General features: G+C 54.5%; 61 protein-coding genes, 1 tRNA gene and 1 pseudogene (1 of these 63 cut by a window edge). 38 read left to right on the top strand and 25 right to left on the bottom strand.

Features of this window, described 5'->3' with window-relative positions; translation table 11 throughout:
* The 11 genes from yfmF to DW088_RS12540 form a co-directional block, all read left to right on the top strand.
* Nucleotides 1-176: the 3' end of an EF-P 5-aminopentanol modification-associated protein YfmF gene (yfmF, locus tag DW088_RS12590; protein ID WP_118361048.1), read on the top strand. It extends 1,108 nt beyond the left edge of the window; only the last 176 of its 1,284 coding nucleotides appear in the window; its start codon lies beyond the left edge, outside the window; the stop codon is at nt 174-176.
* Nucleotides 173-1,435, top strand: coding sequence for an EF-P 5-aminopentanol modification-associated protein YfmH (yfmH, locus tag DW088_RS12585; protein WP_118361046.1), 1,263 nt, complete (start codon nt 173-175; stop codon nt 1,433-1,435). The genes yfmF and yfmH overlap by 4 nt, the downstream gene beginning before the upstream one ends.
* 20 nt (nt 1,436-1,455) lie before the next feature.
* Nucleotides 1,456-2,289: a prolipoprotein diacylglyceryl transferase gene (lgt, locus tag DW088_RS12580; RefSeq protein ID WP_118361044.1), complete on the top strand. Its 834-nt coding sequence runs from the start codon at nt 1,456-1,458 to the stop codon at nt 2,287-2,289.
* A 27-nt stretch (nt 2,290-2,316) separates the two neighbouring features.
* Entirely contained in the window at nt 2,317-3,171 is an 855-nt protein-coding gene (gene folD, locus DW088_RS12575; protein ID WP_118361042.1) for a bifunctional methylenetetrahydrofolate dehydrogenase/methenyltetrahydrofolate cyclohydrolase FolD, read from the top strand.
* Nucleotides 3,172-3,615: 444 nt separating this feature from the next.
* On the top strand, nt 3,616-4,293 hold the full coding sequence (gene rpiA, locus DW088_RS12570) for a ribose-5-phosphate isomerase RpiA (RefSeq protein ID WP_110436003.1): 678 nt from the start codon (nt 3,616-3,618) through the stop codon (nt 4,291-4,293).
* Nucleotides 4,294-4,321: 28 nt separating this feature from the next.
* The gene (locus DW088_RS12565; RefSeq protein WP_118361040.1) at nt 4,322-5,218 is read left to right on the top strand and encodes a hypothetical protein; all 897 of its coding nucleotides are present in this window, start codon (nt 4,322-4,324) and stop codon (nt 5,216-5,218) included.
* A 161-nt stretch (nt 5,219-5,379) separates the two neighbouring features.
* On the top strand, nt 5,380-5,691 hold the full coding sequence (gene rplU, locus DW088_RS12560; RefSeq protein WP_117489775.1) for a 50S ribosomal protein L21: 312 nt from the start codon (nt 5,380-5,382) through the stop codon (nt 5,689-5,691).
* A 4-nt stretch (nt 5,692-5,695) separates the two neighbouring features.
* Nucleotides 5,696-6,031, top strand: coding sequence for a ribosomal-processing cysteine protease Prp (locus tag DW088_RS12555; protein WP_118361039.1), 336 nt, complete (start codon nt 5,696-5,698; stop codon nt 6,029-6,031).
* Nucleotides 6,018-6,296: a 50S ribosomal protein L27 gene (gene rpmA / locus DW088_RS12550; protein ID WP_110436006.1), complete on the top strand. Its 279-nt coding sequence runs from the start codon at nt 6,018-6,020 to the stop codon at nt 6,294-6,296. The genes DW088_RS12555 and rpmA overlap by 14 nt, the downstream gene beginning before the upstream one ends.
* Before the next feature lie 351 nt (nt 6,297-6,647).
* Nucleotides 6,648-7,922 (top strand): GTPase ObgE, encoded by a 1,275-nt coding sequence (obgE, locus tag DW088_RS12545; RefSeq protein ID WP_110436007.1) that lies wholly within the window; start codon nt 6,648-6,650, stop codon nt 7,920-7,922.
* Nucleotides 7,923-8,103: 181 nt separating this feature from the next.
* Complete coding sequence (locus DW088_RS12540) at nt 8,104-9,009, top strand: DMT family transporter (protein ID WP_118361037.1); 906 nt, start codon at nt 8,104-8,106, stop codon at nt 9,007-9,009.
* A gap of 175 nt (nt 9,010-9,184) precedes the next feature.
* On the opposite strand, the gene DW088_RS12535 is transcribed toward DW088_RS12540, so the two are convergent.
* The 4 genes from DW088_RS12535 to DW088_RS12520 form a co-directional block, all read right to left on the bottom strand.
* Nucleotides 9,185-9,844, bottom strand: coding sequence for a DUF1847 domain-containing protein (locus tag DW088_RS12535; protein WP_118285918.1), 660 nt, complete (start codon nt 9,842-9,844; stop codon nt 9,185-9,187).
* Between the two features lie 27 nt (nt 9,845-9,871).
* Nucleotides 9,872-11,053: an ABC transporter substrate-binding protein gene (locus DW088_RS12530; RefSeq protein WP_118361035.1), complete on the bottom strand. Its 1,182-nt coding sequence runs from the start codon at nt 11,051-11,053 to the stop codon at nt 9,872-9,874.
* Between the two features lie 71 nt (nt 11,054-11,124).
* Nucleotides 11,125-11,904 (bottom strand): ABC transporter ATP-binding protein, encoded by a 780-nt coding sequence (locus tag DW088_RS12525; protein ID WP_118361033.1) that lies wholly within the window; start codon nt 11,902-11,904, stop codon nt 11,125-11,127.
* Nucleotides 11,898-12,845: an ABC transporter permease gene (locus tag DW088_RS12520; protein ID WP_243029918.1), complete on the bottom strand. Its 948-nt coding sequence runs from the start codon at nt 12,843-12,845 to the stop codon at nt 11,898-11,900. The genes DW088_RS12525 and DW088_RS12520 overlap by 7 nt, the downstream gene beginning before the upstream one ends.
* Nucleotides 12,846-13,240: 395 nt before the next feature.
* Here DW088_RS12520 and DW088_RS12515 point away from each other — a divergent pair, with 395 nt between their 5' ends.
* From DW088_RS12515 to codB, 3 genes are all read left to right on the top strand, one after another.
* Nucleotides 13,241-14,248: an ATPase P gene (locus DW088_RS12515; protein ID WP_118361029.1), complete on the top strand. Its 1,008-nt coding sequence runs from the start codon at nt 13,241-13,243 to the stop codon at nt 14,246-14,248.
* 220 nt (nt 14,249-14,468) lie between these two features.
* Nucleotides 14,469-15,566 carry a hypothetical protein gene (locus tag DW088_RS12510; RefSeq protein WP_227109084.1) on the top strand — a complete coding sequence of 366 codons (1,098 nt, stop codon included), beginning with the start codon at nt 14,469-14,471 and terminating at the stop codon, nt 15,564-15,566.
* A 28-nt stretch (nt 15,567-15,594) separates the two neighbouring features.
* Complete coding sequence (codB, locus tag DW088_RS12505; RefSeq protein ID WP_118361027.1) at nt 15,595-16,830, top strand: cytosine permease; 1,236 nt, start codon at nt 15,595-15,597, stop codon at nt 16,828-16,830.
* Nucleotides 16,831-16,905: 75 nt separating this feature from the next.
* On the opposite strand, the gene DW088_RS16780 is transcribed toward codB, so the two are convergent.
* From DW088_RS16780 to DW088_RS12475, 5 genes are all read right to left on the bottom strand, one after another.
* Complete coding sequence (locus DW088_RS16780) at nt 16,906-17,163, bottom strand: DDE-type integrase/transposase/recombinase (protein WP_158574690.1); 258 nt, start codon at nt 17,161-17,163, stop codon at nt 16,906-16,908.
* Between the two features lie 94 nt (nt 17,164-17,257).
* Nucleotides 17,258-17,458, bottom strand: a complete 201-nt coding sequence (locus tag DW088_RS12495) for a hypothetical protein (RefSeq protein WP_118361023.1) — start codon at nt 17,456-17,458, stop codon at nt 17,258-17,260.
* Between the two features lie 15 nt (nt 17,459-17,473).
* Complete coding sequence (locus DW088_RS12490) at nt 17,474-17,992, bottom strand: nucleoside recognition domain-containing protein (RefSeq protein WP_118361021.1); 519 nt, start codon at nt 17,990-17,992, stop codon at nt 17,474-17,476.
* Between the two features lie 13 nt (nt 17,993-18,005).
* Entirely contained in the window at nt 18,006-19,163 is a 1,158-nt protein-coding gene (locus DW088_RS16775; RefSeq protein WP_243029916.1) for a nucleoside recognition domain-containing protein, read from the bottom strand.
* Between the two features lie 265 nt (nt 19,164-19,428).
* Nucleotides 19,429-20,343: a LysR family transcriptional regulator gene (locus DW088_RS12475; RefSeq protein WP_118361019.1), complete on the bottom strand. Its 915-nt coding sequence runs from the start codon at nt 20,341-20,343 to the stop codon at nt 19,429-19,431.
* Between the two features lie 302 nt (nt 20,344-20,645).
* On the opposite strand from DW088_RS12475, the pseudogene DW088_RS16390 reads away from it, so the two are divergent.
* Nucleotides 20,646-20,828: pseudogene (locus DW088_RS16390) on the top strand (helix-turn-helix domain-containing protein); the annotation flags it as partial.
* Nucleotides 20,829-20,872: 44 nt separating this feature from the next.
* On the opposite strand, the gene DW088_RS16385 reads toward DW088_RS16390, so the two are convergent.
* Nucleotides 20,873-22,090, bottom strand: a complete 1,218-nt coding sequence (locus tag DW088_RS16385) for a hypothetical protein (RefSeq protein WP_243029915.1) — start codon at nt 22,088-22,090, stop codon at nt 20,873-20,875.
* A gap of 1 nt (nt 22,091) precedes the next feature.
* Entirely contained in the window at nt 22,092-23,156 is a 1,065-nt protein-coding gene (locus DW088_RS12465; RefSeq protein WP_118361017.1) for a helicase-related protein, read from the bottom strand.
* Between the two features lie 906 nt (nt 23,157-24,062).
* Here DW088_RS12465 and DW088_RS12460 point away from each other — a divergent pair.
* From DW088_RS12460 to DW088_RS12430, 6 genes are all read left to right on the top strand, one after another.
* A complete protein-coding gene (locus DW088_RS12460; protein ID WP_442861187.1) occupies nt 24,063-24,308 on the top strand; it encodes a hypothetical protein in 246 nt (81 codons plus the stop codon).
* 256 nt (nt 24,309-24,564) lie between these two features.
* A complete protein-coding gene (locus tag DW088_RS12455; RefSeq protein WP_118361015.1) occupies nt 24,565-25,335 on the top strand; it encodes a TraX family protein in 771 nt (256 codons plus the stop codon).
* A gap of 220 nt (nt 25,336-25,555) precedes the next feature.
* Nucleotides 25,556-26,392, top strand: a complete 837-nt coding sequence (locus tag DW088_RS12450; protein WP_158574689.1) for a DegV family protein — start codon at nt 25,556-25,558, stop codon at nt 26,390-26,392.
* A 419-nt stretch (nt 26,393-26,811) separates the two neighbouring features.
* A complete protein-coding gene (locus DW088_RS12440; RefSeq protein WP_147356569.1) occupies nt 26,812-27,165 on the top strand; it encodes a hypothetical protein in 354 nt (117 codons plus the stop codon).
* A 149-nt stretch (nt 27,166-27,314) separates the two neighbouring features.
* Nucleotides 27,315-27,857: a stage V sporulation T C-terminal domain-containing protein gene (locus DW088_RS12435; protein ID WP_118361007.1), complete on the top strand. Its 543-nt coding sequence runs from the start codon at nt 27,315-27,317 to the stop codon at nt 27,855-27,857.
* Nucleotides 27,858-27,873: 16 nt separating this feature from the next.
* Entirely contained in the window at nt 27,874-28,053 is a 180-nt protein-coding gene (locus DW088_RS12430) for a hypothetical protein (RefSeq protein ID WP_117488339.1), read from the top strand.
* A 275-nt stretch (nt 28,054-28,328) separates the two neighbouring features.
* On the opposite strand, the gene DW088_RS12425 is transcribed toward DW088_RS12430, so the two are convergent.
* The gene (locus tag DW088_RS12425) at nt 28,329-28,952 is read right to left on the bottom strand and encodes a peptidase C39 (protein WP_118361005.1); all 624 of its coding nucleotides are present in this window, start codon (nt 28,950-28,952) and stop codon (nt 28,329-28,331) included.
* 158 nt (nt 28,953-29,110) lie between these two features.
* Between DW088_RS12425 and DW088_RS12420 the strand changes: the two genes are divergently transcribed.
* The 5 genes from DW088_RS12420 to DW088_RS16770 all read left to right on the top strand — a co-directional run bounded on the left by DW088_RS12420 (nt 29,111) and on the right by DW088_RS16770 (nt 32,271).
* Entirely contained in the window at nt 29,111-29,767 is a 657-nt protein-coding gene (locus DW088_RS12420; protein ID WP_199720439.1) for an ABC transporter ATP-binding protein, read from the top strand.
* 84 nt (nt 29,768-29,851) lie between these two features.
* On the top strand, nt 29,852-30,340 hold the full coding sequence (locus DW088_RS12415) for a deoxycytidylate deaminase (RefSeq protein WP_118361001.1): 489 nt from the start codon (nt 29,852-29,854) through the stop codon (nt 30,338-30,340).
* A 23-nt stretch (nt 30,341-30,363) separates the two neighbouring features.
* Nucleotides 30,364-31,002: an aminoacyl-tRNA hydrolase gene (gene pth, locus DW088_RS12410; protein ID WP_118360999.1), complete on the top strand. Its 639-nt coding sequence runs from the start codon at nt 30,364-30,366 to the stop codon at nt 31,000-31,002.
* Between the two features lie 13 nt (nt 31,003-31,015).
* Entirely contained in the window at nt 31,016-31,432 is a 417-nt protein-coding gene (locus DW088_RS12405; RefSeq protein WP_118360997.1) for a flavodoxin, read from the top strand.
* Nucleotides 31,429-32,271 carry a GIY-YIG nuclease family protein gene (locus DW088_RS16770; protein WP_118360995.1) on the top strand — a complete coding sequence of 281 codons (843 nt, stop codon included), beginning with the start codon at nt 31,429-31,431 and terminating at the stop codon, nt 32,269-32,271. The genes DW088_RS12405 and DW088_RS16770 overlap by 4 nt, the downstream gene beginning before the upstream one ends.
* Nucleotides 32,272-32,666: 395 nt before the next feature.
* On the opposite strand, the gene DW088_RS12395 is transcribed toward DW088_RS16770, so the two are convergent.
* From DW088_RS12395 to DW088_RS12380, 4 genes are all read right to left on the bottom strand, one after another.
* Nucleotides 32,667-32,888 carry a hypothetical protein gene (locus DW088_RS12395; protein WP_118286113.1) on the bottom strand — a complete coding sequence of 74 codons (222 nt, stop codon included), beginning with the start codon at nt 32,886-32,888 and terminating at the stop codon, nt 32,667-32,669.
* 1 nt (nt 32,889) lies between these two features.
* Nucleotides 32,890-33,126 carry a preprotein translocase subunit SecG gene (secG, locus tag DW088_RS12390; RefSeq protein WP_110436055.1) on the bottom strand — a complete coding sequence of 79 codons (237 nt, stop codon included), beginning with the start codon at nt 33,124-33,126 and terminating at the stop codon, nt 32,890-32,892.
* Nucleotides 33,127-33,263: 137 nt separating this feature from the next.
* Nucleotides 33,264-33,773 carry a hypothetical protein gene (locus DW088_RS12385; protein ID WP_118360993.1) on the bottom strand — a complete coding sequence of 170 codons (510 nt, stop codon included), beginning with the start codon at nt 33,771-33,773 and terminating at the stop codon, nt 33,264-33,266.
* Nucleotides 33,774-33,788: 15 nt separating this feature from the next.
* Nucleotides 33,789-34,709 (bottom strand): nucleotidyltransferase family protein, encoded by a 921-nt coding sequence (locus tag DW088_RS12380; RefSeq protein WP_118360991.1) that lies wholly within the window; start codon nt 34,707-34,709, stop codon nt 33,789-33,791.
* Between the two features lie 282 nt (nt 34,710-34,991).
* Between DW088_RS12380 and pyk the strand changes: the two genes are divergently transcribed.
* The 3 genes from pyk to DW088_RS12365 all read left to right on the top strand — a co-directional run bounded on the left by pyk (nt 34,992) and on the right by DW088_RS12365 (nt 38,997).
* Nucleotides 34,992-36,443 (top strand): pyruvate kinase, encoded by a 1,452-nt coding sequence (pyk, locus tag DW088_RS12375; RefSeq protein WP_118360989.1) that lies wholly within the window; start codon nt 34,992-34,994, stop codon nt 36,441-36,443.
* 4 nt (nt 36,444-36,447) lie between these two features.
* Nucleotides 36,448-37,626, top strand: a complete 1,179-nt coding sequence (locus tag DW088_RS12370) for an LCP family protein (RefSeq protein ID WP_118360987.1) — start codon at nt 36,448-36,450, stop codon at nt 37,624-37,626.
* 123 nt (nt 37,627-37,749) lie between these two features.
* On the top strand, nt 37,750-38,997 hold the full coding sequence (locus DW088_RS12365; RefSeq protein WP_118360985.1) for a M16 family metallopeptidase: 1,248 nt from the start codon (nt 37,750-37,752) through the stop codon (nt 38,995-38,997).
* Here the strand turns inward: DW088_RS12365 and DW088_RS12360 are convergent.
* Complete coding sequence (locus tag DW088_RS12360; RefSeq protein ID WP_118360983.1) at nt 38,994-39,389, bottom strand: CBS domain-containing protein; 396 nt, start codon at nt 39,387-39,389, stop codon at nt 38,994-38,996. The two genes, DW088_RS12365 and DW088_RS12360, sit on opposite strands and share 4 nt — an antisense overlap.
* Nucleotides 39,390-39,698: 309 nt before the next feature.
* On the opposite strand from DW088_RS12360, the gene DW088_RS12355 reads away from it, so the two are divergent.
* Together DW088_RS12355 and DW088_RS12350 are read left to right on the top strand one after the other, a co-directional pair.
* Nucleotides 39,699-40,706, top strand: coding sequence for an ABC transporter substrate-binding protein (locus DW088_RS12355; RefSeq protein WP_118360981.1), 1,008 nt, complete (start codon nt 39,699-39,701; stop codon nt 40,704-40,706).
* A gap of 470 nt (nt 40,707-41,176) precedes the next feature.
* Nucleotides 41,177-41,698 (top strand): CarD family transcriptional regulator, encoded by a 522-nt coding sequence (locus DW088_RS12350; RefSeq protein ID WP_118360979.1) that lies wholly within the window; start codon nt 41,177-41,179, stop codon nt 41,696-41,698.
* Between the two features lie 74 nt (nt 41,699-41,772).
* Here DW088_RS12350 and ppk1 read toward each other — a convergent pair whose 3' ends face one another.
* Nucleotides 41,773-43,902: a polyphosphate kinase 1 gene (gene ppk1 / locus DW088_RS12345; protein WP_118360977.1), complete on the bottom strand. Its 2,130-nt coding sequence runs from the start codon at nt 43,900-43,902 to the stop codon at nt 41,773-41,775.
* Between the two features lie 190 nt (nt 43,903-44,092).
* On the opposite strand from ppk1, the gene DW088_RS12340 reads away from it, so the two are divergent.
* Nucleotides 44,093-44,725 (top strand): inorganic diphosphatase, encoded by a 633-nt coding sequence (locus DW088_RS12340; RefSeq protein WP_118361143.1) that lies wholly within the window; start codon nt 44,093-44,095, stop codon nt 44,723-44,725.
* 154 nt (nt 44,726-44,879) lie between these two features.
* Here DW088_RS12340 and DW088_RS12335 read toward each other — a convergent pair.
* The 3 genes from DW088_RS12335 to DW088_RS12330 form a co-directional block, all read right to left on the bottom strand.
* Nucleotides 44,880-44,953: transfer RNA gene (locus tag DW088_RS12335), tRNA-Gly, on the bottom strand.
* A 132-nt stretch (nt 44,954-45,085) separates the two neighbouring features.
* The gene (locus tag DW088_RS16565) at nt 45,086-45,208 is read right to left on the bottom strand and encodes a hypothetical protein (RefSeq protein ID WP_256372144.1); all 123 of its coding nucleotides are present in this window, start codon (nt 45,206-45,208) and stop codon (nt 45,086-45,088) included.
* A 201-nt stretch (nt 45,209-45,409) separates the two neighbouring features.
* Nucleotides 45,410-47,053 carry a SulP family inorganic anion transporter gene (locus tag DW088_RS12330; protein WP_118360975.1) on the bottom strand — a complete coding sequence of 548 codons (1,644 nt, stop codon included), beginning with the start codon at nt 47,051-47,053 and terminating at the stop codon, nt 45,410-45,412.
* 307 nt (nt 47,054-47,360) lie between these two features.
* On the opposite strand from DW088_RS12330, the gene DW088_RS12325 reads away from it, so the two are divergent.
* A complete protein-coding gene (locus tag DW088_RS12325) occupies nt 47,361-47,858 on the top strand; it encodes a GreA/GreB family elongation factor (RefSeq protein ID WP_117488359.1) in 498 nt (165 codons plus the stop codon).
* A 168-nt stretch (nt 47,859-48,026) separates the two neighbouring features.
* Here the strand turns inward: DW088_RS12325 and DW088_RS12320 are convergent, their stop codons facing one another.
* The 3 genes from DW088_RS12320 to DW088_RS12310 are packed head-to-tail and all read right to left on the bottom strand — an operon-like array spanning nt 48,027 to nt 48,924.
* Nucleotides 48,027-48,266, bottom strand: a complete 240-nt coding sequence (locus DW088_RS12320) for a hypothetical protein (protein ID WP_118360973.1) — start codon at nt 48,264-48,266, stop codon at nt 48,027-48,029.
* Between the two features lie 13 nt (nt 48,267-48,279).
* Nucleotides 48,280-48,645 (bottom strand): hypothetical protein, encoded by a 366-nt coding sequence (locus tag DW088_RS12315; protein WP_118360971.1) that lies wholly within the window; start codon nt 48,643-48,645, stop codon nt 48,280-48,282.
* Nucleotides 48,646-48,657: 12 nt separating this feature from the next.
* Nucleotides 48,658-48,924 (bottom strand): hypothetical protein, encoded by a 267-nt coding sequence (locus tag DW088_RS12310; RefSeq protein ID WP_118360969.1) that lies wholly within the window; start codon nt 48,922-48,924, stop codon nt 48,658-48,660.
* A 172-nt stretch (nt 48,925-49,096) separates the two neighbouring features.
* Between DW088_RS12310 and DW088_RS12305 the strand changes: the two genes are divergently transcribed.
* The 5 genes from DW088_RS12305 to DW088_RS12285 all read left to right on the top strand — a co-directional run bounded on the left by DW088_RS12305 (nt 49,097) and on the right by DW088_RS12285 (nt 54,680).
* Nucleotides 49,097-49,603: a metallophosphoesterase family protein gene (locus tag DW088_RS12305; protein ID WP_158574688.1), complete on the top strand. Its 507-nt coding sequence runs from the start codon at nt 49,097-49,099 to the stop codon at nt 49,601-49,603.
* 26 nt (nt 49,604-49,629) lie between these two features.
* Nucleotides 49,630-50,475, top strand: coding sequence for a type III pantothenate kinase (locus tag DW088_RS12300; protein ID WP_118286099.1), 846 nt, complete (start codon nt 49,630-49,632; stop codon nt 50,473-50,475).
* A 322-nt stretch (nt 50,476-50,797) separates the two neighbouring features.
* Nucleotides 50,798-52,720, top strand: coding sequence for an aconitate hydratase (locus DW088_RS12295; RefSeq protein WP_118360965.1), 1,923 nt, complete (start codon nt 50,798-50,800; stop codon nt 52,718-52,720).
* A 106-nt stretch (nt 52,721-52,826) separates the two neighbouring features.
* Entirely contained in the window at nt 52,827-53,984 is a 1,158-nt protein-coding gene (locus DW088_RS12290; RefSeq protein WP_118360963.1) for an isocitrate/isopropylmalate family dehydrogenase, read from the top strand.
* A 39-nt stretch (nt 53,985-54,023) separates the two neighbouring features.
* Nucleotides 54,024-54,680, top strand: coding sequence for a redox-sensing transcriptional repressor Rex (locus DW088_RS12285; RefSeq protein ID WP_118360961.1), 657 nt, complete (start codon nt 54,024-54,026; stop codon nt 54,678-54,680).
* Nucleotides 54,681-54,757: 77 nt separating this feature from the next.
* Here DW088_RS12285 and metA read toward each other — a convergent pair whose 3' ends face one another.
* Nucleotides 54,758-55,672, bottom strand: coding sequence for a homoserine O-acetyltransferase MetA (gene metA, locus DW088_RS12280; protein ID WP_118360959.1), 915 nt, complete (start codon nt 55,670-55,672; stop codon nt 54,758-54,760).
* Between the last annotated feature and the right edge of the window lie 345 nt (nt 55,673-56,017).

The raw sequence follows: 56,017 nt of genomic DNA, 5'->3' as shown, positions 1-56,017 counted from the left end.
TCGACGACCCGCTTACACTCGAGCGCTACTGGATGGGACAGGCGGCCGCAGGCACGCTCGTATCGCCCGAGGAGCGCATCGAGCAGGTGACCGACATCACGCGCGAGCAGGTCATTGCCGCGGCACAGAGCACAGCGCTTGACACGGTATTCTTTATGAAGGGAGCGGCAAAATGACAAAGAATGATTCCGCTCTGCACGAGAGTATGCAGACCCGCACGCTGGCAAACGGTCTGCGCATCTGCTATCTGCCCAAGGAGGGCTTCAGCAAGACCTTCGCCATTCTGGCGACCGATTTCGGTTCGGTGGACGCATCGTTCACCTTTGAGGGCAAGCGGTATGATACACCGGCAGGCGTGGCGCACTTCCTTGAGCATAAGATGTTCGAGGATGAGGACGGCAATGCACTGCAGAAATTCGCCCGCACCGGTGCAAGTCCGAACGCGTTCACAAGCCACACCATGACGGCGTATCACTTTTCCTGCACTGACCGGTTTGAGGAGAATCTGGAGATTCTGCTTAAATTCGTGTTCACGCCGTACTTCACGGATGAAAACGTGGAGAAGGAACGCGGCATTATCAATCAGGAGATCCGCATGGTAGAGGACACACCCAATTGGGAGGTGTTCGTCGGCGCGTATGAGGGTCTGTATCGCAATCATCCGGTGCGTGTGTCCATTCCGGGCAGCGAGGAGAGCATTTCGCATATTACACCGGAGCTGCTGTACACCTGTCACCGCGCGTTTTACAGTCCGAAGAACATGGCACTCGTGGTGTGCGGCACAGCGGACTTTGAGCAGGTATGCCGCATGGCAGAGGAGATTTCACCGAAGGACGCACCCGAGATCGGTCAGCGTCATTACGGCGAGCGCCGCGCGGAAGTCCATCAGCCGGTTGTGACGCGCAAAATGCAGGTGTCGCTGCCGCAGTGTATGGTCGGCTTTAAGGACGAGCCGGTTCCGGCCGGAGAAAGCCGTCTGCGCCGCAGTCTGATCGGTGATCTGGCGGTGCGTATTCTGTGCGGCGATACCTCTCCGCTGTATGCAAAGCTGTACGAGAAGCGGCTGCTCGGACGCGATTTTGATGTGGATTATTCGCTCATTCCGGATGGCGCATGCGCGATCCTCGGCGGCGAGAGCCGAGATCCGGCGGCTGTGCGCGAAGCGCTTGAGCGGGAGACTGCACGGCTGGCGCAGGAGGGCATCGAGCCGAAGCTGTTCCGTCGCATGAAAAACGCGCTGTACGGCATGCGTTTGCGCATGCTGGATGTGCCCGATCTGTATGCACGGCAGGAGATCGCTTCTGTTTTTGCGGGCGAGCATTATCTGGATTTTGCCGGGCTGTTTGACACCATCCATGCGGAGGATGTGCAGGAAATGTTCCGCCGCTGGGCACAGCCGAACCGCTCGACCATGTCGGTGGTAGAGCCGAAGTAACGATAGAAAGAAGAAAGATCATGGAACACACAATTTCATTTCCGGCGCTCGGCCTGAACCTTGACATCAACCGTGTCGCTGTCAATCTGTTCGGCAAGGATATTTACTGGTATGGCATTATTATCTGTCTGGGCTTTGTGCTGGCGGCGCTGTATGTCAATCGGCGGACGCAGGAGTTCGGCGTTACGTCGGACAATCTGATGGACTGCCTGATCATCTGTGTGCCGGTCGGCATCATCAGCGCCCGCATTTACTATGTGGCGTTTGAATGGGGCTATTACAGCCAGCATCCGAATGAGATCATCGCCATCTGGAAGGGCGGCATCGCAATTTACGGTGCGGTCATCGGCGTTGTGATCGCACTGGCGGTGTACAGCAGAATGAAGAAACTGTCGTTTGCCAGCCTGTGCGATCTGGCGGCGTTCGGTCTGCTGATCGGTCAGTGCATCGGAAGATGGGGCAACTTTGTCAACGGTGAGGCACATGGCGGTGCAACGTCTCTGCCGTGGGGCATGAGCATTGACGGTGCTTCTCCGGTGCATCCGACCTTCCTGTATGAGTCGCTGTGGAATCTGGTGGGCTTTATTGCACTGCATTTCTATTCGAAGAAGCGCAAGTTTGGGGGCGAAATGGCGCTGCTGTATGTAGCGTGGTACGGTCTGGGACGTGCGTGGATTGAGGGCCTGCGGACGGACAGCCTGTATCTCGGCCCGGTGCGCGTATCGCAGCTGCTGGCCGGCATAAGCTGCATTGCGGCGATTGTTGTGCTGGTACGGCAGTATAACCGCATCAAGGTTGAGAAGGCATTCTACGCGCCGGAGCAGGACAAGGCGGACGAGAAAAAAGGCGAATAACATTTCACGATAAAGGAGAACGACAACATGAGTGCAGTAAGAATGGACGGCAAGGCACTGTCCGCGAAGGTGCGCGGCAGCATTCTGGCAGAGACCGAGGCGCTGAAAAAGCAGGGCGTAACGCCGGGTCTGGCGGTTATTATCGTCGGCAACGATCCGGCGAGCGAGATTTACGTCCGCAATAAGGAGCGCGCCTGCGAGCAGTGCGGCTTTTACAGCGAGAAGTACGCGCTTCCCGAGGAGACCACGCAGGAGGAACTGCTCGGTCTGATCGCACAGCTGAACGAGAGCCCGGCAATTTCGGGCATCCTGTGCCAGATGCCGGTGCCGAAGCATATTTCCGAGCAGGCGGTCATCGACGCCATCGACCCGAAGAAGGACGTGGACGCGTTCCATCCGGTTAATGTCGGCAAGATCATGGTCGGTAATTTTGATTTTGTGCCGTGCACGCCCGCGGGTGTCATGGAGCTGCTCGACGAGTACAAGATTGACCCGAAGGGCAAGGAGTGCGTCGTGGTCGGCCGCTCGAATATCGTCGGCAAGCCGATGAGCATGCTGCTGCTGCACCGTCACGGTACGGTTACCATCTGCCACAGCCGCACGCAGGATCTTGCAGAGGTGTGCCGCCGTGCGGATATTCTGGTAGCCGCTGTCGGCAAGGCAGGCTTTATTACGCCGGATATGGTCAAGGAGGGCGCAGTGGTGATTGACGTTGGCATCAACCGCAACGCCGAGGGCAAAGTCTGCGGCGATGTGGCACCGGAGGTTATGGAAAAGGCCTCTTACATGACGCCGGTTCCGGGCGGCGCCGGTCCGATGACCATCACCATGCTGATGAAGAATACGCTCAAGGCGGCAAAGCTGCAGAACGGCATTCAGTAAACAAAAACCGCCCGTATCCGGGTTGACAATCCGGGTGCGGGCGGGTATACTAAAGATAACGAAAGGTGCTGCCGGTAGACGGTCAGCCCCTAAAGAAAACGGAAGAAATAACCGCAATCATTGGGAGTGAGAGGCGGTTATTTCTTCTTTGGTCCTAAAATACGCTCAATAAGTACAAGTATCACTACAAGAATTACGAGATATTCCATAAAACCACCCCCTTTACAGGGGCAAGACTTAACCGCCTACCGCAGGCGCGGCAGCACCTTTCTTAACGACAAGTATAACAGAAATCGACTGCTTTTGCAATCCCACCAAATTTCGGCGGGATTGTTTTTATTTTGTAAATTAGAAAAGATTGACCTTTGTCCGGATTCATTCTATAATAAAGTTAATGAGTTAACCGCAACATACGGTTTATCACGTCAGGGGAGGACGAATACAATGGATATGAAGAAGCTTGCCGGCGATAAGGCGGCAGAGTATGTAAAGGACGGCATGGTTGTTGGTCTGGGCACCGGTTCCACTGCGTACCACATGGTAAATGCAGTAGGCGAGATGGTAAAGAACGGCCTGAAGATTCAGGCGATCCCGACCTCCAAGGCTACCGAGGCGCAGGCTCGTGAACTGGGCATTCCGCTGCTGACCATCGACGAGCTGGATCACGTTGATCTGGCAATCGACGGCGTAGATGAGATCGACCCGCAGTTCAACGCCATCAAGGGCGGCGGCGGTGCGCTGTACCGCGAGAAGGTCGTTGCATCCATGGCGAAGGAAGTTATCTGGATCATGGACGAGTCCAAGCTGGTAGACAAGATCGGCGCTTTCCATCTGCCGGTTGAGATCGCACAGTACGGCTCCAAGCAGGCGATGGAGCGCATGGCAGCTTACGGCTGGAATCCGGTTCTGCGTGTACGCGACGGCAAGACCTTCGTTACCGATAACGGCAACTTTATCGCGGATCTGCACCTCGGCGCAGGCTTTGACATTCAGGACGTTTACTCCAAGCTGACCGGCATGCTCGGCGTGCTGGAGCATGGTCTGTTCCTCAACATGTGCAAGCGTATGATCGTCGGCCACTCCAACGGTGAGGTTCAGGTCATCGAAAATCCGTCCAAGTAAGCGCAGCTGAAAGGCAGGAGAATTAATGATGGATCAGAACGATCAGAACGACCGCTTCGACAGATTCGACCGCTTTGAGCCGGACTTCAGCCGGTTCGAAAGTGGTTCGGACCGCAGTGAGCGCTCGAGCAGCCGCGACCGCAGTGAGCGTCCCGCACGCACAGGCAGACGTCAGTCGGCACGTCCGGTGCGTTCCGGCATGCGTATGGGCAAAGGCAAGCCGATGCGCAGAGCATCGGTCAAGCTGAACTACCGCATGGTGCTCTGCATTGCCGTGCTGGTACTGCTTTTGCTGACGATCATCTTCGGCGGACTGTTCAAGTCTCGCGGCAGTAAAATTGCGGACCTGAACTCGCAGATCGAAACGCTGAATAAGGATAAGGACAATCTGTCCGCACAGATCGGTGCGCTGACGCAGGAGAATCAGACCCTGCAGAGCAGCATCACCGCAACGCTTCCTGCGGCTAAGACCGCAGAGACCAACAGCATCGTGGATCTGATCCCGATGCTGAACGACGGCGTTTATGTAGTACAGAGCACCGGCTCGCAGCTTCGCTACATCAGCGTTCCGAAGGGCTACCTGCAGGACAAGCTGGGCGAGTACCGTGATGACGCTTCCGGCTATGCCGCCTCCACCGGCGATGCACCGATCTGCCAGTACTATGTGCTGTTCACCGACCGCGTGATCGGTCTTGCAGAGGGCGACACCGGCTTTGTCAGCACCGACCGCAGCGCAACCGGCTCGACGAGCACGATTCCGTCCGGCTTCTATGATTTTGTTGCTTCGTTCTTCAACAACAGCAGCAATACCGCGGCTTCCGGCAGAAGCTCGGATAACAGCTCTGACAGTTCGAGCGACAGCAGTGCGTCCGACAATTCGTCTGACAGCAGCGCTTCCTCCGCATCTGCGGATGCAAACGCATAATCTGCGGAAAAATTAAAAAAATCAGAGGCATGGACTTGACAGTTCGTGCCTCTTGTGATATGCTATTAAAAGCCGCATTGTGCATAGGCTTTTGTAAGTGTGTATCAAACGATGCACCGCCGTGCCAAGCGTGACTCTACAACGAAAGAGAGGGAAAACACATGTATGCCATTCTGAAAACTGGCGGCAAGCAGTACAAGGTATCCGAGGGCGACGTAATCTACGTTGAGAAGCTCGGCGTAGAGGACGGTGCTACCGTATCCTTTGACGAGGTTCTGGTAGTAGGCGAGGGTGATTCCATCACCGTAGGCGCTCCGTACGTTTCCGGCGCGGTTGTAACCGGCACGGTTGAGAAGACCGGCAAGGGCAAGAAGATCAACATCTTCAAGATGAAGCCGAAGAAGGGTTATCGCCGTCGTCAGGGTCATCGTCAGCCGTACACCAAGGTGACCATCGCGTCCATCAAGGCGTAAGACCGTGACCAAAGTCACTTTTTCGCTGCAGGAGGATAAAATCTTCGCGGTGGATATTCTCGGCCACGCAGGCTATGCGGAGGAAGGGGAGGACATCGTTTGTGCAGCGATCTCCAGTGCGGTTATGCTGACGCATGCGCTGCTGTATGATGTACAGCATATTCCGGTTGATACTCTCATCGAGGATGACGGGGCGCATATCCGCTTTACGCTGCCGAAAGGCGATGTAGAACGCGGACAGGATGCACTTTGTGCTCTGAAGCTGCATTTTTCCGAACTGGAACAAAACTATTCTGATTTCTTGAACGTAATGGAGGTGCAAGCAGATGCTGAAGATTAGCTTACAGTTTTTCGCTCATAAAAAGGGCGTTGGTTCGACCAAGAACGGTCGTGATTCCGAGTCCAAGCGACTGGGTGTAAAGCGTGCAGACGGTCAGACCGTACCGGCAGGCAACATCCTGGTTCGCCAGCGCGGCACCAAGATCCACCCCGGTGTGAATGTTGGCCGCGGTAAGGACGACACCCTGTTCGCAAAGGTTGAGGGCGTTGTTCGCTTCGAGCGTCTGGGTAAGGACCGCAAGCAGGTTTCCGTTTACCCGCAGTAATTATAGCGATTGCAGTATAGGGGGCTTCAAAAGCCCCCTATATTCAAATTCCGGTTCCTTACGAAACCGAAATTTGATACCCGAACGAAGCGATCCAAGATCGCTGGGTCGGGGTACAAAAAGCACGGGCAAAGCTCGCACTTTTTGTGCGGCACGGAGTGCCGCGATTGGATGATTGCGCCGGAGGCGCAATTCGCCTGCGGGCGGGCCGATGACTCGGATTTCTGGACGAAATCCTGTCATGTGGTTGCAGTTTGCAAGCAAACTGGTATTTTATTGTCCCAGACTTCGTCTGGGATTTTGTTGATTTTAGATAGATATCACACCTTTGAGAAGAAAGGAGGACTACACTTGTTTATTGATATTGCAAAAATCAAGATCGTATCCGGCAAGGGCGGTGACGGCAAGGTTGGTTTCCACCGCGAAAAGTATGTGGCAGCCGGCGGTCCGGACGGCGGCGACGGCGGCCGCGGCGGCTCGGTCATCTTCAAGGTGGACGACAATCTGTCCACGCTGCTCGATTTCCGTTACAAGAAAAAGTATGTTGCGGCTCCCGGTGAGCCGGGCGGCGGCAAGCGCTGCAAGGGCAAGGACGGTGCGGACCTGATCATTCGCGTACCGCGCGGCACGATCATCCGTGACCAGAAAACCGGTCAGGTCATGAAGGATATGTCCGACAGCGAGCCGTTTGTAGCAGCCAAGGGCGGCAACGGCGGCTGGGGCAACACGCATTTTGCAACGCCGACCCGTCAGGCACCGCGTTTTGCCAAGCCGGGTCTGCCGGGTGTCGAGCGCGACATTATCCTTGAGCTGAAGCTGCTGGCCGATGTCGGTCTGGTCGGCTTCCCGAATGTCGGTAAGTCCACGCTGCTGAGCATGGTCTCGGCGGCGCGCCCGAAGATTGCAAACTACCACTTTACGACTCTGGTGCCCAACCTCGGTGTGGTTTCGGTCGGTGAGGAGCAGAACTTCGTCATGGCCGACATTCCGGGCATTATCGAGGGCGCGAGCGAGGGTGCTGGTCTGGGCCATGACTTCCTGCGCCACATTGATCGCTGCCGTCTGCTGCTGCATCTGGTTGACGCGGCAGGCAGTGAGGGCCGCGACCCGATCGACGATATTGAGAAGATCAACGCAGAGCTTGCCGGCTACAGCGAGTTTCTGGCAGCGCGTCCGCAGATCATTGTTGCCAACAAGACCGACCTGCTGGGCGATGACCGTGAGCCGGTCGAGAAGATTCGCAAGTACGCAGAGGAGCGCGGCTTCCTGTTTGCGGAGCTGTCCGCGGCGACCAATCAGGGCGTCAAGGAGCTGATGAACCTGACGTGGCATGAGCTGCAGCAGCTCCCGCCGGTATTCATCTACGAGCCGGAGTTCGTCGAGGTCGAGGAGAAGGCCGCAACCGAGAACGACTGGACCATCGAGCGCGACGGCGACGCATATGTTGTCACCGGTGCATGGGTGGACAAGATTATGGGCTCGGTCAACATCGACGACTACGAATCCCGCCAGTATATGGATCGTATGCTCCAGTCTGCAGGCATTTACGCCAAGCTGGAGGAAATGGGCATCGAGGAGGGCGCTCCGGTCGTGATCGGAGAGTTCGAGTTCGAGTACGTTTACTAAACTGGGTGAAAGAGGACCTTTGGGTCCTCTTTTTTTTATATCGTGCGGCTGATTCAGAGTGAAGAGAACGTGCGGGAGTAGCATAATGCGATATCACTAAAAAATCATATCGTCTTATGTTCAATCTGCCAAAGTAGTGCTATAATAAAAGCATAATGCACAAAAGGAGAGTTGACAAACTGTGCAACAACAAAAGAACGATAAAACAACCTGCCTGTTGCTTGCGCTGACCACGATTTTCTGGGGCAGCCTGTACACGGCGAGCAAGGTACTGCTCGATGTGATTCAGCCGTTCACGCTGCTGTGCCTGCGTTACATCATCGCGGCCATCGCCATGACCATCCTGCAGCGCCTGCGTAAGCCCGACCCGAACGGCAAGCCGCGCAGGATCAAGGGCGGCGACTGGAAATACGTTATCATGTTCGGTCTGGGCGGCTATGTGCTGTCCATCGGTCTGCAGCAGTACGGCACCAAGCTGGCGGGCGCATCGCTGGCATCGCTCATCAACTGCATGAACCCGATCGCCATCTGCTTCTTTGCGGTGCTGCTGCTGCATGAGCGCATGACGATGAAGAAGGTCGTCTGCATTGTCAGCGCAGTTGCCGGTGCGGTCTGCATCGTCGGGGGAGACGCCGGCGGCGGTCATATCCTCGGCATAGCGCTTTCACTCGGTTCGGTGCTGACATGGAGTGCGTTGAGCGTGTTCATGCGCTCATTCTCGCAGAAGTATGACGCGCTGACCGTCACGACCTACGGTATTTACGTTGCCGCTATCGGTACGCTGCCGCTGATGCTCCGCGAGATCATCACCCACCCGGAGATGGACTTCCTGCACGCGAAGTACATCCTTGTGCTGTTTTATGTGGCGATTTTCTGCACGACCATTCCGCATTCGCTGTGGAATTACTGTCTCTCCCGTGCAGAGGCGAGCACCTGTTCTCTGTTTTACCCGATTCAGCCGCTCACCTCGATGGTACTCGGTGTCCTGCTGCTGAACGAGCACATGACGGTCGGCTTTATTGCCGGTGCGGTGCTTATCGTGTTCGGTGTGCTGTATTCAACGCTCGGCAAAGAGAAAACCAGATGAGACGCCTTGGCTTTGCCCGATGTTATAGGTTAAGCTGAAAAATCCTCCTGTCTTCAGAAGAAGGCAGGAGGATTTTTTATTCAAAACGGCGAAAGAGAGATGACGATGAAGCCCAAAGAGTAAAAACACGGGGATGCAGTCCGGATCGTGACAGATTGCAGCCGGTTTGCCGAATTTACAATCCCAAATCCTTAAACCGCGAATACATGGACTGTACGCCGTACAGTGCCGCCACCGGATTGTGCTGCAATACACGATCCTTGACGATCATAACCGTTGTCGGAACCTTGCTGTGGCGCAGAAACAGGGTATCATGTCCGACGCACAAACCGATCACGATGTTGAAATCGCAGCCATGCGCGGCAAGCGTCTTGGCCTGCATGATCGGGTTGCACATGGACTCGTGTCCGCAGCCGCCGTTGAGCTTTTTCTCGTTCGGCACGCCGATCTCGGTCTTGTCCTGTGCACCGACCTTGCAGCCGACCGTGAAATATTCGATGCCCTTTGCCTTGAGAATACGGGCGAAGATGGAAGCCTCTCGCATCAGACCGACGCAGGACGCGATGCCGATCTTTTTATAACCCATGCGCTTGATGAACTCGATGGTTTCCTCGACACGGGTCAGGCGGCCGTAAAACTCGCCTTCAATGCACGCGGAGGTGCGGGCAATCAGCCCTTGTTCCGGGTCATTGCGGTAGATTTCAAGTGTTTCCTCGAGCAGTGCCTTATCCACGTTCGTCGTCAGGCAGAACGGCGGGTACTGCTCCTCGCTGGCCGAACGGCAGCCGAGTCTGCTGCAGTCCGAGCAGCTGTGTGTGCATTTCAGTTCCGACATAATCCTTTCCTCCTTGTAAGCCCGATGTTATGCCTTGGTGTTCTGTGCCGGCTTGGTCGCAGCACCGCCGCCGCAGCAGTCCCCCTCCTCGGCTGCTGCTGCCGGCTGGAAGCTGGCAGAGGCGACCTTTGCGGATTCGGTGGCGGTATCGGTGGAAGTGTCGCTCTCCGGTGCATCCGGAACATCATCGAAGAAGATATATGCATTGTCTGCGAACGCCTTGGCATTCGTGCCTTCCTTCAGAATGCCGATCTTGGTCAGCTCCTCGGCGTTCTGCTTAAGTGCGTCATAGCCGCCCTGAACCGAAGGCTTGTAGTTGTAGGTCTTGAGGATCTCCGCGCAGAAATCCGCATCCCCGGAGATATACTGCTTTTCGGTGATGATCTTTGCCGTTTCGTCCGGATTGTCCTGCACCCACTGAGATGCCTTCTGTACGGCACGGGTGAAGGCGGCTGCGGCCTTGGGATTTTCCTCCGCCAGCTTGCTGGTGACGAAGGCATCGCAGCAGTATTCATCCTTGTATTCGGGATCGGTTGCGGTGTCGATGAGGGCGGTCAGGCCGTACTGCTCTGCCGCGATGGACGCCGCCGGATCACCGAGTGCGATTGCGTCAACGGCACCGTTCTGCAGTGCCTGTGCAAGATCGTTGCGGGAGTAAACCGAGAATTCAACCTCCATGTTCTGGTCGGTCACGCCGATACCTGCCGCGCTCAGCGAGCGCTTGGAGACAACGGTTGCCGCGTCAGCCAGACCCGGCACGCCGATCTTCTTGCCCTTGAGGTCGGCAACGCTCTTGATGTCGCTGTCACCGGGTACGAGCAGCTTGGTGCAGCCGGTGTGCAGGCCGGTGGTGAACTTGATGGGCAGGCCGTTCTCGAGCGGCTGGAGCATTTTGCCGATCAGGCCCATGCCGACATCAACCTGATCCGCACCGATGGCCTCGGAAACGTGTGCCGCGTCAACCGTTACCTGCTCAATGTCCAGACCTTCGTCCTCAAAGTAGCCGTTCTCGATCGCGATGTACATCGGTGCGGCACAGAGAGAAGGAGAGTAGATCAGACGCAGGTGGGTTGCGCCGGAATCGGCGGAATCTGCTGCCGCGGAAGCGTCCGAATTGCTGCTTGAGCCGCCGCAGGCGGTAAGTGAGAGTGTCAGTGCAGCTGCGAGAAGTCCGCTTGCTACTCGAAATAAAATACCGTTCTTTTTCATGGTTTTCTGACCTTTCAAGGAAAATATATAATAAAAGTAATAATAATGAACGTGCGTTCTTTAATGTAATCTTAAATATAGTAGTTGGGCTCTTTGATTGTGCCGCCGTAATGGAGCTGACGAAGGATCTCCGCACGGTAGTGAAGAAAATCCTCCGAGCTGCGTGCTCTTGGGCGGGCCAACTTGATATCCAGCGTGCCGGTGATGCGTCCCGGTCGGGGTGTCATAACGACCACCTTATCCGAAAGATACACGGCCTCATCCACATCATGCGTTACCATGATGGCGGTCATGCCGGTTTCCTTCCAGATGCGCAGGATCTCGTCCTGCATGTTCATGCGGGTGAAGGCATCGAGTGCACCGAGCGGCTCATCGAGCAGGAGCACCTTGGGCTTGCCGACGAGTGCTCTTGCGAGAGAGGCGCGCTGGCACATGCCGCCGGAAAGCTGGTGCGGATACGAATGCTCGAAGCCCTTGAGGCCGACCATCTCGATAAATTCGTCTACGCGGTCCTTTTCCTGCTTGTAGATGCCGCGGGCGCGCAGGCCGAACGCGATGTTATCGTAAATCGACAGCCACGGGAACAGCGTGTGCTCCTGAAACATGAAGCCGCGGTCTGCACCGGGTGCGTTGATAGGTGTGCCGTCCAGCGTCAGGCTGCCGTCGTCCATCGGAATCAGACCGGAGATCAAACGCAGCAGCGTGGACTTGCCGCAGCCGGACGGTCCGATGAGCGACACGAACGAACCGGCGGGAATATCGAGCGAAACATTGTCGAGAGCGGTAATGCGCTCTCCGGTGGGATTGACAAAATGCTTGGATACACCCGAAATCGAAATACTTCCTACCATTTGATAACTCCTTTCTGCCATGCGAGCACGCGGTCGCGGAATTTGAACAGCAGCGTGATGAGAATGAAGAAGGTGACTGCAATGATGATCAGTCCGGCATATACGTTGGCATATGCCATCATTTCCTTCTGCCAGTTGATGTACCAGCCGATGCCGTACTTGGCGCCGAGCATTTCGGCGGTGACCAGCGTGATGAACGACGAGCAGGTGCCGTTGAACAGGCCGAGGAACATATGCGGCATAGCTGCCGGAATGCCGACCTTGGCAATGCGGTAGAAGCTGCCCGCGCCAAGCGTCGAGGAGACCTCAAAGTATGAGTTGGGGATGGAAGCGATGCCGCTGCTGGTGAGCACGGTGGTCGGGAACCATACAGCCAGCGCAATCAGAAAGGCACTGGCGGAAATCGCAGTCGGGAATGCGATGAGCACGAGCGGGATCCACGCGGTGGACGGGATCGGGCCGAGCACGCGGACGAGCGGCTGTACCCAGTAGGCGAAGGTCTTGTTGAAGCCGATGGCGATACCGGTCAGCACGCCAACGACTGCACCGCTGACCCAGCCGACGAACAGCAGGCGTGCGGAGTATGCAAGGCAGGTCGCGAGGAACGCACTGTCCTCGACGAGAACGCCGAACACGCGGTCGAGAGAGGGAAAGTACAGCACCGGCAGAATCGCAAACTTGGCGGTCAGCAGGTTGAGAATGTTCAGCACCAGAACCGCTCCTGCATAGAACAGTGCGCTGTACGACAGCTTATCACGCACCTTGGTGTTGCCGAGCGATATCAGCAGGGCAATCACATACACGGCCAGTCCGATGAGCAGCGCCCATGTAAAATAAGGATGTTCTGCGGCAGGATGCTGCGCGGAATCCGGTAGCAGAATATCGCAGGCGAGCGCCAGTAGAATGGAGAGAACTGGCAGTGATTTGACAAAATGCTTCACAAGGGAGAACTCCTTTCGATAAAAAAGGCAGAAGACGTATGCCTTCCGCCAGGATGGCATATGCGCGTTATTCGCACATTCGCCAGGTCACAAGGGAACGCATACACGAGCAGCGGTGCATACACATACAGCAGCGATTCATACAGTACATTCGGCTCATGACAGGTTCTCCTTTCAATTTATATAAATCCTATCGGGATTCGGTGATTGAAAGTATAGACTTCAATAACCTGATTGTCAATAGGAATACTATGATTTTGGATAGTGTGCCAAAAACGGTTTGTCTGAAAGAGAGAATTTGTCGGTTTTCATAAAGAACCGATGCAGCAGGATTTCTTATGGGATCGGGTGGCTGAATCCATGCTTTTGTGTTACAATATTTACAGGTGATGAATATGATTTTTAAACCGCGTCCGCTCAGCAGAACCATGCTCGATGACGCTTCGCTTGTCCGCGATAAGCAGCACTGCCGCCGGATCGGTCCGTGCGGTGTTGGCCGCCGGGCATTATATTTGAACAGTTATTTTATTGACCGGCATTATTATGTGCCGTTTTCCGCCATTACGCGGGCATTTAAGTTTATAGAAGAAGGCACCGGCGGTGTCCGAGGTGTGCTTGCAGGCAGAGCCTGTCTGCTTGTGGAGTACGATAATGGTCTGCAGCAGGTGTGCTGTTTCAAGTACGAGGATCAGATCGACGAGCTGCTGCGCGTGCTGCACAAGATGCATCCGGAGATTCCGTGCGTCAGTGAGGAAGAGGAGGCCGAACTCGAGGTCGAGTGCGAGCGCCGGAGGGCGGAAGAACGCCGACGGCCGCCGCTCAGTATCCGCGCCGAGCGGGAGATTGAGGAGTTGGAGAATGCGATCGCGTACCTCGAGCGCAAACCTGAGCTGTACAAGCGGCTCAGTCGTGCAGCTAAACGGCGGCGCAACTACCAGAGCAGGAGTGCAGGATATCGGTGGGCGGCTGCAGCGATCATGGTGCTCGGGGCGGCGGCGCTGATTTACGGCGTGGTGTCGCTCGTGTGCCGCGGTTTCTCCGGCGGATACCTGCTGCTGTGCCTGCTGGCGGCAGCTTTCCTGTTTGGCGGATGGCGCCTGCTGCCGACGGCACGCAACAACAATGCGGCTGTTCTGCGCGGGGATAAGCAGGCGCGGGTACAGATGCAGAACTATATCGATCGGTTTCCGGCATTCCCGCTGCCCGCACGGTACGCGCACCCGATCGTGCTGCGCCGCATGCAGCAGGCCATTGCGGAAGGACATGCACTGAACGTCATGGAGGCGCTCGAAGTCGTCAAGGCCGATCTGCAGACCATGAATGCGGATATGCAGGTCTCGCAGGAGGAATACGCCGAGATTTCTACGATCAAGCCGCTGTTTCTGAATGCGGATTATAAGTAAGAAATCCGGCCTGAGGCTTGCAAAGCTGTTGACAACGGTATGGTTTCTCCCGTATAATAAATTCAGTAAAATGAAGTCGAAAAAGAGGGGATGGACGGATATGCTGTGTAAAAACAGAATATGCGGCGTTCCGTTGAATCCAATAGGAAAACGATGAAAACCAAGGACCTTCTGCCCGCAAAAATGGCAGTCGGTCCCTTTTTTTAGGGAGGAAACTGATATGATCGAAAATTGGAATGACGTCCATATCGTACCGGAATTCAGCGATCAGGGTGTGGACTGCTACCGTCTGGCGGGCGGCAGCTTTGTCAATGAATACTACATCGTCTCGGAGGCAGAGACCCGCAAGCTGATGAACCATCCGGAGGTTGTCGGCTACGAGGTGTATGCGTCGCTCGTGACGGCTACCTCGCAGATGATGTACTACCTCAAGGAGCAGAAAAAGATCACTTCGGCGAACATTCTGTCCATTCTGCGCGGCGCACTCAACTACCCGCTCGAAGAAAGCTGCTACAAGGAGCATATCCGCGTGCATGACATCAGCTTTATGTCCAGTGAGCGCGTGTTTGGCGAGAATGATGAGATGTCACTCGATATCAAATACTGCAAGCTGACCATGGTGCCCAACAGCACGCTGATGATCGGCGATATCATCGCCTCGGGCGAGACGCTTGTGCAGTGCCTGCGCTATGTCACCGACTATTACCGCAAGCAGGGCGCCAAGCTGCGCAACATCCTGCTGTTTACCATCGGCGGTACCCAGGGCATTGAGATTCTCGAAAAACTGACCAAAGAAATCCGCACCTACTGGCCGGACTTTGAGGGCTTCATTACCGTGTACTACGAGGGCGTTTTCAGCTGCTACGAGGAAGGCGACAAGGGCGTTTCCGGCATCAACCGTGCGCTCATCGACTTTTACTGGAAGGGCGGCATTGTGGCGCCGGAGTTCCGCCGTCAGACGCTTTCCATGCAGAATCCGCTGTTTGAAAAGTGCACGATCTACGATGGCGGCGCACGCCGCTATGAAATCCACGAGCACATTGAAGAGGTGCTGGAATTCTGGAACGGCATTCTCGCGCGTGCCGACAAGATCGACAAGCAGGCGCTGTTGGAGGAAAAACTGGGTCATGCGCTGCCGATTTCCTATGAGGACTGGCTGAAGGACTGCCACTATGAAAAGCTGGATGCAAAGCTGACGCGCTGGCTGTATCAGCAGGAGCGCGGCTTTGTCGAGAGCCTGAAGGACGTAACGCTGGAGGAGATCGCGCATCAGCGCATTGACGAGTTTACCACGACGCTCAAAAAGTACATTCTTTGACAAATACACAAAAAGGGGATAAGAATCTATGAAAAATGACAACACACCGGTCGATATCGACTTTGCGGAAGCGGCCGTGCCGCATTATGCGCGCCGCGGCATCGTAACCATGTTCATGATCATGCTGGGCTTCACCTTCTTCTCGGCCAGTATGTGGGTCGGCAAGGAGCTGGCGGACGGACTGGATTTCGGCGGCTTTATCATCTCCATGATCATCGGCGGCCTGATCCTGAGCCTGTACACCGGTCTGCTCGGTTATGTCGGCGCGGAAACCGGCATGAGCCTTGACCTGCTGGCACGCAAAGCCTTCGGTGTAAAAGGCTCGTACCTGCCGAGCGCGATGATCTCGTTTACGCAGATCGGCTGGTTCGGCGTCGGTATCGCCATGTTTGCCATTCCGGTTGCAAATGAGCTGCTCGGCGGCAGCACAGCGGCTGAATGGGTGCTCGTTATCATTGCGGGTGTGTGCATGACGGCCTCGGCGTATTTCGGCATCAAATCGCTGACGCTCATCAGCTATATTGCGGTTCCGCTGGTTGCAATCCTGGGTACGGTTGCCATGGTGATGGCAGTTAAACAGGGCAACGGCACGCTGATTGATCAGTTTGCCAAGTCCAGCGGTACGCTGACCGTTGTCGGCGGCGCCGGTCTGGTTATCGGCTCGTTTGTCTCCGGCGGCACGGCAACGCCGAACTTCTCCCGCTTTGCCCGTAACGGCAAGGTTGGTGCGATCACGACCGTTATCGCGTTCTTTATCGGTAACTCGCTGATGTTTTTCTTCGGCGGTATTTCGTCGGTCTACGTCGGCGGCAATGACATTTTTGAGGTTATGATCAACCTCGGTCTGTTCTATCTGGCGATTCTGGTCCTCGGTCTCAACATCTGGACCACGAATGACAACGCGCTGTACACCGCCGGTCTGGGTCTGGCGAACATCTTCGGCCAGAGAAAGAAGCCGATGGTGCTGATATCCGGTATTGTCGGCACGGTGCTGTCGGTCTGGCTGTACTGGAACTTCTGCGGCTGGCTGAATATCCTCAACTGCACACTGCCGCCGGTCGGCATTATTCTGGTGATGAGCTTCTTTATGAACCGAGAGAAGTACAACGACATGGAGATCACCGAAACGGTGAACTGGTTTGCGGTTGTCGGCGTTCTGCTGGGCGCTGTGGTGGCAAATCTGGTTCCGTGGGGTATCGCATCCATCAACGGCATGATCGTTGCTGCTGTGTGCTATCTGGTCGGCAGCAAGGCGAAAAAATAAGCAGAATCAAAAAAATCCTCGGTTTAACCCAAGGTCAGCCGAACTTGCTGACCTTGCGGTTTAATCGGGGATTTTTTATTTTTGCAATTTGCGGAAATTTTCTATTACAGCATTGTCCAGACAGTTCCCTTTCCGGCTCATGCTCTGCCGGATGCCTTTCTCTTGGAGCATGCGCTGGTACTGCTTGTGCTGATACTGCCACCTCTGGTCGGAATGGAGAATGAGATCTGTGCCATCAGGAATCTGTTCAAACGCCTTATCCAACATAGTCGTTACCATGCTCAGTACCGGACGGTCTGAAATTGTGTAGCTGACCAGATCACTGCTGTGCAAAATGGGGGGAGAAACAGAAAAGGCCTGACAGCGCAGGCCTTTTCAAAAAGAGGGGTGAATTCGGGCGGTTGGGGTATCAGGAACGCCCGAAGGATCAGTTCTGATTTTTCTCGTCGTGCCGCTTGACCACGCGGATGCCGATCGTCAGCAGCACAGCGGAAATGATGGCTGTGGTGAGGACAAAGCCGTCCTGCAAGGTAAAAAGGAACCGATCGGCCAGCATGACCGTGCAGATCAGCACGCTGCCGAGCGCTTCGAGCTGAAGGCCGCGCCGACGCGATAACTTAGAAAGCATAGGCTCTGCCTCCTTTTACTGAACGCCCATTGCCGCCAGAATGACGCGCATGATGACAAGGCTGATAGCCGCATCAAGCAGACAGACGGCGATGAGCAGCGGATGCCACTTCTTGTTGGTGTCGGTTACGAGCACGATACGCGCATAGTGTCCGATGAGCGTACCCATCAGGATACATGCCGGGAGCATCATAGACGCCTGACCGAGCGTCAGCGCGCCTGCCTCATACATGGAAGCGGCGGTCGCACAGCCGGAGGCCTTGGCGAAGAACGCCGAGATCAGAACCGCGAAAGCCTCGCCCGGCAGACCGAACAGTCCCATGACCGGCGACATGACCGTGCCGAGAATGTCCATCAGACCGGTTTCCTTCAGAATGTACACCAGTACATAGCCGAGGATCATCGCAGGGGTGATATTTTCAATGCCGACCTTGAAGCCCTTTGCGCAGCCCTTGAGGAAGGTATCTACGATTGAAGGTTTCTTTGCCTTTGCGGGTGCGGCCGCAGCCGCTGTATTGGTTGCCTGATTGCTCATTTCCGTTACCTCCTTATGCCTTGCCGCGCTTTGCACGCAGAATCAGACGGACGATGTTTGCGCCGATCAGCTTGCAGACGAACATGATGACGATGCACGGACCGAGTGCCACCGGGCAGATCGCCACGAGCGGTGCGCCGCCGGTGATGGTGTTGTTGATGCACGCCGAGCCTGCGTACTGATACGCTACGAAAATCGTGCGCTCGTCGTCCGTAATCTCACCGTCCTCGTACAGCTCACGGGTCATGACGGCCGCAACGTCCGAACCGGTAAAGCTCGAGATGAATGCGATGCCGCACTTGCCCGGGATGCCGAGCAGCGGACGGAGCAGGGGACGAAACAGGATATCCGACGCCTTGAATGCGCCGAGCTGCTCGAATACACCGAGCAGGCCGCAGAAGAACATGACCGCCGGGATCAGATTGAAGCCTGCCATGAAGCCGTCCTTCGCGCCGGTGCCGCCCTTGCCGATGAGGTTCGCACCTGTGTCGCCAATCTGTCCGAACGAGCCTGCCAGATTAGTAAAGTCAAGCACCTTGATCGGTGAAGGACGCTCGCAGCATTTCGGCGGATGCAGCGGACCGTGATGCGTCGCGTCGTTTTCCTCCTGCAAAGTGCTGTACTGCTCCACGAGCACCGCGTCATCGCGGATGAGCTTTGCGGTGCGCCACAGCAGAAGGGACGCGATCGGTACACCGATGAACTTCTGCGTCACGTAAAGCACGATGCAGAACGTCGCCGCCGTCGTGAGGTTCATCTCCTTGAGCGTGCTCGTCATGATGAGCGTTGCCGCGCTGCCGCCTGCGAAGATCGGTGCGCCGGCAATCGCCATCTCGCTGCCAATGAACGGTCGTCCAATCAGTACGATTGCTGCAACTGCACCGCACACGCCGCACAGCGCGGTGACGACTACCTTCCACTGCCGACGCAGCTCCGCGAAGTCGATTGTCGTGCCGAGCGACACGATGAGCAGGCCGGCAATGATGTTGCCGAACCCGGTGATCTGCGCGTCGTCGATCAGTGTGCGCGGCAGGATGCCGCTCCAGAAGCCTGCAAGCAGCAGGATTGCAATGCTGAGCACCGTGGAGAATATTGCTTTGGTCTTCTGCGCAATCAGATCGCTGACTGCGTAGATGCAGAACAGAATCTCAAGTGCGCTGATCGGTGTCATAAGCCTCATTCCTTTCTGTGTCTATACCGTATCATAAATTTGTTATGCCTGTCCAAATCATAAAAGTTATAGTGACGTTATAACCGAAACGGAATAGTATTCCTGTACAGTTTCACGCCCGCTTTTCATGAAAAACAGACAAAAGCAAAGGCGCTGTGACTAAATCACAGCGCCTTTGCTTTGACACTATTCGGTATACCATTCTGCTTTTGTTATAACCCAGCCATAACAAAACGGAATAGCTTATTATAACCCTCGAAACGTCTTATTTCTCATTTTTCGGGTAAAGCTCCTCCAGCATCTTTACAAATGCCTGCGCTTCTGTGCTCAGCATTTCTCGGCTGCGCTGAATCCAGCCTACATTGATCTGTACTTGACAGTTCCGGATCGGAATGGTGCGGATGCCGTACTCCGCGAAGTCCGGCGCGCTCAGTCCCGGACCGAGGCGAACCACATCGGTCGAGCGCAGCAGCGACAGGATGGCCGCGCTGTCGTTGACGTAAACGACACGCTTGAACTGCTCGAGACGCACGCCGTCGATCTCCAGATAAAAGCTCAGATTGGAAAAATAATCATCCGGAAGGCGGACGAACGGATGGGGCAGGAGCTGCTCCATCGTCACCTCAGACGCATGATACAGCGGATGGTTCGGACCGAGGTTTGCGTACCAGGTGTCCGTGCCCAGCGCGTGGAATTGAATGTTTTTGAACTTCAGCATGTGCTTGAGCTCCTTCACCTGCACGTTGTTGCTCATCACAAAGCCAATCTCCGCTTCGCCATGCTCCACGCTCTCGATTACCTGCTGCAGACGGTTTTCCACCAGCTTGAGCGCCACGCGGTTATCGTGGTAATCGTTGTAGAACTTCGCCATCAGACGCCCCATTGTGATGATCGGATAGGAGGCAATAGACAGCACCGGCGCGTGCTCTTTCTCCGATAAGCCCTGAATGAGCTCCATCTGGTTAATGATCGTGCGCGCGTACTGGTAGAGCTTTTTGCCCTCGTCAGTCAGCACGACACCCTTGTTCGTGCGGTTGAAAATACGCACCTTGAGCTCGTTTTCCAGATTGCTGATGGCCTTGCTCAGGTTCGGCTGCGTGACGAACAGCTTCTCCGCGGCCTTGTTGATGCTGCCCTGCTCCGCAATGGCGACAAAGTAGGTAAGCTGCTGAATTTGCATAACTCTTTTCCTCTTTTGCTTGTAGTATCTTCAGTATAGCATATTCGGGCGGAAAATGTCAGATGATCTTGAGGAGGGAATACCGCAGAAGCGGACGAAAACCATTTGAATATTCTCGGCGTGCGCGATAGCGGCAGCTATGTGCATAAAAGGTTAGGCAGCAGTCTTGATCCCGGCGCCGCGCGCACACACTTCCTGCGAGACTACGTCATGGGCCGCATTTGACACCTTTTCTTCCCCCATACAGCCGGAGAACCATCAGCAATGGTGGTTCTCCGACCTTAGCGTAATTAGGAGGCTATTTGCGTGAACAAACTGGAGCTGGGGCAGAAGATCCGCGCATTGCGAAAGGAACGAAAACAAATACTGAAACACTGGCGGAGGCTGCAGATATCGGACTGATTTATCTGGGTGAGATCGAGCGCGGTGTCAAAATGCCGAGTCTCAAAACCTTTATTAAGCTCGTAAATGCGCTGGATGTATCGGCAGATGAGCTAATTGGCTTGGAAACCAAGCCTGGTCGAGATTATTACGCGCAAAAGCTCTCTGAACAGCTGCAATCACTTACGCAAGAAGAAACTGCTGCGGTGCTTTCAATCTTAGAAACAACGATACAGCAAGTCAAGAACTTAAGAAATGAAACGGTCTGATTGAATAAATCAGACCGTTTTTTTGTGACAAATTTTGGCGTATGTGCTATACTCAAATTATGCAAAAGCTTAATTATAAGCTGCAGTAAATTTGGTAGCAGCATATACATCTCACGAGGGGGAACGTAAAATGAACAGTACGGAGCGGAAGAGAATTTACTGTTTTTCACAGCCTGTGCATAACATTTGCAGTCGGACAGCTTTTTGACAAGCAGACGCATATTTTTGCGAGTTGAAGCATGTTTCACGGTCTCAATCTTCGCCATACAATCCGAATACCGCACAAACGGCAGATTTGCGTGCAGTTTTTTCATATATGAGTGAATGGTTTTCTCCGACTCATTCATCACGGTTTTCAGGATTTCCTTGTTGCTGCCCTTGACTTCATCGGACAGGCCGCGCTTGAACTTCGCTCCCGAGCGGGATACCTCGAACCGAAGCATCGGCGCATCATACTGCTCCAGCAAATCCTCCTCCATCAGCTGAAATGTCTTGTCATAGACCGTCAATGTGGTCGTCTTGCAGCAAATACGCCACGAATGCGCGTTCTTTTCCTTGTGATTGGGGAATCCTTTGCCGAATGTACACAGCTTGTACTGCTTCATGTATGGGCTACGTCGAATGACACGCAGCGCCTCATCAACCCATTTTTGCGACTCGGGAAAGTAGTCCAGACAGCAGTCGATACGAGAGAGCGTCAGCTGTTCGAACTCGCAGTCCAGACCGATTTTATGCAGCAGTTCTGTCATCTCTTTGTCAAGCGTTTTCAGCTGATTTTCCGTCGCGGCGAACACTTTCTTGGGTGAATATTTTCCGTGCAGCAAAGTGTGCGGATTAAGCCGGAAGCCAATAGAACAGGCGATATTTTTATTGGTTTTATTTTCGCAGCGTTTCTGTTTGAACAGATAAAGCACCACGCCCTGACCGCAGTACGAGGTACAGATATACTTCTCGATGCCTTTGTCAGAATGATATGTCACGTCCGGGTAGGGTTTGCCGAAATGCAGACTTTTCAGATGCTGAAACACCTTGTTAAAGCTCTTTTGGGACAGTCTGTGGAATAGTTCCATCGTATGGATACCATAGCGAAAATCCATGTCACACACCGCCTTTCGAAAAACAGCCGATTACTGCGTCGTGCAGATCGTCCGATGATTCACAGATTGCATACAGTTCATTGACGGCTTCCACTGCACGGTCATCCGTGTCAGAGATGATATCAAGGTTCATCTGAAAATCGGCGTCATTCCAGAGCAGCAGTGCCTTTGCGCGTTTGCCGTCGCGCCCGGCTCGTCCTGCCATCTGGTAGAATGACGCGACGCTGAACGGCAGCTGAGAGACAATAATAAGGCGAATATCCGAAATATTCACGCCCATACCAAACGCGGAAGTTGCAATCATGATGTGTGCCTCACCGGAACGAAAACGTTCTTCCTGCTCGGCTCGGTTAGACAGCCTGCTGTGGCAGAGGGCAATAGCAGAAGCCGAAATATCGCAATCCTCAATAAGAAAGTCACGCATATCTTCTACATCACAGACACGAGTGCAGTAGATAACAACTTTTCCTTTACTGCCGCATTTCTGAATCGTTTTGCTGACTTTCGCATAACGAGCAACATCATTTTTCACAAACGCTTTCTTGAGGGACAGATTAGAACGTTTGAGCTTGCCGATATGTACAACAGGATTTTTCATGCGTAGACTTTTCGCAATATATGAAATATCATCCGGCATAACAGTCGCGCTGAAAGCAGCAACGACAACCGTGTGTACGCTATTCTTCTGAATTGCCTTCCAGAGACGAGGATCACTCAGTCGTTCCGGCGCAACAAAGAGCGCCTGGAGTTTACGATGTGTCAGCTGTTCGATTGTATTGGTATTCTCCCTGTTTTCGCTGTACAGGCAGCCCGCTCGAATTTTGTTGTCCTCGCAACGCTGCACCAGATCGCGCATGAGCGCAACCGTCGGGAGAATACCAATCAGCAGATCATTTGGGTGCAGGGTAATCATTGAGAGAAAGCAGATTGACTTGCCCTCGGAGGTTCGTGCTAAACCAAGTACATCTGTACCATCGGATAAGTCTTTGATTACCTTCTTCTGAAACGGCTTGAGTTTCGAAATGCCAAAGGTATTGCATATCATCTTTTCCTGTTTATTCGTCATAATTTTCACTCCAAAACATAGAATTTTCGTTCAAAACTGAAATTTAATAATTTCGTCTGAACTGCCTTTATTCCATTGTTGAGAGCGTAATCAAATTATAATTTCACAGGAAAAAACATGATATAATAATAGCGAAAAACTTTGTACTATGTACTTTTTCCATCCCATTCTCTTACCCAGCTCCAGCATGCTGATACCGAACTGCTCCGACGCTGTCTATGCCATCTGCAACGGCACTTGCAATTTTTGTTAAAACTATTTGTCTAACTTTTTGGGCACTTCAACGTGCAGTACGGTGTCCGAAGGAAGTCGAATACATCGCCTTCTGCAACGCGGGCAGAAGAGCAGTGCAACCACGGCCGCGATAACGATGTTCGGAAGCAAGGTCATCAGCTTAGATAGGTTTGCCGGTTCTCGGTTTGCATCGTTTTTTAACTATTACGCGCATTTTTTATTATAAATTGTGCATTATTAACTATTTATTTTACCCATCGCACAAAATATATTAAGATTTTTGTATATAATATACAAGAATTTCGTGCCATTCATGTTAATTCGTGCTATGATAACCGATACGGTCTGCGCCCTGCAAAAGATGTAAATTTCGAGGCACGATCTCTGTGAAGCAGGCAGGCTGCACGCTAAACAATCCTATCCGCTTGCAGCAGGCCGGAAAACGCAGCATTGATCAGGTGCATTTTATTGGGGCGGCTGTAAATTGGAAGCGAAACCAGAGAAGGAGAGAATGTTTCGTGAAAACCAATCCAACCATGCAGGCAGAGGCGGTTCTGCCTACACGATCTGTTTCCGCAAACGAAAAAATCAATATTCTGACACGCCTGGCTTACGGCGGCGGTGACGTAGCGTGCAACGTTTGGCAACAATCAGTCTGCCTGGGTCAAGGTAATGAGCATCTGGGCCGCAATCGCTGTCCTGGTGCTCTGGATGTTCCAGAGCACCAATCCGGCTGTTGTCGGCACGATCCTGCCGTACTACTGCAAGTATGTGTTCCATAACGACTCGTGGATGTACAGCACGCTGTATCTTTCCGAAACCATCGTTCTGATCGTCGGCATACTGTATCAGCTCGACAAAAAGTATCTCGCTATCATGAAAGAACTTGCAGAGCGCGAAGCGCGCGGTGAGCTGTAACTTTCTGATCTTCATATTCCCTCAACCGTTCCCGGCATGGCTGCAATGCTGTGCCGGGAATCTGTATCTCCGGCTTTTCTTGCTCTGCCCGCACCGGTCGGCAGGACGTTTTCCGTCTGTGCGCCGTGTCCGCCTCGCGGATATTCACAAAAAGTTTATCGCTGCGGCATTGCGGCTGTCCGCTCTTCTGTATATAATAAATGCAGAGCACATTCTTGTGTCCTCCCTCGCGATTACTAGATAAAGGAGTACCCGTATGTCAACCAACAACCTGTCCTCTCCCGCCTCCGGCCGCTTTTCCCTCAGCGCCGCGGCACTTCACATTCTCGCCATGGTGCTGATGCTGATGGATCATCTCTGGGCGACCCTCCTGCCCGCGCAGGACTGGCTGACGTGTGCCGGACGGCTGGCCTTTCCCATCTTCGCATTCATGGCGGTGGAAGGATATTTTCACACCCACAGCTTCCGGAAATACGCCCTGCGGCTTGCGCTGTTTGCCGTGCTCTCCGAAGTGCCGTTCGACCTGATGTACGGCGGAACCTGGTTTTATCCGGTGCACCAGAACGTGATCTGGACGCTGCTGCTCGGTCTTCTGGGCATTCATCTGATGGAAACCGTGCGCAAAAAGCAGAAAACATGGCTGTATCTGCTCACCGCCCTGCTTGTTGTGCTGATCGGCACAGTGCTGGGCACCCTGAGCATGGTGGACTACTACGGCACCGGCGTGCTGACGATCTTTATCTTCTACTTCTTCCGCGGACGGAAGTGGTGGTGTCTGGCAGGGCAGCTTCTCGCCCTCTACTGGGTCAATGTGCAGCTGCTGGGCGGTCTGCTGTATCCCGTCCATATATTCGGCATGGAATTTGAGATCTGTCAGCAAGGGCTTGCACTTCTGGCGCTCATCCCCATCTGGCTGTACCGCGGACGGCAGGGCTATCACAGCAAGCCGTTCCAGTATGCCTGCTATGCCTTTTATCCCGTACATATGCTGATCCTTGTGCTGATCCTGCAATATCTGACCCGCTGACGGCCATACCGGCATCTGCAAACATCTGTAAAACTTTTTATTTATCAAATGCGCGTTCTGTTATATAATGAATACAACATTATGCATTTTCTGTTTTATGAAGGAAAGTGTGCAGGACAGGCCGGCTGCTGTATGCGGTGCAGATCGACCGACTGCAAGAGAGAGCGCTTTCCTCACGATAACACTGAAAATTTTCGGTAAGAGAGAAAGGAAAAACTATATGAACTGGAACATTATTACAGATTCAAGCTGTGATCTGCTCCCTTCCACCAGTCCGGACGGAAGGATACGGCTGGCCAGTGTGCCGTTTACCATCCGCATCGGGGAGCGGGATTTTGTCGATGACGAGCATCTGGATACGATGGAAATGCTCTCCGCTATGGAGCAGGAGCACTCGGCCGGCCACACCTCCTGCCCCACGCCGGACGCATGGCTGGCGCAGTTTGAACAGGCGGACTGCGCGATCGCGATCACAATTTCCTCGCAGCTGTCCGGCAGCATGAACAGCGCTCTTGCGGCAAGAGATATGGCGCTGGAGAAAAACCTGGATAAAAAGATCGTCATTCTGGACTCCTTATCCACCGGACCGGAGGTTCTGCTCTGCGTAAAGGAGATCGAGCGCCTGATCCGACAGGGCCTTTCCTTTGACGATATTGCGGCGCACGCCAGAAATTTTCTACAGAAAACCAAAATCCTCTTTGCGCTCTCCTCGTTTGACAACCTGATCAAGAACGGACGCATCCATCGTCTGACAGGTATGCTTGCCAAGGCTCTCGGTATCTGGGGCATCGGCAGCGGCAGCGACGAGGGGAAGATCACCTTTGAAAGCAAGGCGCGCGGTGCGAAAAAGGTCGTACAGACGCTGGTCAGCACCATGAAGGAGCACGGATTCATCGGCGGAAATGTCGCGATCAGCCATTGTGATAATCTCGCACTGGCTCAGACGCTGAAAAACAGCATTCTGGATATCTGGGAAAATACAAGCATCGAGATCCTGCCGACCCGCGGGCTCTGCAGCTACTACGCCGAGCGCGGCGGATTGATCGTCAGCTACTGATTTCAACAAACAAAGGGCGAAACAGCATGGTTTCGCCCTTTTTCTGTTCGGTTGATTGTTTTCCGCTCACAGCACCTGCATATCCGCCGCACTGCACGCCGCAAGGAACTCCGGAGGCAGCTCAGTGAGCAGATCCTGCAGCAGCGCATCCAGATCCTCTCACGGCCCACCATGGCAAGCCATGCCTTGAGCGACTCGGCCTTCTTGGACGGCACGGATTTGATAATGCGCCAAAACCCAGTTTCTTTCTATTATGCCTTTGCATATTCTCATCGTCAGCACATCATTTTCCATCATTATGTACTAACTCCATCCATTTCTTTTCGTTTATTGTATCTGTTCTTGCATTGATTTCCAGTATTCAAATCGGTAGAAAGCAGTACGAACTCAGCAAATGGCAGGCAGAGGCGCAGAACAAGGTGGATCTGTATTTGCTGACGCAGCCGATTACGCTGAAAAGTGCCGACGGTATACAGCCGGATCAAAGTGTGCCTGCAATTTATATCCGAAATGTGGGCGGCAATGTGATTTATCTGGAACGGTATCTCTTTGACGGCAGAGAGTACCCATTGGGAAAAGAGGTTTTGCAGCCGATGTCTGTATGCGAGGGCTACCGCTATGTTTATTTGCCGACAGATGGAACGACCCATGTTTCGCTGCAAATATATTTCGAGGACTGGCAGAAAAAACAGTGGACGACAAAGGGGGTTGCGGATTGGGAAGACGGTATTTGGAAGATTACATATCAGCTGTGCGTCCGCTGTGCAGAGTAGCTGCTAACGCGAAAGAAACAGATCTGCAAACCATAATTTTCATGAATAGGAACACATTGTGCATACGGTTTTTCTACATGAATTGCACGGTTTCAGTAAATACTACCACTATCGCAGCAGAAATACCGAAAATGGGAGGCGGAATTGCTATGAAAGCAACCGGAATCGTGCGCCGGATCGACGATCTCGGCCGCGTTGTTATTCCGAAGGAGATCAGAAGAACGCTTAGGATTCGAGAGGGCGACCCGTTAGAAATCTATACCGACCGCGACGGCGAAGTGATTTTCAAGAAATACTCACCGATGGGAGAGATGGGCGCGGTATCAGCCGAGCTGGCGGAGGCTTTGGCGCGTACAGCGGGCATGAGCTGTGCTATCTGCGACAGGGATGCGGTGATTGCGGCAGCAGGCGGTGTGAAAAAGGATATTCTGGAGCGGAGTATCTCATCCGAGCTGGAGCAGCTGATGGAACGCCGCGAATGTTATGAACGCGGTGCGGACGAGCAGCCGGAGGTGCTTATCTCCTCGCAGGACGGCTGCGCGGTGGTTGCAGCGGCGCCAATCATCACAGACGGCGATGTCAGCGGCTGTGTCGCGTTTGTCAGCGAAAAAGAGGACGAAAAGGCGGATGAGGTGCTGCTCAAGCTGTGTCAGTCGGCGGCGCAGTTTTTGTCCAAACGCATTGCAGTGTGAAAGGAGCGTTCTCTATATGCACAGGCACGATCACAAAGAGCGTGAGCCAAAGGCATTCCCGCAGTATGACGATGCGGCGCATATTGACTCGGCAGCAGTGGCCGAGCTGCCGCCGTGGGAGCAGACACGCGAGCCGAAAGGCGATCCCAAAGCAACGGCCTACACGGAGAAATACTGCGAGGAGCAGCAGAAATGAAAACGGCGGAGGCTGTCATGAAACTACAGCTTCGCCGACAAGCGGGAACGGGTCGTGGGCCGTTCCAAAGTTGTCCGAAAGTTCCCATACGGTAACTTTCTCTCTATAGAAGTCAAAAAAGTCAGGTACACGCCCTGACTTTTTTGGCATTTGCAAGCAAATGCTATTTAACGCGCGCTGTAGCGCGGATCATTTGAAATGGCAGAGATATAACTTTTTATAGACTGAAACGGCGGAACGATGCAAATCGTTCCGCCGTTTGGCGTGAAAACAGGTTAAATCATGTATTCAATGGTATTCTCTGCCGTCAGGCGCGTCTGGTCATTAAACAGGAGAATGGCTTCGCGGGTGTCAATCTCGCCAAGCGCGTAAACCTCGTGGGTCTCACGCTCGAAGCAGGGGCGGGGCACGAGCCGGTTGTATTCGCACGGGTGGTCGTACACCATCTGCACGCCGTCCGTATCGAGCGGCTGATCAAGATAATACGGGTCGAACACGCGCACCATGTCGTTTTCGTCAATGCCGGTGAGCGTCACATAGTGCGCTCCGTCGAAGTGCAGGCGCACCACGGCAGCGCCGCCGCAGCGGAGTGCATCGCGCAGACGGCTGTTCTGCCCGAAATTCACCGCCGGACCGGACAGATACTGCGTGGAGATGTGCAGGCGGCCGATCTTGCCAAAGCCGTTCAGCCAGTTGCTGAGGAACATCATCGCCGCACAGGAGGTGCCGCTTTTGCCGCTTACGCCGTCCGAGCCGTAGCAGTCCAGACAGTACAGCATGATGTTGCGGACAGCCTCCGGCGGGATATCCTCGCGCTCAAACAGGAATGCGAGCGCGTTGAGCATGGAGGTTGGACCGCAGTCATATTCGGAAAGCTGGTAGCGCAGCGGATTTTTCATAGGGGAGCCTTCTTTCACGTGATGTATTCCTATCGGATTACTATATAATAGTAAGGTCAATGCCGATCAATGTCAATACAAATTTGCGGAAAGCGCATATTCATGGTATGATAAGTATGCTTCCTGCCAAAGATAGGGTGGGAAGGAGTGAATCGGCATTGCTAAAACTGATTCATGCGAGTAAAATATATGCTAAGAACGGCATTTGTGCGCTCAATGCGGTCGATCTGACCGTGCAGGACGGTGACTACATTTCGGTGACCGGCGCATCCGGCTCGGGTAAAAGCACACTCATGCACATTCTGGGTCTGCTGGACAGCCTGTCCGACGGCGAATACCTGCTCGATGGGGCAGCAGTCGCGCATTTGCCGGCAAAACAGCGGGCGCGTCTGCGCAGTGAGAAGATCGGCTTTGTGTTTCAGCAGTTCCGGCTGCTGACGGGCATGACAGCACTGGAAAATGTTGCGCTGCCGCTGGCGCTGCAGGGCGTTCCGCGGCATGAGCGGAGCGAACGCGCACTGGCGGTTCTGGAGCGGGTTGGCCTGTCTGATCGGGCGAACCACCGGCCGCACCAGCTTTCCGGCGGACAGCAGCAGCGGGTGGCGATTGCACGGGCGGTTGTGACAGAACCGTGCGTGATTCTGGCGGATGAGCCGACCGCAGGACTGGATCCTGCCGCGGCGGACAGCGTGCTGGAGCTGTTTGACCGATTGCACCGGTCGGGGCATACGCTGGTGCTCATCACACACGATGAGCGGGCAGCGCAGTGCGCCGCAAGGCGGATGCATCTTGAAAATGGGTGCATTTTCGGGTGAGATAATCCGACACCGGATAATCAGTGCATGAAAATAACGCAATCAAACCTAACAGGTTTTCCTATATAGAAGGAGGAAACAAAAATGGACCGTCGGGACAAAACAAACTACTACCTCGACATGGCGCAGGTTGCGCTTGAGCGCGGAACCTGTCTGCGCCGCAACTTCGGCGCGGTCATCGTCAAGAATGACGTCATAGTATCCACCGGCTACAACGGTGCGCCGAGAGGTCGTGCCAACTGCATCGACATCGGCACCTGCATTCGTCAGAAGATGGGCATTCCGCGCGGCGAAAGATACGAGTTCTGCCGCTCGGTGCATGCGGAGATGAACGCCATTATTGCCGCTCCGCGTGACCAGATGATCGGCGCGACGCTGTACCTGGTCGGCCGCGATATGTCCACCGGAAAGATCATGTCGGACGCAAATTCCTGCACGATGTGTAAGCGCCTCATCATCAACGCGGGCATTGAGAAGGTGATTATCCGCCGTGACACAGATACATATGACACCGTGAATGTGCACGACTGGGTGGAGAATGACGACACGCTCGGCAGCAGCATGACATACTAAACAGACATCGGAGAGAGAAAAATATGTCAATATTCGATATTTTCAAGAAGTTGGATGAAGAAAAAGCCGCAAAGGCATCCCAGCCGATCGAGTGGATCGTGGTCGGACTGGGCAACCCGGGCACGAAGTACGACAATACCCGTCACAATGCGGGCTTCCGTGCACTTGAGGGTTACTGCGCCCGCAGCGGACAGAAAATCGACCGCATGAAGTTCAAGGCACTGGCAGGCGAGGGAATGCTCGGCGGCAAGCGCGTGCTGTTCCTCAAGCCGCAGACCTTTATGAACCTGTCCGGCGAGGCGGTGCGCGATGCGGCCTCGTTCTACAAAATCCCGCCGGAGCACGTTATCGTGCTGTCGGACGATGTATCGCTCGACGTCGGCACGCTGCGCGTGCGCGCAAAAGGCTCGGCAGGCGGACAGAACGGTCTGAAAAACATTATCTATCATCTGAACAGCGAGGACTTCCCGCGCGTGAAGATCGGCGTCGGCAAAAAGCCGCGTCCGGATTACGATCTGGCGGCGTGGGTGCTCGGCAAGTTCCCGGCGGAGGAGCAGAAGGCTATCGACAAGGCGTGCGAGGACGCGGTGAACGCGGCTGCCTGCATCATCGCGGAGGACTGTGCCGCTGCCGCGCAGAAATTCAACGGAAAACGCATCTAAGGAGTTGGTTTTGATGAAAACCGCAGTAGCATATTACTCGCTCGGCGGCACAACACGGTCATACGCCCGCGCGGAAGCCAAGGCGCGGAACGCCGATTTGATTGAGCTTACGCCGAAAACGCCGTACAACCGGTTCACCGCGTTTGTGCGCGGCTGCCCGGAGGCCGTCAAGCAGAAGGCGGTCGCGCTGGACGGTATGCCGCTGTTTGTCGGCTATGACAGAGTGGTGCTGATGGCGCCGGTCTGGGCGGGTTATCCGGCGCCGGTGTTCAACAGCGCGGTCGAGCTGCTGCCGCCCGGTACGGAGGTCGAAGTAATACTGGTTTCCGGCAGCGGCAATAGTGAAAAGAGCAAGGCGAAAGTACGTTTGCAGATCAAAAAACGCGGCTGTACGATCCTTGCGCAGCGCGATATCAGGGCAAGCCGATGAGCGGATATACCTATGTGCTCCGCTGTGCGGATGATACGCTGTACTGCGGCTGGACGAACGACCTCACGGCTCGACTGGCGGCGCACAACAGCGGAAAAGGTGCAAAATACACGCGCGGACGCGGTCCGGTGACGCTGGCGTACAGTGAAATGTTCGACACGCAGAGCGAGGCCATGCAGCGCGAAGCGGCAATTAAAAAGCTCACGCGGCCGCAGAAGCAGGCGCTGATTGACAGTCAGAACGGCGGAGAACTGCTCACTGTTTACGATGCAGACGGACGCGCCTGCGGAGAACGCCCGCGGGCGGTCGTTCATGCACAGGGGCTGTTCCACCATGTGTGCCACCTGTGGGTGGTCGGTAAGCGGGATGGCGTGTGCGGCATCTGGCTGCAGCAGCGGCAGTTTGACCGGCCTTTATTTCCGGGCGGCTTTGATCTGACCTCGACCGGACATATCGACCCGGGCGAAACGCCGCAGACCGCTGTTCTGCGCGAAGCGCGGGAGGAGAGCGGACTGCAGCTGGCAGCAGCCGACCTGATCGACGGCGGTAGTTATCGTCAGAGCTACTCGCGTGGCGAAGTCGGCGGCTTCGATGATGAGCTGGCGTACATATTTCTCGCAAGAATCGACGGCATTCCACCGTTTCAGCCGGGACCCGAGGTCGCACAGATGATGTTCGTGCCGCTGACCGACTTTGCGGGCGCGCAGGAGCAGGGCGCATCACTCACCGGTCTGACACCGGATGGACGCACGATGGAGATGCCGAACGAATCCCTTTGCTGTCTGCACACTGAGGAGTGGCAGGGCGCGAAACCGCGTATCGAAGCACTTTTTTCATAAAAAAGAACAGCCGCCTTCCACTTGACAAGGGGAGGCGGCTGCCCTATAATATCAGTAGAGTGACTGCTTGGGGCTAACAAGCGGTCGTTCCGATTCAAGTTTATAGCTTGTGGAAACGCCGCTTGGTTTACGCTAAGCGGTTATTTCTTTTTGTACTGGCAGTACAAGTTGATGATTCCAACGATCAAAATTCCAAGTTGAATCAAATCGGAATATGTAACCATGGTATCACCTCCGTTCGGGAGGAACAACCTGTCATCTACTGATAACAGTATTCTATCAATAATTACAGCATTCATCAATATAGAACCCGAAATCCGCTGCAAAGCAGCGGATTTTTGCATTTACTTGACATTTTTCAAAACAAAAAGCTGTCCGAAAGGACAGCTTTTGCTTTACTTGCTGAGTGCGCCGATGATGATGTTGACGATCAGGCTGACCGCGGCTGCGATCGCGTAGATCGTGCTTTGCTGACGGCACGCCTTGGCCTTGGGATCATCCTGTTTGTCCTCCTGCTCACTGCGTCCGCAGATCATGCCGTAGCGGATCTGCTGCAGGACTGTCAGCGCGGCGAACGCGGCAAACAGCAGCAGGAGCAGTCGCTGAACCGTCTGCATCTTAGTGGATGAGGTTCAGGACGATTGCAATGATGACGAAAACAACGCCGACAATCGAGGTCAGACGAGCAAAGATACGGTCGGATGCGCTTGCCTTGCCGGAGCCGTAGAAGGTGTCTGCAGAGCCGGATACAGCGCCCAGACCCTGCTGTGCACCGTGCTGGAGCAGAACAACAACGATCAGGAACAGGCTTGCAACGATCATGATGACCGAGAGAGCGATTTGTGCGGTAGTCATAGGTAATTTCCTCCACTGCTTTTCATTTTTCTTATCGCGCATAACGAGACTATGCGCGCAATATGCGTACATGATACTATATCATATTTAATGCACTTTTTCAAGAGGTTTTCTGTATTTTTGTCCGGGAATTTGTCTCAGACAAGCGGCTGGAGAATGTTTTTCAGCGAATCGCCCATGCGGTTGGTGTGCACCTTGTGCGTATCAAGGTCCACGACCGCCAGACGGATGGATGACCAGCCGTGCTTGCCGCTCTGGTATTTGCGCTCGTCGGACAGCTTTTTCAGTTTTTTGAGCACGGCTTTGTCAGTCTCGCCGGCGGCAAGAATGACCGAAAGCAGCGAAAAATCGTGGTTTTCGTCCGGCTTTACCAGCTCGGCGCTGACCTGCTGCGCGTACTTCCACCAGTCGTCAAGCGTCTGCTCATCGAGCGAGGGCACGGCGAACAGCAGACGGTATTCGTGCGCGTGACTCGTGCCGCCGGTGGGCATCAGACCGAGGATTTTGCGGGCCGTGCGGGAGTTGAAAACGCTCAGCAGCGCCGTCATTCGGCCGGAAACCTGTACGTTCTGCTGGGAACGGAAATGCGGATCCTGCCCGTTCAGCAGCTTGTCGCGTAAGGCAACAAATTCAGTAGAAAAATCCATAAACAACCTCGCTTTTTACAGATCAGCGGGGTAATCGCCGTTTTTCGTCATAGCTGCAACGGCAGCGCAGATGGTCGGCTTGTCCTCGCGGTAGGTGACGCCGTACCAGCGGGAATCCGTGGTGAGTACCTTTGCGGTCGCCTTTCCGTCCTTGATGAGTGCGTCCACCGCGAACGGCAGATAATACTCTGCCTTCATCGGATTGTTCGGCAGCTTGCCTGCGAAAAACTCACGCAGGCCGTCATCAAGCGAGGGCAGGAAGGAAGGGGTGAATCCCCAGAGATTGAGCGACACCGGCGTGCCGGGCGCAATCTCACCGGCGGGTGCATCGCCGTCCGCATCGTAGCGGATGATGCCGTCCGCATCGCGGTGAATGGCGGTGCGCTCGATGATATGTGCGAGCAGACCGTTTTCGTCTGCGGTGCATACGCCGCGGGAGACCGTGCCGTTTTCGGTGAGCGTGTTCTCGACCTGATAGCCGACCATGCAGTAACGGAATTTGTCGTCATCCTGCGCGGAAGCGAGGTAATCATACATTTTGCGGAATGCATCTGCGCCGTAGAAGTCATCCGCGTTGATAACGGCGATCGGGCAGCCGGCAGTCAGCTCCTTTGCACACCACACGGCATGCGCGGTGCCGAGCGGCTTCTCACGGCCTTCCGGTGCGGTCAGGCCGTCCGGCAGATTGTCAAGCGTTTGATAAGCATAGTCCACCTGCATGAAGCGGCGCGCCTTTTTGCCGATGGCATCCTCGAATGCCTCGTGCAGCTCGGGACGGATGATGAATACCACGCGGTCAAAGCCTGCACGGTGTGCATCGTAGATGGAATAATCGAGCAGAATCTGTCCGTTCGGACCGATCGGGTCGATCTGCTTGAGTCCGCCGTAGCGCGAGCCCATACCTGCCGCCATGATCACCAAAACCGGATTTGCCATAGTCTATATCCTCCTAAAGAACCTTATCTATTTATACAAATAAAGCATTTCATTCATGTTTTTCATACTCTCAAACGGGAATACTCCTTTATTATACAAGAGCGTATCATAAAACACAAGATGTTTGCGGTGCAGGTCTGCTTTTTTGTCGAAAAGCATGAAAATCCGAATGGGGTTCGGGTGATGATTGCAAAGTGACGGGAAAACTGCTAAAATAAAAACGTATACGTATAGAGAATTTTATTATTAAAACCATATTGTTATAGAGAGGAATATGTTTCGATGCGCAAAACGAAGATTATCTGCACGCTTGGTCCCGCAACTGATGCTGTACTGCCCGAGATGATCAAGGCAGGCATGAATGTTGCCCGTATGAACTTCAGCCACGGCTCTCACGAGGAGCACAAGGCTCGCATGGACGCCGTTAAGGCAGCCCGCAAGGAGCTTGGCATGCCGGTCGGCATCATGCTGGATACCAAGGGTCCGGAGATCCGTACCAAGACCTATAAGGACGGCAAGATCGAGATCGTTGAGGGTCAGGAGTTCGCGCTGACCACCCGCGATATCGAGGGTGACAACACCATCGTTTCCATCACTTACGAAGGCCTGCCGAATGACGTTCAGCCGGGCACCCGCATCCTGATCGACGACGGTCTGGTTGCATTCGAGGTCGAGGAGATCAAGAATGGCACCGACATTGTGTGCAAGGCGCTCAACGGCGGCCCGCTCTCCAACCGCAAGTCCATCAACGTACCGGGCATCAAGCTGAACATGAAGTTCGTTTCCGATAAGGACCGTGAGGATATTGAGTTCGGTCTGTCTCAGGACATCGACTTTATCGCTGCTTCCTTCACCCGTTCCGCACAGGACGTCCGCGACATCAAGGAGATTCTCAAGGCACACGGCAAGGAAGATGTTGAGATTATCTGCAAGATCGAGAACATGGAAGGCGTAAACAACGTACAGGAGATTCTCGACGAGGCAAACGGCATCATGGTAGCCCGCGGCGACCTTGGCGTTGAGGTTCCGTTTGAGGAGCTGCCGGAGATCCAGAAGTCCATCATCAAGACCTGCATTTCCCGCGGCAAGCGCGTTGTAACCGCTACCCAGATGCTCGAGTCCATGGCTAAGAACCCGCGTCCGACCCGTGCAGAGGTTTCCGACGTTGCAAACGCTGTTTACGACGGCACCTCCGCTATCATGCTGTCCGGTGAGACCTCTGTCGGCAAGTATCCGGTAGAGACCGTTCGCACCATGAGCCGCATTGCAGAGAACGCAGAGAAGACCATCCACTACGACCGCCGCCGTGTAACCCGTCTTGAGTTCCAGAACATGGACGTAGACGGCGACACGAAGACGCTGGCAATCTCGCACGCAACCTGCTCTACCTCCGCTGATCTGGGCGTTAAGGGCATTGTAGCGTTTACCGAGTCCGGTTCTACCGCTCGCGCTGTATCCACCTACCGTCCGGGCGCGCCGATCATCGCCGCTACCCCGAGCGAAAAGACCTTTAACCGCCTGACCATGTCCTGGGGCGTAAAGCCGATTCTGGTTGAAAAGCGCCCGCAGTCCGGCACTGAGCTGTACCATCTGTCCGAGAAGGCAGCGGTAACTGCGCTCGATCTGCGCGTTGGCGACGTTATCACCATCACCGCAGGTATGCCGGTAGGCGAGGTTTACTACACCAATACCCTGCGTGTACACGAACTGACCGAGAAGTCTTTCGAGGACTAACACTATGTCTTTCAAACGCTTGCAGCGTGCATTGTTCCGCACGATGGCCGCTGTTGTGGCGCTGGCGATCCTGTTCTGCATCGGATTGTACGGCTACCGCACGATGTTCGGCTATACCTATGACTCCTCGCTGTCCGATGAAGATCTGGCGGCGAGCGTCACAGCGGACGAAAATATTACGAATATTGCATTGTTCGGTCTGGATACCCGCGAGGGCGACAAGCAGAGTCATTCGGACTGCATGATGATCGTTACCGTGGACAACACGCGCGGCAAGATCAAGCTCATCAGCTTGATGCGCGATTCTCTGGTAGATATCGACGGCTACGGTGAGGACAAGCTGAATGCGGCGTATTTCCGCGGCGGTCCGAGTCTTGCCATCCGCACCATCAACGAGAATTTCGGCACGGATATCAAGGATTACGTTGCCGTAGACTTCGAGCAGCTGGTGCAGATCGTAGACGCGATCGGCGGTGTGGACATCGACGTGCAGAACGATAACGAGCTGAAGGAGCTTAACCGTGTCATCAAGGACTACGGCGCAGAGCGGGGCAAGGAGTTCTCCGGCGTGGAGAAGACCGGCCTGCAGACGCTGGACGGCGTGCAGGCGCTGTGCTATGGCCGTATCCGCAAGGGCGATACCGGTGATGACTGGGCGCGCGTGGAGCGTCAGAGCGTTGTGCTGAACGCCATCTTCACCAAGCTGCAGAGTGCAAGCGCCACCGAGCTGATCGGCAGCATGCGCAAGCTGGTTCCGTATGTCACGACCTCGCTTTCGCCGACTGATATGGCGTCGCTGATCGTCGGCGCGGTCAAGAACGGCATTCCGACACTTGAGCACACCCGTGTTCCGGTGGATGGCGAGTGGAGCTATTCCGGTAATTCCGGCGAGTATATCACCTACGATCTGGACGTTGCAGCCGACCATATCCATGCATACATCTATGATGACGCGGATATCAGCAGCGGCACGACCGACGATGATACAGGCACGGACAGCAAGTCCGATACGGATACGACCGATTCGTCCAAGAGCACGGATACCAAGTCGAATACCACTGCGGTGGACCCGGAATCCCTTGTGGAGGAAGGCGGCTGGTACGATTCCGACACCGGTGACTATTATGATTGCGATGGTGACCGATACAGTCTGGACGAAAACGGGAATAAGGTGTATTATTAAACTTGTGATCGTTAGAGAACGAAGCAGGGGACATGACGACGATCATGTCCCCTGTTCTTATATGGCGATAACTGCTATAAGAAATAGAGAGAAAGAGTACAAACAGAAAGCAGGTAAAAACCTATGTATGTAAAACGAATTCTCCCGAACGGTGTGCGCTTGATTACCGAACGGATCGACAACATGCGCACGGTGTCGGTCGGCATCTGGGTCGGCAACGGCAGCCGATACGAACCCGCAGAGCTCGGCGGCGTATCGCATTTCATCGAGCACATGATCTTCAAGGGCACAGAAAAACGCTCTGCCCGCCATATTGCAATCGCGATCGACGCATTAGGCGGGCAGGCGAATGCATTCACAGATAAGGAATGCACCTGCTACTATATGAAGGTTCTGGACAGCCGGCTGAAAAACGGGGTGGCTCTGCTGGCGGATATGTTCCTGCATTCCCGCTTTGCACAGGAGGATCTGGAGCTGGAGCGCGGTGTCGTTCTCGAGGAGATCGACATGTACGAGGATTCTCCGGAGGATGTCGCCATCGATAAGCTGTTCGAGCGCTGCTACGACGGTTCGGCACTCGGCCGTCCGATCCTCGGCACGGCGGAAACGCTCGAGCCGATGACTTCGGAAACACTGCACAAGTATATGCGCGAATATTACCGCCCGCAGGATACGGTTGTTGCGGTTTCCGGCCACTTTACCGATGATGATCTCGACTTTATCGAGGAGCTGTTCTCCGAGATGCAGGGCGAGGGCAAAAACGTTATCACACCGGCAGCCTATCAGCCGAGCCTGTTCCTAAGGGATAAGGAGATCGAGCAGAACCACCTGTGCCTGTCCTTTCCGGGCGTATCGCTTGTCAGCGAGGACCGCTTTACAATGAACCTGCTTAGCTCCATCCTCGGCGGCGGCATGTCGTCCCGCCTGTTCCAGAGCGTGCGCGAGCAGAACGGCCTGTGCTACTCCATCTACACGTTCACCACGCCGCATCTGGATACCGGCCTGCTGTCCATCTACACCGGTCTGGGACAGGAAACCGAGCGAAAGGCGCTCGATCTCATCCTGCGTGAACTCGATGAATTCTGCCAGAACGGACCGGCGCCGGATGAACTGTCGCGCTGTCGCGAGCAGGTCAAGACAACGCTGCTCATGGGTCTGGAGAACACCGGCAACCGCATGATGACCATTGGCCGCAGCGAGCTGCTGCGCGGCGAGGTATCCAAGATCGAGGAAGTGCTCGATTCCTACGACAGTGTGACCGCAGATGATATCCTGAACCTTGCCCGCCGTGTGTTCGACCGCTCGAAGGCTTCTCTGGCCGTTGTCGGTCAGCCGGACAGCGAGGATACATACCGCGAACTGCTGCGCTAATTACCGAGCTGCTTGCACAGATAGGTGATCACATCCCGACGGGTGACAATACCGCAGAAGATACCGCGTCCGTCCACTACAGGTACAAAATTCTGCGCTGTGACCAGATCGACCATATCCTCCATGCGTGCATCAATGCTTACCGAGCGGTGATGTATCCGCAGTTCAACCTGACCGACGGTCAGCTGTTCGAGGGTTTCCTTCGGGTAATGCAGCACCAGCCGCAGGAAATCACCTTCGGTGATCGTTCCGGCGTATTTGCCCTTGGCGTCTACCACCGGAATCGCTGTGAAGCCGCTGCGGAGCATGTCGTCAATGGCCTTCTGCACCGGGCAGCTTTCGGTTAAGTAGGAAACCTCTACCTTGGGTTTCAGGAAGAACGAAATATTCATAGTATCGCTCCTTAAAAATTGTAATATAAATCGTAGCAGAGCAGCACCGTGAAGCTGATTCACCGGTGCTGCTTTTGTTACCTCTATTGTACGATAGACAGGAGCGAGGGTCAACTGGAATTTGACAATCCTTACAGATTGTTAACAAATTGCAAAGTTGATATTGTAAAAAATGACGGATAGATAATTCTTATCGTAAGAAAATTGAACGGTATACTTGACTTGCACTCTTTTAACTGCTAAAATGATGAAGCAACAGAAGTACAAAAGTTCTGTTAAAAGTAAAATTTGAACAAAGAAGGGTTTTCCATGAAGAAGAGATTACTCGCAGCGCTGATGGCCAGCGCCATGGCACTCACGATGGCCGCCTGCGGCGGCAGCAGCTCCAGCAGCGATGACAGCAATGCAGCCTCCGGTGATTCCGGTGCAGGCAGCTACAAGGTAGGCATCGTTCAGTTGGTTCAGCATGAGGCACTGGATGCGGCTACGCAGGGTTTTCAGGATAAGCTGAAGGAGCTGGTTGAGGCTGACGGCGGTTCGGTTGAATTTGATCCGCAGAATGCTTCCGGCGAGTCCGCAAACTGCACCACGATTGTAAACGGCTTTGTTTCCGAAGGCGTTGACCTGATTATGGCGAACGCTACCGCAGCACTGCAGGCAGCACAGGCCGGCACCTCTGATATTCCGATCCTCGGCACTTCGGTAACCGACTACGGCACCGCACTCGGCGTATCCGACTGGACCGGCAAGACCGGCACCAACATCTCCGGCACCACCGACCTTGCACCGCTTGACGGTCAGGCCGATATGCTCAAGGAGCTGTTCCCGGATGCCAAGAACGTAGGTCTGCTGTACTGCTCCGCTGAGCCGAACTCCAAGTACCAGATCGATACCATCAAGCCGCTGCTTGAGAAGCTGGGTTACACCTGCACCGAGTATGCGTTCACCGACTCCAACGACGTTGCTTCCGTAGCGCAGAAGGCTGCTGCGGCAAGCGATGTTATGTATATCCCGACCGATAACACCGCTGCTTCCTGCACCGAGGCAATTGCAAACGTTGTTATCCCGGAAAATATTCCGGTTATCGCAGGCGAGCAGGGTATCTGCAACGGCTGCGGCGTAGCTACCCTGTCGATCGACTACTATGAGCTGGGTCAGGCTACCGGCGAGATGGCTTACGAGATCCTCGCCAACGGCGCAAACCCGGGCGATATGGAAGTACAGGCCGCACCGAACTTCACGAAGATGTACAACAAGGCTAACTGCGAGAAACTGGGCATCACCGTTCCGGATGATTACACGGCAATCGAAGGCTAAAAGCTGAAACCCAAAGCACCGTACTTTATGTACGGTGCTTCGGGTTGTCAATAAAGTCCGTTTTAGCGCTGCTGCCGCTGCCGCGCGGCAGCGCGCATGAAATAGCATTTGCGGCGCAAATGCATGAAAACTGAGGGCGTGTACCTCGGTTTTCATACTTTCAGAGGGAGAAAGTTTCCGCATGGGAACTTTCGGACGTCCGTGTTTTGCAAAGTCAAAACACAGATTGTCGGAAAAACGAAGTTTTTCGACAGTCTCAGCACCGTACTTTATGTACGGTGCTTTTTCATATGCAGGAGAAATTTTGCGCACGGACGTGCGGTTTTACAGCGAAAATATACGTCAAATTGCCGAAAAATGAGGAAAAGAGCAAATAAAACTTACAATTTGCAGGGGAATGTGCTATAATTATATCAGAAAAAGTGGATGACGGAAACAGAATGAAACGCGATGTGTGAGGAGGCATCTTGATGTATCAGGCAGGAGAGTTCATTGTGTACGGAACCAACAGTGTGTGCCGGGTAGAGTCAATCGGCAAGCCGCCGTTCGAGACCGAGGAGGATAAGCTGTACTATACGCTGGTACCGGTAACGGGCACGGAGACCATCTATATTCCGACGGATTCGCCGGTGTTTACCCGTCCGGTGATCTCCCGTGAAAAAGCAGAGGAACTCATCAATTCTATTCCTGACATCGAAGAGGACCACTTTGTCTGTCACAGCGTCCGCATGGCGAATGAGCATTATCAGGCGGCGCTGCAGAGCCACGACTGCGAGGAGCTTGTGCAGCTGATCAAGACGGTTTACGCCAAGTCGCGTCGGCACGGACGCCGTGTCAGTCAGGTCGATCAGCGCTACCGCAAACGTGCCGAGGAACTGCTTAACAGCGAGCTTTCGGTTGCACTCGGTATTCCGCTCAAGGAAGTTCCGGCATACATCAATCAGAAGATTGGCAAGCCGGAAAAAAAGACGGCAAAGAAAACTGCAGAATAAATAGAAAAAGAGAGGCTTTGAAGCCTCTCTTTTTCAGTCTGTCGGGAAAACGAAGTTTTCGACAGTCCATTTGTTCAGGAACCGGAGAACCATTTTCGGATTTTCTCGAGGAAACCCGGATGCGGCGCAGGCTGTGCGGCCTGCTTGCGGGCGTTCTCAATGGCCTGCTGCATAAGCAGATCCTGTGCGCAGATGGGGTCCTGAACGGCAGGCTTTTTGCAGTAGGTGCCGTCCGGCTGCAGCACACGCGCCTTGACAGTATCGTGCTGCATGGCATAGAGAATATCATGCAGGCGGGTACGGACGGCAGGATCGTCAATCGGACAGGCAATTTCAACGCGGCGTTCGGTGTTGCGTGTCATCAGATCGGCGGAGGAGATATACATTTTTTCCTCGTCACCGCGGCCGAACACATAAATGCGGGAATGCTCAAGAAAACGTCCGACAATGCTCGTTACTGTGATGTTCTCGGTGTGGCCCGGCACACCGGGCAGCAGGCAACAGATGCCGCGCACGATCATCTCGACTGTGACGCCTGCGCAGGATGCCTCCCGCAGCTTGGCGATTACATCGATATCGGTCAGCGAATTGAACTTAAGCAGGATGTAACCGTCCTTGCCTTTGGCAATCTGCTCGTCCATCAGCGCCAGAATGTTGTTTTTCAGGCTGGTCGGCGCGACGAACAGGCGGCTGTAGCGTCCGGACAGGTTGCCGAGCGCCATGTTGTTGAAGAACGCGCCTGCGTCCTGACCGATGCGTTCATCCGCCGTGATGAGCGACACGTCCGTGTACTGCTTGGCGGTTTTCTCGTTGTAGTTGCCGGTGCCGACCTGCGTAATATGGCGGACGGCTCCGCGTTCTCTGCGGGTGATCAGGCAGATCTTGGAGTGCACCTTGTAATCCTCAAAGCCGTAAATGATCTTGCAGCCGGCTTCTTCCATGCGTTCGGACCAGTCAATGTTGTTCTGCTCGTCAAAGCGCGCGCGCAGCTCAATGAGTGCGGTAACGTCCTTGCCGTTTTCGGCGGCAGCACACAGGTATTCGACCAGCTTTGTCTTGCTTGCCAGCCGGTAAATCGTGATGCGGATCGCCAGTACAGCCGGGTCGTTTGCCGCTTCACGAATCATCTGCAGGAACGGCTCCATGCTCTCATACGGATAGGACAGCAGAATATCCCGCTGCAGAGCGGCCTTGAGCAGACTCTGACCGATAGACAGCATGGCCGGCTGCTGCGGCGTGAAGGGCGCGTCGCTGAGAAATGCGCGTTTTTTTTCCGGCAGGTGTTCGCCGAGCGAGAACGCATACCCGAGCTTGAGCGGTGCTGTGCGCGACAGGAAAATCTGTGCATCGCTGACCTCAAAGCGGCTGCGGAAGTGCTCCTTGAAGTGGTTGCTGATGGGACGGTTGATTTCTACGCGCACGACAGCCATGCGGCGGCGCTGCCGCAGCAGCTTTTCCATCTTTTTGCGAAAATCTCCGCCTTCTACGCCGAAGGTCTCGTCGTCCACCTGAATATCCGCATTGCGGGTAACGCAGAGCACGGTCTTTTCAAGTACGTCGTACATCTCGAACACATGGTCAGCGTAGGCGAGCAGAATGTCCTCGGTGAGAATATAGCGCGACGGTGTCTCCGGCAGGAACACAACCGGCGGCAGCGATGCGGGTACGGGCAGCAGACCGAGCCGCTCGGTTTTCTTGTGGCTGAGCAGCGCGGCAATATGCAGCACCTTGCCCTCAAGGTGCGGGAACGGATGGTGCGAGTCCACGATCTGCGGCGAGAGAACCGGCGCAATGATATCCTTGAAATACCGCTTGATGTATTTCTGTTCGTCCGGCGCAAGCGAATCCATTGTCAGTCGGCGCAGACCGATCGCACTCAGCTTGCTGTCCACATCGGAGAACGCCGCATCACGACGTGCATAGAGCGGCTCAACCGCCTTGTAGATCAGATGCAGCTGCTCTTTGGCGGTCAGACCGGATTTACTGTCGGTATGCTCCTTGTCCACGGCGGCCATGTCGCACAGGCTGCCGACACGGATCATGAAGAACTCATCCAGATTACTGGTAAAGATTGCGAGGAATTTGAAACGCTCGAGCAGAGGCACGTTCTCATCCTCCGCCTCGGCGAGCACGCGGGCGTTGAACTGCAGCCACGAAAGCTCACGGTTCTGGGTGCAGCCCTGCTCCCAAATCTTCTGTGTCATATCATATCCCCCTTCGCGGTGGCATACGCCGTCATTCTATCGTTACTATTATACTGCGCTTTTGTGAAGGAACAATGTGTTTCATGTAAAATGCATAAAAAGTTTCTTTCCTCCGCAGGTCTTGCGGGAAATGAAAAGCTCTGTTATACTGGATATAAAATAAGAAGAAAGAGGGAGAGAATCAGATATGATCAACATCTGGCATGACATTGATCCGAGTCGCGTAACGCCGGAGAGCTTTACGGCAGTCATTGAAATTCCGGCAGGCAGCAAGAAAAAGTATGAGCTGGACAAGCAGACCGGTCTGCTGCGGCTGGATCGTATTCTGTATACTTCAACGCATTATCCGGCAAATTACGGCTTTATTCCGCGCACTTATGCGGGCGACGGCGATCCGCTGGATGTGCTCGTGCTGTGCAGTGAAACGCTTGACCCGATGGTCGAGGTGGACTGCTATCCGATCGGTGTGATCCGCATGATTGATGATGACGAGATCGACGATAAGATCATCGCCATTCCGTTCGAGGACCCGAACTGGAACTATTATCATGATATCGACCAGCTGCCGCCGCATCACGGCAACGAGATCGCGCATTTCTTCGAGATTTACAAGAGTCTGGAGCACAAGTACACCGCAACGTCGGACGCGCTGACGCGTTCGGTGGCAGTCAAGGTGATCAAGGACTGTATCGAGCGATATGAGGTTCATTACTGCGGCAAGCGTCCGAGCAAGGAGTACGAGTCGGAGAAAAAGCGTCTCAAGGAAGAAAAGAAGGAAGCCAAGGAGAAGGAAAAGCTCATTAAGGATATCCGCAAGGGCTAAGTACATAGAGCCGAGGACAGCTTTCGCATCAACGAGCGGCGCGACACGGGTCTCTCCGGGGAGCTTCTCTTGCTCTTCGGGCGAAACCGTGCGTTTGATTCGGCACCCGTTATATGAAAAAACACAGCCATCCATTTGGATGGCTGTGTTTTTTTGGAGCAGGGTACGGGAATCGAACCCGCCTCTGTGGCTTGGGAAGCGACCGTTCTACCGATGAACTAACCCTGCAGACAACAGTATTATTGTAAAGGTCTGACGGGCTTTTGTCAAGTGCCCGGACGGGGAATCCGTGGTGTTTCCACCGCGCAAACCGGAAAAAGACCGCTGTACAATCATACAGCGGTCTTTCTATTGTTTATTTTACTTGCGGGTCTTGGAGAAATCGCGGCAAGCCGTGCTGCCTCTCCAGGAGTAGCTGGGGTTCTGCATAAACATGGATTCAGCGATCGTACCGAGCGTGCGGATGTAATTCTTCTTAGTCATGATAATGAGCCTCCTTTAATCCGTCTTCTGACGGGTGCTGCTAACATTTTTTCTGTTCTTTCTGATTACGATATTATTATAGCGCATTTCAGAAAAAACGCAATACGCAATTTCGTTATATTGCATTAAAACCATGAAAAGAATTTGTATAATATTCACGAGAGAAAAGGCGTATGTCTCAAACATACGCCTTGTGCATTGTTACTTTTTGCCGGTATACGGACGAAGGTCCAGCAGAGCACGTTCTACGCTCCAGTAGAAGCCCTGTTCACCGACCATATCATAAATACCGGAGCGGTGCATCATATTCATGGCACTGCTCGGCAGGCCGCACAGTACGATATCCACGCCGTTTTCGTGCAGCGAACGAAGAATATCCATCAGCGCCTGTGCCGCCGAAATATCAATATACGGCACGCCGCGCATGGACAGCAGCAGCGTATCACAGGTGCCGACACGCTCGGTCAGCTGCTCGATGGTATCGATGTTGGCGAAGATCAGCGGACCGGTGATGTAAGCGACCATTGCGTTGCGGTAACGTTCACTCAGCGCCTCGTCGTTGTTCTTGATACGGGACATGTCAACACGCTCGTAGTTGATCTGCAGCTTGGACAGACGGGCAACCATCAGGATCAGGCCGAGACCGACACCGACTACGATCGCAACCGTCAGATCGAATACGATGGTGCAGATCATGGTGACGATAAATTTCGCCATGGCACCCTTGAAACGGTGGCTGAACATGTACTTGATGGCGTGCCACTCGTTCATGCGCCATGCAGTGACCATCAGCACGCCTGCCAGACCGGCCAGCGGCACATTCTGAATGACCGGCGCGAGCAGAAACATCATGATCAGCAGACCGACCGCATGGAAGATGCCGGTCAGACGGGTCTGCGCACCCGAGCGAACCGCTACCGAGGTACGCGCCAGAGCGGCAGTTGCCGGAATGCCGCCGAACATCGGCAGCACCATGTTGCCGACGCCCTGTGCGAACAGCTCCTGATCGTTGTTGAGCTTGACGCCGGTCGCGCGGCCGGCAGACGCACCGCACAGCAGGCTTTCGAGCATGTTCAGCACCGCGATGGAGAATGCCGGTGCCAGCAGAGCAGGAACCGTGTTCCAGTCAATCTGTGCCGGAGACAGACGATCCGGCAGCATGAGCGTTTTCGGAATCTCGCCGACGGTTGCTATATCGAGCTTCAGAATCATCGTTGCCGCAGTTGCGATGATAATGCCGATGAGCGAGGCCGGTACGACCGCGTTCCACTTTTTCGGGAAGAACACCATCAGCAGAACGACAAAAAGCGCGATCAGCGTGGTAGCAATATCCGGATGAAAGCCGAGATCCTTATACGAGATGATCTTCGCAATCGCACTGGCCCCTTCCGAGTGCGTGCCGAAGAAGTTGTCGATCTGACCCATCGCGATGATGACCGCAATACCCGAGGTAAAACCGGTGATAACCGGCGCGGGTACGAAGGCGGTCAGGTTGCCGAGATGCAGCACAGCCGCAAGGATGAGCAGCGCACCGGCGAGAAAGGTTGCCACGAACATGCCCTGCATGCCGTAGGTCGCGATCAGCGAGCCGAGAATGGCTGCCATCGCACCGGTCGGGCCGGAAATCTGATAATAGCCGCCGGTCAGCGCCGAGATGATAAGACCGGCAACAATCGCCGTAACCAGGCCGCAGGCCGCTGTTGCACCGGCCGATACGCCGAACGCCAGTGCCAGAGGCAGCGCCACTGCCGCAACGGTCAGACCAGCCATCAGGTCCTTGGCCAGCTTCTGCCCGTTATAGCCCTTGAATTCCTGCTGAAGCTGCCGCAAAAATGCAGTTCCCATGATGTTTTTATTCCCCTTTTTGTGATTCTCCCTTACACAGCAAAAAAGCAGGGCGGCCAACGGAAAACGTCGGCACCCTGCTTTGTGGTGTACAGGTGTATAGCAACAGTATATCATATAGAAAACGATACAGCAAATCAAAATGGCAGAAAAATAGAAAATTGTGCAAATTGTTGAACATTCTGCGCGGTTATCACGTGAAGTTGACCATGCGGAAATTTGACGGGAGGACAGGCGTTGCAAAATTCCGTCAAACAGCATATAATCTAAGGCATGAGCATGGAAGCATGAAAGGAAATGAAAAGCTATGCATGACGATCTGACCGCACAGGACATTGAAATGATGCAGAAGGAACTGGACCACCGCAAGCTGGAGCTGATGCCCGAGCTGATCGAGGAGGTCAAGCGCACACGCGCGTTCGGCGACCTGAGTGAAAATTTTGAATACAAAGCCGCCAAGCAGGCGCAGAACCGCAACCGCAGCCGCATCCGCTATCTGGAGCGCATGATTAAATCCGCGCATGTGATTGAGGATAAAGCGGGCGCGGATGAGGTCGGTCTGTTCGATAAGGTGGAGCTGCTGTTTGAGGACGATGATGACACGGATACCATTCAGGTGGTAACGACCGTGCGGTGTGATCCGCTGAACGGCAGAATCAGCTGCAAGGCACCGCTCGGTAAGGCGGTGCTCGGCAAAAAGGTCGGTGACCGGGTGGATGTCACCACAGAGGAGGGCGACAGCTATACTGTTGTGATCAAGTCCATCACCAAGGAGAAGGATGATGGCTCGGGACCTATTTTGTAATTGGAAAATGGAGAATGGAAAATGAATGTACGCGCCGAAGGCGCGGATTAAATAATCGTGCTATGCACGATACCTTCATTCTCCATCCTCAATTCTCCATTTTCCATTATTCAACATGATAAATAAAAACTGCTGCATAAACTTCGGTGCAGCAGTTTTTTCATGTACTCACAGCCCAAACAGGAGCAGGGCGGCGGTGAGCAGAAACTGTTCCCAATCCACCACGCCGTCATCGTCCATTAGCAGGAACCACACGATGAGCAGGGCGATCATAGTATCCATGTCCAGCCGGACACCCTGCAGACGCTCATTCAGCGTGCGTCCGAGACCGGAAAAGGTGCTGCTCTGCGGCGGTTCGTTTGTTTCCGGTGCGGTCTGCTCTGCGGCGGCAAGATAGCGGTTATACATGGGTCAGCACCTCCTATAAGGCTCGCGGCGCGGTATCGTCTGCAGAGCGGTTCACCTGTCCGAGTGCCGCGCGGGCCATTCGCGCCATGCTCACCAGCCGGAGTGCCCGGTCGAACTGGCCGGAGACCTCCTCGGCAACGAACGGCTTGAGCGCACCGAGCAGTGCGCGTTTTTCCGGTTTTACGGCATTCTGCCCGCTCTGCGCGATCGCGCCGATGACCGGAAGCGCCTTCTGCATCATTTCGGAGGCCGGATCGTAGGTGCTCTGCGGCTCTGCCTGTGCGGACGGCTGACCGCCGAGCAGGTCGGACACGGTTTTCATCGCGTTCTGCAGTGACTCCGGGTCGCTCAGCAGCGAGGAAAGCATATCGTTTTCCATGCAAAAGCCTCCTTATTTGCCGAAAATGTGCCGAAGCTGAGCGGCAAGCCGCGCACCCTCGGGTGTCTGCATGAGTTTTTGCGCTGCCTGCGCTGCGCTGCGCATGTCACCTCTTTGCGCGGCTTTTGCGGCCTGTTCCAGCTCAGCGGCATGCTGTGCGGACAGCTGCTCGACCGCACGTCTGCCGTCTGCGGTGCCGAGCGCACCGGAAAGCCGTTCGAGTGCTGCATCTCCACCGGCCTGTGCCGCAAGTCTGCGGAGCAGTTCGTTCTGATCCATTCGCGTCCCGTCCTCTCTCATAAGAAGTTGTTTCATGACAGTATATGCCGCCGGGAGGAGAAGTGTGTGCACAGGGAAATAAATTGTGGCTGATCGCAAGAAAATTACTTTACATCGCGGGATACTCGGTGTAAAATACAGCTATATGTGCGGCGCAGAGAGAGGGAACAACATGAAAGTGCTGATATTTGCAGATTCCCACGGCTATAACATGGCAATGGCCTTTGCGGTAGACAGGGAAGAACCGGATGCGGTCATTCACTTAGGTGATCACGCCGAGGATGCTCGCGAGATCGAGCGCGTGTTCCCGGCCATGCCGATCTACCGCGTGCGGGGCAACAACGATTTCGACCCTGATGTGCCGCTGAATGCGGTTGTGACACCGGGCGGCGTGCGGATTTATATCACGCACGGCCACCGTGAGCGCGTCGGCATGCTGTCGAGCGGCATTGTGCCGCAGCGGGCTTACGAGGAGCACTGCGCGCTTGCTTTTTTCGGGCATACGCACCGCATGATGCTCGAGCGGGAGAACGGCGTGTGGGTATGCAATCCGGGCAGCATCAGTCTGCCGCGCGGCGGCCCGGCCAGCTATGCTCGGCTGACTGTCGAGAACGGACGGGCTACGCTGCTCGAGCTGGTCGATGAGGACGGCAGTCTGCTGCGAAAAGAGAGTCTGTAAGAGAAATAGAAAATTAGGAGAACATTATGCTTTTAGCAATCGACGTAGGCAACACCAACATGGTGTTCGGTTTATATGACGGAGACAAGCTGCGCGGCTCGTTCCGCATTTCCACCAATTCTGAGCGCACCTCGGATGAGCTGGGCATGCTGATCGCGCAGTATTACCACTTCCACGAGATCAGCTGCGCGGAAACGACGGCGGTCGTGATCGCGTCGGTCGTGCCGCCGGTGATGTATACGCTGATCAATGCCATCCGCAAGTATCTGTATGTGCAGCCGGTCATCGCGGGCCGCGATGCGGATATCGGCATTGAAAACTGCTATGCCAACCCGCGCGAGGTCGGCGCGGACCGACTGGTCAACGCGGTTTCTGCGGTTCGCAAGTACGGCAAGCCGCTTATCATTGTGGATATCGGCACGGCGACTACCTTTGACGCCATCGACGAGAACGGCGCGTATCAGGGCGGCGCGATTTTCCCGGGTCTGAAGGTGGCGATGGAGGCGCTGTTCCTCAAGGCGTCCAAGCTGCCGCGCGTGGACATTGAGCGGCCGGAGAATGCCATCGGCAAGACCACTGTGCAGTCCATGCAGTCCGGTGCGGTGCGCGGCTATGTCGGCGCGCTGACCGGTATCATCACGGATATCCAGAAGGAACTGGGCGGCAAGGCAAGAGTAGTCGCTACCGGCGGCATGGGCCGCATGATGGCGGAATACTGCGACCTTATCGACGATGTGGACCCGAACCTGACGCTCGAGGGTCTGCGTCTCATCTACGAGAACAACCGCGAAGCGTTTGAAAACCGCAAGCTGGATATGACCAGCAGCGTCATCGAAGTGACCGAGGAAGGTACATGGCAGGAGAACAAGTGAGTTGAGCTGCTGCGAAACCGCTTTTTCGACAAATACAAGTGACTTTCTGACGAAAACAGTAATTCTGCTGAAAAAACGCAGAAAAAGGCTTGAACTTTTTCAAATCACTGCGGTGAAAAGTGCTTTGCAAAACCGATAGAATGTTGTAAAATAGAAGTGGTTTCGTGTATGCGAACACCACTTCTATTTTTGTTTTTTGGGGCACGGTGCGAGCTGCACCGTGGAGAAGGCTGTGGAAGCCGCAACCACCCATTCTGACGAGAATGGGGCGCGAAAGCGAAAGACTTTCGCGTCGGGACATAAAGGAGCGAAGGAAACACACATGGGTATGACAATCGCGCAGAAGATTTTGAAAGCGCACTTGGTAGACGGCGAAATGGCACTGGGTCAGGAGATCGGCCTTAAGATCGATCAGACGCTGACGCAGGATGCCACCGGCACGATGGCTTATCTCCAGTTTGAGGCGATGGGCGTCGATCAGGTCAAGACCGAGCGTTCGGTCGCTTACATTGACCACAATACCCTGCAGTCCGGCTTCGAGAATGCGGACGACCACAAATATATCGGTTCTGTCGCTAAGAAGCACGGCATCTACTATTCGAAGGCAGGCAACGGCATCTGCCATCAGGTACATCTGGAGCGCTTCGGCGCACCGGGCAAGACCCTGATCGGTTCGGACAGCCATACGCCGACCGGCGGCGGCATCGGCATGCTGGCGTTCGGTGCCGGCGGTCTGGATGTTGCAGTCGCAATGGGCGGCGGTGCGTACTACATCCCGATGCCGAAGATGGTCCGCGTCAACCTGACCGGCAAGCTGTCGCCGTGGGTATCTGCGAAGGACGTTATTCTGGACGTACTGCGCCAGATGACCGTCAAGGGCGGTGTCGGCAAGATCGTAGAGTACGCAGGCGAGGGCGTAAAGACCCTGTCCGTACCGGAGCGTGCCACCATCACTAATATGGGCGCTGAGCTGGGCGCTACCACCTCGATCTTCCCGTCCGATGAGGCGACCAAGAAGTTCCTCGAGGCACAGGGCCGCGGCGACGTATGGGTACCGCTGTCCTCCGACCCGGACGCAGAGTACGACGAGGAGTACACCGTAGACCTGTCCGCACTGGAGCCGCTGGCTGCTATGCCGCACATGCCGGATAACGTCAAGAAGGTATCCGAGATCGGCGAGATCAAGGTAAACCAGTGCTGCATCGGTTCGTGCACCAACTCCTCTTACTACGACATGATGAAGGTTGCCTCCATCCTCAAGGGCAAGACCGTAAGCCCGGAGGTTTCTCTGACCATCAGCCCCGGCTCCAAGCAGGTGTTCAACATGCTGGCGCAGAACGGCGCTCTGGCGGATATCATTTCGGCCGGTGCGCGTATCCTTGAATGCGCTTGCGGTCCCTGCATCGGCATGGGCCAGTCGCCGGAGTCCGGCGGCGTATCGCTGCGTACCTTCAACCGCAACTTTGAGGGCCGTTCCGGCACCCAGGATGCACAGATCTTCCTCGTCTCTCCGGAGGTTGCAGCAGCGTCTGCACTGACCGGTGTGCTGACCGATCCGCGCACCCTCGGTGAGATGCCGGAGATCGAAATGCCCGAGCATTTCACCATCAACGACAACATGATCGTAAAGCCGGCCGAGAATCCGGCTGAGGTTGAGGTCGTTCGCGGTCCGAACATCAAGCCGTTCCCGCTGGGCAAGGCACTCGAGGCATCCTACACCGGCAAGGTCGTTCTCAAGACCGAGGACAACATCACCACCGACCACATCCTGCCGGCCGGCGCAAAGCTGCTGCCGTACCGCTCGAACGTGCCGTACTACTCCAACTACTGCTTCATCAACGTCGATCCGGAGTTCCCGTCCCGCTGCAAGGAGCAGGGCGGCGGCGTAATTGTCGGCGGCGCAAACTATGGTCAGGGCTCGTCCCGTGAGCATGCAGCGCTCGTTCCGCTGTATCTGGGCGTAAAGGCCGTACTGTGCAAGTCCTTCGCACGAATTCACAAGGCAAATCTGGTCAACTCCGGCATCATCCCGCTGACCTTTGCCGATCCGGCGGATTACGATGCAGTCAATCTGCTGGATGAAATCTCTCTGCCGAACGTGCTCGAGGAAGTGAAGAACGGCGAGCAGGTCACCGTTGTTTGCGGCGGCAAGACCTTCAAGGCCGACTGTGAGGTTTCCGAGCGCCAGCGTCACGCACTGCTTGCAGGCGGTACGCTGCTGTACGCACGTCAGCAGAGCAAGTAAGTCAAGACGTTATGCCGGCCGGAGAGCCAAGTGGGTTCTCTGGTCGGACTTGACAGCCATATTTTCTTTTGTTAAAATAATATCAATGGTGTAGGAGGACAAAACCATGTCTATCGACCAGTCTGTTCTGGATAAATTTGAGGCAGTTGTAGAGAGCCAGCGCAAGCGTATCATGGATATGAAGGAGCAGGACGATTTTATTGATTACTCCAAGCTGGACAAGCTGATCATCGGCGTGTGCGGCGGCGACGGCATCGGCCCGATGATCACCGGCATGGCCCAGCATGCGCTGGAGGTTCTGCTGGCAGACAAGGTAAAGGCCGGCAAGGTGGAGTTCCGCGTGATCGACGGTCTGACCATCGAGCGCCGTGCTGAACTCGGCTGCGCAATCCCGCCCGACGTTATGGAAGAGCTGAAGAAGTGCCACGTTATCCTGAAGGGCCCCACCACGACCCCGCGCAAGGGCGATCCGTGGCCGAACGTAGAGTCCGCAAACGTTGCAATGCGCAAGGGTCTCGACTTGTTTGCCAACGTGCGCCCGGTAAAGGTGCCGGAGCTGGGTATCGACTGGACGTTCTACCGCGAGAACACCGAGGGCGGCTACGCTGTCGGCTCTCAGGGCGTACAGATTGATGACGATCTGTTCATCGACTTTACCGTAGCTACCTCGCAGGGCTGCGAGCGTATCGCTCGTCTGGCCTTCGACTATGCGCGCAAGACCGGCAAGAACCGCGTTTCCTGCGTCACCAAGGCGAATATTATCAAAACCACCGACGGCAAGTTCCTCGATACCTGCCAGAAGGTAGCCAAGGAGTATCCGGAAGTACAGTTTGACGACTGGTACATCGACATCATGACCGCAAAGCTGCTCGATGACAAGCGCCGCCGCGACTTCAAGGTCGTTGTTCTGCCGAACCTGTACGGCGACATCATCACCGACGAGGCTGCTGAGATTCAGGGCGGTGTCGGCACGGCAGGCTCTGCCAATATCGGCAAGCGCTATGCGATGTTCGAGGCAATTCATGGCTCTGCGCCGCGTATGGTACAGGAAGGCCGCGCAAAGTACGCGGATCCGTCCTCCGTACTGCGTGCAGCTGTTATGCTGCTTGAGCACATCGGTGAAATCGAACTGGCGAAGAAGCTCGACCGCGCACTTGATATCTGCATGGTAGAGGAGCGCAAGGTTGTTGTTACCGGTCGTGATACCGGTGCAACTGCACAGGAATTTACCGATTATGTGCTGGATACCATCGCTAAGTTGTAATTTACACGAGAAATAGAATTTGAGAGAGGGAGAGGGTCTGTGGAACACAAGCAAGAGGTTTCCAAAGCGGTAATTCAGCGATTGCCTCGCTATTATCGGAATATTTGTGAGCTGAAGGCTGAAGGGGAGCAGCGTATCTCCTCCAAAGCACTGGCAGAGCGCATGGGACTGACCGCTTCGCAGATTCGTCAGGACTTTAACTGCTTCGGCGGCTTTGGTCAGCAGGGCTACGGCTATAATATCGACAAACTGCAGGAGGAGCTGGGTGCGATCATGGGTCTGCGGACCGGCCGCACGGCGATTCTGCTGGGTGCCGGCAACCTCGGTCGTGCACTGCTTAATAACTTTAACTTTTCTGCCAGCGGCTTTGAACTGCTGTGTGCGTTTGACGCAAATCCGCAGCTCATCGGTCAGCGCTTTGGCGGCCATGAGGTACGCAGCGCGGATACGCTTGCGGAGTTTATTGAGCGCAACAAGCCGGATGTGGCGGTGCTCACCATTCCGCGCGGAGATGCCCCGCGTATCGCACACGGTCTGGTAGAGCGCGGTATCCGCGGTCTGTGGAATTTCACCGGCGAGGACCTTCATTTGGAGGGACTGGGCGTTCCGGTCGAAAACGTGCATCTGTCGGACAGCCTGATGACACTGTGCCATCTGGTCGGCGCAGCAGACGAGGGAAGAGAGCAGAACCTGTAAAACGAAAGGGAGTATCTTTTGATACTCCCTTTTTTGTGTGAAAAAAGCCGCTATCCAATGGATGAGCGGCTTTGGTATTACATTTTGTCCAGATAATACGGTGTTGTCTGGTACACATAGTAGTTGACCCAGTTGGTGTAAAACAGGTTGGCATGTGCCTTCCAGGTCACCAGTACGTCCTCGTTGGGATCATCGTTGCGGAAGTAATGGCGCGGCACCTCCGGGTTCATGCCTTTGGCCAGATCACGCTCATACTCCTTTTTGAGCGTGTCGGCGTCGTACTCGCCGTGACCCAGCACAAAGATCTGACGGCCGTTCATTGCCTCTACGATGTGCACACCGGCTTCGTGCGACTCCGCGAGAATGGTCAGACGATCATTTTTGCGGATGTCGGCGGCACGCACCTCGGTGTGGCGCGAGTGCGGTGCGCAGAAGATATCATCGAAGCCGCGCAGCAGCGGCTCCTTCGGCAGCAGAACATGGTGCTTGAAAATACCGGACATTTTCTCGGGCAGCATGTACTTCGGAATACCGTAGTGATAATACAGACCGGCCTGCGCACCCCAGCAGATGTGCAGCGTGGAATGAACGTGCGTTTTAGTCCAGTCCATGATCTCGGTCAGTTCCTTCCAGTATTCGACTTCCTCAAACGGCATGGTCTCTACCGGCGCACCGGTGATGATAAAACCGTCATATTTCTGGTCGCGGATATCGTCGAACGTCTTGTAGAAGGTGAGAAGATGATCCTCCGGCGTATTTTTGGAATGGTACGTTTCGGTCTGGATCAGATCGACCTCGATCTGGATCGGCGTGTTGGATAAACAGCGCAGGATCTGGGTTTCGGTAATGATTTTCAATGGCATCAGGTTGAGTAAACCGATGCGAAGAGGACGAATGTCCTGTGTCGCGGCACGGTGTTCGGTCATAACGAAAATGTTTTCGCTCTCCAATACGGCGCGTGCCGGCAGACTGTCGGCTATCTTGATAGGCAAGCCGACACCTCCTTTTTCTCTTCACAAATCTTTATATAATATATTCAGTATAGCAGATTTACGGCGGTATCTCAAGGGGTTGCATAAAATGCAGAAAAATGAAAAATAGTTATTGACAAAACAGGGGGAACGATGGTATCCTGAATAAGCTGTTTTCAAACAGCGGTTCAGCGTACCAAAAAGAATTTGAAAAAAGTTCTTGACAAACGGTGAAAAGTTTGGTATTCTGAATAAGCTGTTTCGACAGCGGTCAAAATAGAATCGAGTCGATGAACGAAAATTGATTGAAAAATAAATCGAAAAAAGTTCTTGACAAACGCTTCTGGTTTTGATATACTAAATAAG

Source organism: Butyricicoccus sp. AM05-1, from assembly GCF_003474415.1.
Classification (GTDB): domain Bacteria; phylum Bacillota; class Clostridia; order Oscillospirales; family Butyricicoccaceae; genus Agathobaculum; species Agathobaculum butyriciproducens.
Note: the sequence above shows the minus strand (reverse complement) of the source record. Positions and strands in the feature narration are given on the sequence as shown.

Excerpts from the sequence above, each read along its gene's own strand:
- DW088_RS12355 (WP_118360981.1), top strand. The coding sequence starts at position 39,699 with ATGAAGAAGAGATTACTCGCAGCGCTGATGGCCAGCGCCATGGCACTC.
- DW088_RS12320 (WP_118360973.1), bottom strand. The coding sequence starts at position 48,266 with ATGTATAACCGCTATCTTGCCGCCGCAGAGCAGACCGCACCGGAAACA.
- pyk (WP_118360989.1), top strand. The coding sequence starts at position 34,992 with ATGCGCAAAACGAAGATTATCTGCACGCTTGGTCCCGCAACTGATGCT.
- DW088_RS12300 (WP_118286099.1), top strand. The coding sequence starts at position 49,630 with ATGCTTTTAGCAATCGACGTAGGCAACACCAACATGGTGTTCGGTTTA.
- rplU (WP_117489775.1), top strand. The coding sequence starts at position 5,380 with ATGTATGCCATTCTGAAAACTGGCGGCAAGCAGTACAAGGTATCCGAG.
- DW088_RS12465 (WP_118361017.1), bottom strand. The coding sequence starts at position 23,156 with ATGACGAATAAACAGGAAAAGATGATATGCAATACCTTTGGCATTTCG.
- secG (WP_110436055.1), bottom strand. The coding sequence starts at position 33,126 with ATGACTACCGCACAAATCGCTCTCTCGGTCATCATGATCGTTGCAAGC.
- DW088_RS12565 (WP_118361040.1), top strand. The coding sequence starts at position 4,322 with ATGGATCAGAACGATCAGAACGACCGCTTCGACAGATTCGACCGCTTT.
- DW088_RS12360 (WP_118360983.1), bottom strand. The coding sequence starts at position 39,389 with ATGAATATTTCGTTCTTCCTGAAACCCAAGGTAGAGGTTTCCTACTTA.
- folD (WP_118361042.1), top strand. The coding sequence starts at position 2,317 with ATGAGTGCAGTAAGAATGGACGGCAAGGCACTGTCCGCGAAGGTGCGC.
- rpmA (WP_110436006.1), top strand. The coding sequence starts at position 6,018 with ATGCTGAAGATTAGCTTACAGTTTTTCGCTCATAAAAAGGGCGTTGGT.
- DW088_RS12490 (WP_118361021.1), bottom strand. The coding sequence starts at position 17,992 with ATGAGCAATCAGGCAACCAATACAGCGGCTGCGGCCGCACCCGCAAAG.
- DW088_RS12530 (WP_118361035.1), bottom strand. The coding sequence starts at position 11,053 with ATGAAAAAGAACGGTATTTTATTTCGAGTAGCAAGCGGACTTCTCGCA.
- DW088_RS12370 (WP_118360987.1), top strand. The coding sequence starts at position 36,448 with ATGTCTTTCAAACGCTTGCAGCGTGCATTGTTCCGCACGATGGCCGCT.
- DW088_RS12315 (WP_118360971.1), bottom strand. The coding sequence starts at position 48,645 with ATGGAAAACGATATGCTTTCCTCGCTGCTGAGCGACCCGGAGTCACTG.
- DW088_RS12330 (WP_118360975.1), bottom strand. The coding sequence starts at position 47,053 with ATGGGAACTGCATTTTTGCGGCAGCTTCAGCAGGAATTCAAGGGCTAT.
- DW088_RS12430 (WP_117488339.1), top strand. The coding sequence starts at position 27,874 with ATGCACAGGCACGATCACAAAGAGCGTGAGCCAAAGGCATTCCCGCAG.
- DW088_RS12475 (WP_118361019.1), bottom strand. The coding sequence starts at position 20,343 with ATGCAAATTCAGCAGCTTACCTACTTTGTCGCCATTGCGGAGCAGGGC.
- lgt (WP_118361044.1), top strand. The coding sequence starts at position 1,456 with ATGGAACACACAATTTCATTTCCGGCGCTCGGCCTGAACCTTGACATC.
- DW088_RS16385 (WP_243029915.1), bottom strand. The coding sequence starts at position 22,090 with ATGGATTTTCGCTATGGTATCCATACGATGGAACTATTCCACAGACTG.
- DW088_RS12385 (WP_118360993.1), bottom strand. The coding sequence starts at position 33,773 with ATGGATTTTTCTACTGAATTTGTTGCCTTACGCGACAAGCTGCTGAAC.
- DW088_RS12350 (WP_118360979.1), top strand. The coding sequence starts at position 41,177 with ATGTATCAGGCAGGAGAGTTCATTGTGTACGGAACCAACAGTGTGTGC.
- DW088_RS12510 (WP_227109084.1), top strand. The coding sequence starts at position 14,469 with ATGATCGAAAATTGGAATGACGTCCATATCGTACCGGAATTCAGCGAT.
- DW088_RS12425 (WP_118361005.1), bottom strand. The coding sequence starts at position 28,952 with ATGAAAAATCCGCTGCGCTACCAGCTTTCCGAATATGACTGCGGTCCA.
- DW088_RS12305 (WP_158574688.1), top strand. The coding sequence starts at position 49,097 with ATGAAAGTGCTGATATTTGCAGATTCCCACGGCTATAACATGGCAATG.
- DW088_RS12395 (WP_118286113.1), bottom strand. The coding sequence starts at position 32,888 with ATGCAGACGGTTCAGCGACTGCTCCTGCTGCTGTTTGCCGCGTTCGCC.
- codB (WP_118361027.1), top strand. The coding sequence starts at position 15,595 with ATGAAAAATGACAACACACCGGTCGATATCGACTTTGCGGAAGCGGCC.
- ppk1 (WP_118360977.1), bottom strand. The coding sequence starts at position 43,902 with ATGACACAGAAGATTTGGGAGCAGGGCTGCACCCAGAACCGTGAGCTT.
- yfmH (WP_118361046.1), top strand. The coding sequence starts at position 173 with ATGACAAAGAATGATTCCGCTCTGCACGAGAGTATGCAGACCCGCACG.
- rpiA (WP_110436003.1), top strand. The coding sequence starts at position 3,616 with ATGGATATGAAGAAGCTTGCCGGCGATAAGGCGGCAGAGTATGTAAAG.
- DW088_RS12515 (WP_118361029.1), top strand. The coding sequence starts at position 13,241 with ATGATTTTTAAACCGCGTCCGCTCAGCAGAACCATGCTCGATGACGCT.
- DW088_RS12415 (WP_118361001.1), top strand. The coding sequence starts at position 29,852 with ATGGACCGTCGGGACAAAACAAACTACTACCTCGACATGGCGCAGGTT.
- DW088_RS12295 (WP_118360965.1), top strand. The coding sequence starts at position 50,798 with ATGGGTATGACAATCGCGCAGAAGATTTTGAAAGCGCACTTGGTAGAC.
- DW088_RS12380 (WP_118360991.1), bottom strand. The coding sequence starts at position 34,709 with ATGGCAAATCCGGTTTTGGTGATCATGGCGGCAGGTATGGGCTCGCGC.
- DW088_RS12535 (WP_118285918.1), bottom strand. The coding sequence starts at position 9,844 with ATGTCGGAACTGAAATGCACACACAGCTGCTCGGACTGCAGCAGACTC.
- DW088_RS12460 (WP_442861187.1), top strand. The coding sequence starts at position 24,063 with ATGAGCATCTGGGCCGCAATCGCTGTCCTGGTGCTCTGGATGTTCCAG.
- DW088_RS12525 (WP_118361033.1), bottom strand. The coding sequence starts at position 11,904 with ATGGTAGGAAGTATTTCGATTTCGGGTGTATCCAAGCATTTTGTCAAT.
- DW088_RS12325 (WP_117488359.1), top strand. The coding sequence starts at position 47,361 with ATGCATGACGATCTGACCGCACAGGACATTGAAATGATGCAGAAGGAA.
- DW088_RS16565 (WP_256372144.1), bottom strand. The coding sequence starts at position 45,208 with ATGACTAAGAAGAATTACATCCGCACGCTCGGTACGATCGCTGAATCC.
- DW088_RS12310 (WP_118360969.1), bottom strand. The coding sequence starts at position 48,924 with ATGGATCAGAACGAACTGCTCCGCAGACTTGCGGCACAGGCCGGTGGA.
- DW088_RS12365 (WP_118360985.1), top strand. The coding sequence starts at position 37,750 with ATGTATGTAAAACGAATTCTCCCGAACGGTGTGCGCTTGATTACCGAA.
- DW088_RS16775 (WP_243029916.1), bottom strand. The coding sequence starts at position 19,163 with ATGACACCGATCAGCGCACTTGAGATTCTGTTCTGCATCTACGCAGTC.
- DW088_RS12435 (WP_118361007.1), top strand. The coding sequence starts at position 27,315 with ATGAAAGCAACCGGAATCGTGCGCCGGATCGACGATCTCGGCCGCGTT.
- pth (WP_118360999.1), top strand. The coding sequence starts at position 30,364 with ATGTCAATATTCGATATTTTCAAGAAGTTGGATGAAGAAAAAGCCGCA.
- DW088_RS12495 (WP_118361023.1), bottom strand. The coding sequence starts at position 17,458 with ATGCTTTCTAAGTTATCGCGTCGGCGCGGCCTTCAGCTCGAAGCGCTC.
- DW088_RS12450 (WP_158574689.1), top strand. The coding sequence starts at position 25,556 with ATGAACTGGAACATTATTACAGATTCAAGCTGTGATCTGCTCCCTTCC.
- DW088_RS12290 (WP_118360963.1), top strand. The coding sequence starts at position 52,827 with ATGTCTATCGACCAGTCTGTTCTGGATAAATTTGAGGCAGTTGTAGAG.
- DW088_RS16770 (WP_118360995.1), top strand. The coding sequence starts at position 31,429 with ATGAGCGGATATACCTATGTGCTCCGCTGTGCGGATGATACGCTGTAC.
- DW088_RS12455 (WP_118361015.1), top strand. The coding sequence starts at position 24,565 with ATGTCAACCAACAACCTGTCCTCTCCCGCCTCCGGCCGCTTTTCCCTC.
- DW088_RS12405 (WP_118360997.1), top strand. The coding sequence starts at position 31,016 with ATGAAAACCGCAGTAGCATATTACTCGCTCGGCGGCACAACACGGTCA.